This window comes from Streptomyces europaeiscabiei, from assembly GCF_036346855.1.
GTDB classification, from domain to species: Bacteria; Actinomycetota; Actinomycetes; order Streptomycetales; family Streptomycetaceae; genus Streptomyces; species Streptomyces europaeiscabiei.
In genome coordinates, this window is the sequence record NZ_CP107841.1 from 9,651,100 (window position 1) to 9,706,241 (window position 55,142).

Genomic DNA, 55,142 nt, shown 5'->3' on the forward strand with positions numbered 1-55,142 from the left:
GCCGCCGCCGACCGTGTGTCAGCAGGTGCTCCGGTCTTCCACACCGTCCCGCGCACCGCTGCGCGTCAGTTCCGGATTCGCACCGGATTCCCTGCCCCGTACGCGTACATGGGCGAACATGGGTTCGACTGGGCGTCGGCAAGCTGCCACAGCCGCTTGTCCGCCCGCCCGCCGTCCACCGCCCGTAGACCCCTGTCCGCAGGTCCCTGCCCTCCGCCCGTAGACCTCTGTCCGCAGACTCCTGTCCTCCCTCCGCCCGCCCACCCGTCCGTCCCGCGACGTCACGGCACCGTCAGTCGATGACCGCGGTGGCCTCGATCTCGACCAGATGCTCGGGGATGTCGAGCGCCGCGACGCCGAGGAGTGTGGCCGGCGGGGCCGCGGTCACTCCCAGCTTCGCGGCCGCCCGGGAGATCCCCTCCATGAGCGCGGGCATCTTGTCGGGCGTCCAGTCGACGACGTGGATGTTGAGCTTCGCCACGTCGTCGAACGAAGCGCCGGCTCCGGCGAGGGCGGTGCCGATGTTGAGGTAGCACCGCTCGGTCTGGGCGGCCAGGTCGCCCTCGCCGACGGTGACTCCGTCGGCGTCCCAGGAGACCTGGCCGGCGATGAAGACCAGCTTCGAGCCGGTGGCGATCGACACCTGTCGGTACGCGTCGATCGTCGGCAGTCCGCCGGGGTTCACCAGGGTGATGGCCATGTCGTGCGCCTCCTCGTCATGGGCGTCCGTGGACCCCACGTGCTCTCTAGTGGTTACTGGGGAACCATAGGAGAGCGAATGTCGGCCGGGAAGAACGCACTTTTCGGTGACCGGGGAACCCCTTGGTGACCAGACAGGTCAGCGGCCTGCCCGAGGGAACCGAGGCTCCCTGGTGGTTCGTCAGCCGGCCGGCTTCCAGCCCGGGATCGTCGGCAGGACCTTCTCGGCGACGCGGAACAGGGCCGCGTCGTCGGGCCTCTGGGAGTCCTGGCGCCAGATGACGAGCTCGAAGGTGCTGCCGCTGTCCTTCGGGTCGGTCGCGACCAGCAGCCGACGGGCGACGCCGCCGGGGCCGGACTGGGGGTCACTGCCGTCGAGCCCGAAGGAGATGGCGATGGTCTGGCCCGAGTAGAGGACCGCCGGGCGTCCCAGGACGGTTCTGGTCTCGGCGTCGGCGCCCAGATAGCCGACCAAGTCGGTGACCGGGAGGTCCTCGTAGGACGCCGAGAGCTCCACGGTGTAGGTCTCCAGCGTGACGGTCGCCTCGGGGGTGACGGTCTTGGTGCCGCTGCTGGCCCAGGTGGACTCGCTCTCACCGCCCGACGCGCTCACCGCCTGCTCGGTCGGCGTGCCAAGGAGTGTGGGCAGGTCGGAGCGGTTCAGCGCGGTGCAGAGCTGTGCACCGGAGACCTTGCCCCGCGGCGCCGGCGAGGCGTCGTCCGAGGACGAGCAGACGGCCGGTCCCACGGTCGCGGGCGTCTGGCCGAGGAGGTCCCCCAGCAACCACATACCTCCGAGAATCACCCCGACGGTCGCCACCGCCGAGAACACCTGGGCCCCCGTGCTCATTTCCTTCCTGGAGCCGGATCGGGGATCGGCCCCGAAATCCCCTCCGGAAGCCGCTCCGGAAGCCGTTCCGGAAGCCTTTCCTGAAGCCGTTCCTGAAGTTGCTCCCGAATCCGGTCCGGAAACCGCTCCCGAAGTTGCCCCCGAATCCGCTCCCGGAGCTGCTCCGCTATTCGTGCCGGAATCGGCGAAATCGTCGACCATGTCCCCCGTGCCCCCCCCTTGATGTGCACACGCGTCACGCGCGCCGGGGGAGCCTAACCGGTGACCGTCACGAGGGAAAAACGGAATTTCGCCGAGGCCGCGGCTCACGACGAGCCGTGCGGCGCAGCGGGGTGCTGCGAGGCAGGAGGCGCGGTGGGAGAGCACCTGCACCCGGGCACGCGGAAATGCGTCAAGCACCCTGGTCGCGCGGGGGAGTTGAAGGCGAGGAGGGCGGTGGGGCGGGGCGGTGCCGAGGAGGGTACGGGCGGTTGCGACGCCGTGCGCCTCAGTCGTCCTGCCCGGGAGGAGACGGACCCGGTCGCGCCCCGTTCGCGCCGACCGCCGTGCAGTCGGCGGGCGACGCGGGCAGCAAGGTGAAGGTGGCCGCGTTCGAGCTCCACAAGGAACTGGTGGGTGCCACCGTGAAGGGCGACATCGAGTTCGCCGTCGACCGGCAGCCGCATCGGCAGGGCCACTTGTCAGTCGACTCGCTGTGGCCCTACAAAGCAACGGCAACTGCACGGGCGGCGGCGAGCGGCCGGTCCTCACCGGCCCGCCCTTCGTCGACAAGGCGAGATCGTCGAGAACGCAAAAGCCGCCGAAGCCGCCGAAGTCGTCGAGACCGCCGAAGTCGTCGAGGTCGACGGCCTCGCGGCGAAGGGCACCCGCCGACCGGCGCGACCGCGGTCCCCAGCAAAGGGAGGAACGTCATGTCCCAGCAGGCCTCACTCGGTGTCGCCGTCATCGGCACCGGCCGGATGGGCGCCGACCACGTGCGCCGGCTCACCGAGGTGATCAGCGGTGCCCACGTGGCCGCCGTCACCGACCTCGACACCGACCGTGCCGAGGCGATCGCCGCCGGCGTCGAAGGGTGCGTGGCCCATGCCGACACCGCCGAGGCGCTGGCCGCACCGGGCGTCGACGCCGTCCTCGTCGCCTCCCCCGGCCCCGCCCACGAGGCGGCCCTGCTCACCGCCTTCGAGCACGACCTGCCCGTCCTGTGCGAGAAGCCCCTCACCCCGGACTCCGCCTCCGCGCTGCGTCTGCTGGAGGCGGAACAACGGCTGGGGCACCGCAGGGTGCAGGTGGGGTTCATGCGCCGCTACGACCGCGAGTACGTCAAGCTCAAGTCCCTGCTGGACAGCGGCGAGCTGGGCCGGCCGTTGCTGCTGCACAACCGGCACCGCAACGCCGAGGCCCCGCCCGGATTCACCGATGCCATGGCGATCAATGACTCCGTCGCCCATGAGATGGACGTCACCCGCTGGCTGCTCGGCCAGGAGATCACCGCCGTCACCGTGCTGCGGCCCCGGCCGTCCGCGCACGCCCCCGAGGGCCTGAGTGACCCGCAGTTCGTCGTCTTCGAGACCGACGGCGGCGCCGTCGTCGACGTCGAGATCTTCCTCACCGCCCGTTACGGCTACCAGGTTCAGGCCGAGGCCGTCTGCGAGAACGGCACGGCCCGCATCGGAGAGGGACACGACATGCTCGTCAACGCGGGCGGACGCTGGGGCGGCACGGTCACCCCGAGCTACATCGAGCGCTTCGAGGACGCCTACGACCGCCAGGTCCAGGCATGGGTCGACGCCACCCGCCGCGGTGAGGTCACCGGACCCAGCACCTGGGACGGGTACGCCGTCGCCGTGATCTCCGAGGCGGGCGTCCGCGCCCGGACCGAGGGCATCCGCGCCGAGGTCGAACTCGTCGAACGCCCCGCCCTCTACCGCTGACGCACGACGGCTCCCCCGGGAACGAGCCGCCGCACAGGGCTCCGTGTCCCGGCGTGCGAGGGCGAGTGGTGTCCGTGCCACCTGTCGAAGGGGGCCTTCAGCGGGGTTCGACGCCTCTCACGCCTCCCCGGAAAGGTCCAGCAGCACCTTGGAAGCGACCGTGCGGTCCTGAGCCGTGTCGAACGCGGCGACGGACCGCTCCAACGGGAAGGTGTGCGTGACGACCGGGTCGACAGGGAGGCCCTGGGCCAGCAGGGACAGGGCCTCGTCGAACTCGGTGTCGAAGCGGAAGGACCCGCGCAGTTCCAGCTCACGGGTGACCGCGACATTGCCGAGCAGCCCGATCTCCCCGGGTGGCAGCAGCCCGAGCATGACCACGGTTCCGCCACGGCGTACCCGCTCCACACAGCTCCGCAGCCCGGCCGGTGCCCCGGACGCCTCGACGGCGATGTCGAAGACACCGGCCCAGGCGGGATCGGCGGGGCGGTCCGCCCGAGCGGTGGCGGTGGCGCCCACCTCGGCGGCGATCCGCAGCGGCTCCTCGTGGAGGTCGCTGACGACGACCTCGGCGGCGCCCGCGTGCCGCAGCGCCGCCACGACCAGACAGCCGATCGGACCGGCCCCCGTGACCAGCACCCGTTTGCCGCTCACCTCACCCGCCCGGCGCACGGCGTGCAGTGCCACCGCCAGCGGCTCGGCGAGCACGGCCCGGCGCAGGCCGAGACCGGGCGGGAGCGCCCGGACCTGGCCGGCGGGCACACCGACGACCTGGGCGAAACCACCCTGCACGTGCGGGGTGTGGGCCGCGCTGCCCAGATAGCGGGTGTGCGCGCAGATGTTGCGCGTGCCGCGCGCGCACTCGGGGCAGACGCCGCAGGGCGTGGCGGGATGGATCGCGACGGCAGCGCCCACCGCCGGAGCGGCCGGCCCCTCGACCCCGGGCCCGAGCGCGGCGACATGGCCCACCACCTCGTGGCCGAGCACCATGGGCTCGCTCACGGCGAAGTCGCCGACCCGGCCCCGGTGGTAGTAGTGCAGATCGGAACCACAGATCCCGCCGAGGGCGACGGCGACCGCGATCTCACCGGGCGCGGGGCCGTCGTACGGCCGTTCCTCGACCCGGAGGTCGCCGGCTCCGTGGACAACACACGCGTGCATGGGGGCTCCTTGGGGGTTCGGCCGGGTCACAGGACAGACAGCATGCCGCCGTCGACGTACAGCAGCTGCCCGTTGACGAAGTCGGAGGCGGGGGAGGAGAGGAAGAGCAGGGCGCCGACCAGATCCTCCACCTTGCCCCAGCGGCCGGCGGGGGTCCGCCCCCGAACCCAGGCGCTGAACTCCTCGTCCGCGACCAGCGCGGAGGTCAGTTCGGTGTCGAAGTAGCCGGGGCCGATGCCGTTGACCTGGATGCCGTGCGGCCCGAGGTCGGCGCACATGCCCTTGGTGAGCATCTTCAGGCCGCCCTTGGTCGCCGCATAGGGAGCGATGCCCGGACGTACCGCCTCGCTCTGCAGCGAGCAGACGTTGATGATCTTTCCGTGGCCCCGGGGGACCATACGGCGGGCGACCTCACGGCCCACGAGGAAAGCGCTGGTGAGATTGGTGTCGAGCAGGCCGTGCCAGTCCTCGTCGGTGAAGTCGAGGAAAGGGGCCCGGCGTTGGGCTCCGGTGTTGTTGACCAGGATGTCGATCGGTCCGGCCCGGTCCTCGATCCGGGCGACGGCGGCGGCGACCGCGGCGGAGTCGGTGACGTCGAACGCCTCCGCGAGGACCGACGTCCCGAAGGCCTCGGCCAGCTCCTTGCGGGCGGTCTCCAGGGCGACGGTGTCCCGGCCGTTGAGGACGACCGTGCAGCCGGCCTCCAGGAGGCCGGCTGCCAGCGCCCGGCCGATGCCGCGGCTCGACCCGGTGACCAGCGCGACCTTGGCGGTGACGTCGAAAAGGGGGTGGCTCACGAGGACCTCTCAGGTGTGGCTCGGTGTGAAGCGGGCCGGGTGATGAGCATCGTGCTGCGTCGGACACGACTCCCTGACTCTTTTTCCCACTGAGTGGAAAGATTGTCTGCTCAATGGAAATATCGTCGGCGTGGCAGGGTACCGCTGTCAACCACCGGGTGACGCGCCGAGCGGGGCCGCGGGTGACACCGCTCAGTGGGAAGCCTTTCCGGCCAGTGGTAATTTGCCGCTGTGAGCAGCGGCGAGGTACCGGCGGATGTGGTCGGACGGGCGATCCGGCTGCTCGTCCTGGTGGGCGAGCACCCGCACGGAATCACCCTGTCCGAACTGGCCCGCGCCAGTGGCGTCCCCGTCAGCACGGCCCACCGGCTGGTCAACTCCCTCTGCCGAGAGGGCCTGGTGGAGTTCGAGGCCGACGGCAAGCGCTACAAGCCGGGCCTCAAGCTCTTCCAGCTCGGCCAGCGGGCGGGCCAGGTCTACGGATTCGCAGGTACCGCCCTCCCCGTGATGCAGCGCGTGACGCGGCAGACCGAGGAAGCCACCCTGATGTCCGTCCTCGACGGCACCCGGCACCTGTACGTGCACTACGTGGACGGCCCCCTGCCGGTCGGCGTCCGCAGCGAGCCGGGCCGCCACGGGCCGCTGCACTGCACCTCGATGGGCAAGGTCCTCCTGGCCTTCGCCCCCGACGACGTACGCGCCGACCTCCTGGACCGCGTCGAGCTGACCCCGCACGGACCGAACAGCATCACCGACCGCGGCGTCCTGCGCGCCCACGTGGCCCGCGCCGCCGAACTCGGCTACGCCACGGCCGACGAGGAACACCACGCGGGCCTGCGCGCCGTGGCGGTCCCGATCCTGCGACCCGACGGCACCGTCTTCGCCGCCCTCTCCGCCGCCGCGCCCGCCTTCCGCCGCAGCATGGACGACCTCGTCGCCATGGTCCCGCTGCTGCGGTCGGCGGCGGCCGAGCTGGGCGTCCGGTTGCCCGCCCGCTGACGCACCCTCCCCAGGGGCCTCGGTGGAAGGGATCCTCACTCCTGAGAGCGCGTGGGGCGCGCCCACGGCTGGGAGGGCGGACGGGCATGGGACACCGCGACGGACACCTGACGGGTACGGGACACCGCGACGGACGACGGAAGGGCTCGCTCGAAGGAAAGACCGCGCTGGTCACCGGGGCCGGCACCGGCATCGGCCGGGAGACGGCGCTGATGCTCGCGGAGGAGGGCGCGACGGTGGTCCTCGTCGGACGCCGGCAGCACATCCTCGACGAGGTCGCCGCCGTCATCGAGGACGCCGGAGGCACGGCGCTCACCCACTCCACGCATGTCGAGAACGCCGAGGAGGTGCGGGAGTTGGTCGACTGGACCCGGGAGGCCGCCGGGCCCGTCGACATCCTCGTCAACAACGCGGGCGGTGCCAGCAGGGTCGTCGACGTCCGCTGGATCGGCGAGGACGAGTGGAACGCCGTCATGGGCGTCAACCTCACCGCGGTCTATCTGCTCACCCGGGCCGTCCTCCCGGACATGCTGGAGCGCGGCGGCGGCTCGATCATCACCATCTCCTCGCTCGCCGCGATCCGGCCCACCCTCCTCGGCGGAGCCCCCTACGGTGCGGCGAAGGCGGGCGTGCGCAACTTCATGACCTATCTGCACAACACCTTCCGCAACGACCTCGTCCGCGCCACCCGCATCCTCCCCGGCGAGGTCAACACCCCGATCCTGGACAGCCGTGCCGCCCCGCCGAGCGAGGAGCAGCGGGCGGCCATGGTGCAGCCGGAGGACGTGGCACGGGCCGTACTGCTGTGCGCCACGCTTCCGCAGCGGACGGTCGTCGAGGAGCTGATCATCGCCCCCACCCTGCTACGGGACACCTCCGCCGACGTCGAGGCGAGCCGTTGGATCGGCGCCCCGGAGGACGCCCGCCCCACGGGGTGACCGGGGTCAGGGCCGCGGCGGCCGTCCTGAACAGGGCTGCGTGGAGGCGGGGTCCCAGGCGGTGCGGGTCGTCTCGTTCGCCGCTCGCGGCGGTGTCGTCTCGTCGGGGCCCACACTCGGAGGGCGTGTCTCCGTAGCCGAGTGGAAGGGCACGAACGGCCCGCCCGCCCGCCCGGCCGTACCGGATCCGGTCGTCCCACGGTCGGCTGATCCGGTCGTCCGACCCCATGCCTGCCCACGAAAAACGTCCGGGCAGGCCCTGTGAAGGGCAGGCCCGGACGCTGTGATCGGGACGATCAGACCAGGTCGAAACGGTCCAGGTCGGAGACCTTGGCCCACGCCGCGACGAAGTCCTTCACGAACTTCTCCTTGGCGTCGTCGCTCGCGTAGACCTCGGCGAGGGCACGCAGCTCGGAGTTCGAGCCGAAGACGAGGTCGGCACGGGTGCCGGTCCACTTGACCTCGCCGGTGTCGGCGTCACGGCCCTCGAAGAGGGTCTGGTCCGCGGACGTGGACTTCCAGGCCGTACCCAGGTCGAGCAGGTTGACGAAGAAGTCGTTGGTGAGCACACCCGGGGTCTCGGTGAGAACGCCGTGCGTGGACTGGGCGTGGTTGGCGCCCAGGACCCGCAGGCCACCGACGAGGACCGTCAGCTCGGGGGCGCTCAGGGAGAGCAGGTTCGCCTTGTCGAGCAGCAGGTACTCGGCGGGGAGGCGGTTGCCCTTGCCCTGGTAGTTGCGGAACCCGTCGGCCGTCGGCTCCAGCGCGGCGAACGACTCCGCGTCCGTGTGCTCCTCGGTCGCGTCCACGCGGCCCGGGGTGAACGGAACCACGACGTCGTGCCCGGCGTCCTTGGCGGCCTTCTCGACCGCGGCGGCACCGCCGAGGACGATCAGGTCGGCCAGGGAGACCTTCTTGGCGCCGGTGTTGAACTCCGACCGGACGCCTTCCAGGACGCTCAGGACGTGACGCAGGTCGTCCGGGTTGTTGACCTCCCAGCCGCGCTGGGGCTCAAGGCGGATACGGGCACCGTTGGCGCCGCCGCGCTTGTCGCTGGCACGGAAGGTGGAGGCCGACGCCCACGCGGTGGACACCAGCTGCGAGACGGTCAGACCCGAGGCGAGGAGCTTGGCCTTGAGCGCCGCGATGTCGGCGGCGTCGATGACCGCGCCCTCGGCCTCCGGCAGCGGGTCCTGCCAGATCAGCGTCTCCGCCGGGACCTCGGAACCGAGGTACAGCGACTTCGGGCCCATGTCACGGTGGGTCAGCTTGAACCAGGCGCGGGCGAAGGCGTCCGCGAACTGCTCGGGGTTCTCGTAGAAGCGACGCGAGATCTCCGCGTAGATCGGGTCGAAGCGGAGCGACAGGTCGGTGGTGAGCATCGTCGGGAGCTTCGTCTTCGACGCGTCGTGGGCGTCGGGGATGATCGCCTCGGCGTTCTTCGCCACCCACTGGTTCGCGCCGGCCGGGCTCTGGGTGAGCTCGTACTCGTACTCGAAGAGGTTCTTGAAAAAGTTGTTGCTCCACTGGGTGGGCGTCTCCGTCCACGTCACCTCCAGGCCGGAGGTGATGGCGTCGCCGCCCTTGCCGGTGCCGTAGGTGGACTTCCACCCCAGGCCCTGCTCCTCCATGGTGGCGGCCTCGGGGTCGTTGCCGACGCTCTCCGCCGGGCCCGCGCCGTGGGTCTTGCCGAAGGTGTGACCACCGGCGATGAGGGCGACGGTCTCCTCGTCGTTCATCGCCATGCGGCGGAAGGTCTCACGGATGTCGCGGGCCGCGGCCAGCGGGTCCGGGTTGCCGTTGGGGCCCTCCGGGTTGACGTAGATGAGGCCCATCTGGACGGCGCCGAGCGGGTTCTCCAGCTCACGGTCGCCGGTGTAGCGCTGGTCGTCCAGCCAGGTGGTCTCGGGACCCCAGTACACGTCCTCGTCGGCCTCCCAGACGTCGGCGCGGCCGCCGCCGAAGCCGAAGGTCTCGAAGCCCATCTGCTCCAGCGCGACGTTGCCCGTGAGGATCATGAGGTCGGCCCAGGAGATGGACTGGCCGTACTTCTTCTTGACCGGCCACAGCAGACGGCGGGCCTTGTCGAGGTTGCCGTTGTCCGGCCAGCTGTTCAGCGGCGCGAAGCGCTGCTGACCGCGACCGCCACCGCCGCGGCCGTCGCTGATGCGGTACGTACCGGCGCTGTGCCAGGCCATACGGATCATCAGCGGGCCGTAGTTGCCGAAGTCGGCCGGCCACCAGTCCTGCGAGGTGGTCAGTACCTCGGCGATGTCCTGTTTCACGGCTGCGAGGTCGAGGTTCTTGAACGCCTCGGCGTAGTCGAACGTCTCACCCAGGGGGTTCGCCACGACGGGGTCCTTGGCGAGGATCTTCAGGTTGAGCCGCTCCGGCCACCACTGACGGTTTCCGCCTCCCTGGGTCGGGTGCGCGGCGCGCCCGTGGGCGACCGGGCAGCCTCCCGTCTCCTCGGGCTTGGGGTCTGTGACGATTGCGTCGTGGTTCTCAGTCATCGGGGGAGTCCTTCCGAAAACGGGGGTGGATCACGGTGCTGAAAGGCTGGCTTTGGCTTGGGAACACCGGGGGCACAGGCCCCAGTAGATGACCTCGGCCTCGTCGACGGCGAAGCCACGGTCGTCGGAGGCGGTCAGGCACGGGGCGTGCCCGACCGCGCAGTCGACGTCGACCACGGCAGCGCATGAGCGGCACACGAGGTGGTGGTGGTTGTCCCCGACACGGCCCTCGTACAGGGCCGGGCTGCCGGGTGGTTCGAGGCGGCGTACGAGCCCGACACCGGTGAGCGCGTTCAGAGCCTCGTACACGGCCTGGAGCGATATGTGGCCCACGCGGTCGCGTACTCCGGAGGCGATCGCTTCGACGCCGAGGTGGTCTCCGTCCCGGACGGTTTCCAGCAGCGCCACGCGCGCGGCCGTCACCCGCAGGCCGGCACCGCGCAGCTCCTCGGCGGTGTTCGGAGGCTGGGATGCGGTCATGGCGCCAACCTACCCTCATAAACACGAACAGTTCAAGAAAACGAACTATGCAGGTTTGCTGTGCCGCCGCGGCCACCGTCCGTGACCGTCGGCCGGGGGGCAGGGCGCGGGCCCTGGGCACTCCCACCTGGGAACAACGACCATGACCGCTTCAGGTGCCGCGAGACCGACGGCCGAGACCGGTGGGCCGGAGGGGGCGGGCGTCGGGGCGTGCGGGCGCCCGGCAGATCGTGGTGGCCCTCGGCGTGACCGCCGGCGCTGTGCTGCTCGGCGCCTCCTTCCGGGTCACCCGGGACCGCGCCGCGCTGCTGCCCCTGTGTCTGCGGACGGATCGTGTGGGCCGCGTTCGTGGCCACGCTCCACCTCTCCGCGGTACTCCGCGCCGACGGCCGCGAGGGCGCGTACGCGGGACCGGGGTCGGATCTGAGGGTGGCCGCCGAAGCTTTGGCCAGGAGTGAGCGGTGCTCCCCGTGTCGTCGGCGCTGTGCCGCGACGCTCACGGCTTGCGGCCCACCCCGCCGAAGCAGTCCACTTCCCACGGCTCGTCGGAGCCGCCCCGCTCTGCCCGCCACCGGGCCACGGACACGAGCCCGGGTTCCAGCGGTTCCAGCCCGTCGAAGAAGCGGGTGAGCTGCTCGGGGGAGCGGTTGACGCGCGGGTTGTCGCTCGTCTCGTTCCAGTGCTCGACCATCCTGCGCATCGCCTCCGGCCGGTACACCTCCGTGCTGTCGGCGAGCACGAGGTGGCTGCCGGAGGGCAGGGCGTCGAGGAGCCGGGCGACGATGCCGTACACGCTCTCGTCGGGCACATGGGCGGTGATGCCGAGCAGCAGCAGGGCGACCGGGCGGGTGAGGTCGAGAGTGTCGGCCGCGCGTTCGAGGATGGTGTCCGGGGCGCGCAGATCGGCCGCGATGAAGGCGGTGGCGCCCTCGGGGGCGCTGGTGAGCAGGGCGTTGGCGTGGGCGAGGACGGTCGGGTCGTGGTCGACGTAGACGATCCGAGCGTCCCGGGCCGTGCGCTGGGCGACCTCGTGGGTGTTGTCCGCGGTGGGCAGCCCGGTGCCGATGTCGAGGAACTGCCGTAAGCCGGCCTCCTCGGTCAGGTGAGTGACCGTTCTGCGCAGGAACGCCCGCTGGGCGCGGGCGATGTCGACGATCCGGGGGTTCACCCCGCGGATCTCGTCCCCGACCTGCCGATCGATCTCGTAGCAGTCCTTGCCGCCGAGCCAGTAGTTCCAGATCCGGGCCGAGTGCGGAACACCACTGTTGATCACCGGACGGTCAAGTGGCATGGAAACTCCCCGTGTTGGCGCGTGTGGACGCCGCCAACCTAGCAAGATCGCCACGTACGTGATCAGCGCACAGCGACCGGAACGGCCGCCCACCGTCGAGATCCGGCCGACCGCGGCCCGCGGGCTTCCCGGACGCGATGCCACGTCCGGGAAGCCGAGCCGATTCCCGGTGCCAGTGCGGCGGCAGGCAACGTTCGCCCCGTCGCGACGCCCGGCACGCTCTCTCGCCGCACCGGCCGAGGACCCGAGTACATCCAGTACGAGGGCCTTCGGCCGGCACGCCGAGAGCACGCACCGGACGCCGCTCCTTCACGGGCGAACGCTGCCTGCCGCGGCACCAGGTCGCTTCTGCTGGCTCTTTGTCGGAGATCATCCGGCCGATCGGCGCCGCGCGAGGTGACTCGTGAGGCGCCGGCCGCCTCACCGGACTCGTCCGTGACCGCTCACGAACGGCTTCAAGAGCCGTCAGAAACGGCCTGGTCGCCGCTCCCGGTCACCAGCACCACCTCCAGGGTGCGCGGGCCGTGCACCCCCTCCACCCGGTCCAGCTCGATGTCACTGGTGGCGGACGGCCCGGAGATCCAGGTCAACGGGCGGGCCGGATCGAGGCGTTCGAGCGCCTGCGGCACCGACGACACGACCTGCTCCGGTACGCGGACGACACAGATGTGGTGGTCGGGTACGAGGGTGATCCGGCGGCGGCCCTGGTCGGGGGAGCCGTCGAGGACGATCGTGCCGGTCTCGGCGATGGCGAGGGCACAGGCGGTGACCACACTGTCGACCCGGTCCAGCTCGTGCGCGGTGCTCTCCCCGTGGTCCGGTACGCGTGCCGCTTCGCTCGCCGCCAGCCATTCCTCGCGCAGTCCCGGCGGAGCCAGCACCGTCCTCGATCCGTGCTCACGCAACAGCCCGGCGACGACCCCGGCGAGCCCGTCCGCGTCCGTGCGGTGCACGATCGCCCGGTAGTCCGCCAGGTTCTCCGCCAGCAGCTCAACCGTCCGAGCGACGCCCAGTGCTCCGTGCTCACGGAGATAACCCCGCTCGACCGCCTGCTCGTACGGCGTTTCGTCCCGGGGGACGTCGGCGAGGGCGCGCCGCACCCGGCCCAGGATCAGATCCCTGCTGCTCACTTGCCCGTGTCCTTTCCGCCGTTCGTACGCTGCCACCAGTCCCGGAACGGCTCGGCGGGCAGCGCGGGAAGATCGCGACTGGCGCTCCACGCCTTGCCGGGGCCCGGCAGCGTACGGGGATGGAAGCGGCGGGTGCGGGACGCGAGCCGCTGCCCGGTGCGCAGCGCGCCGGGGTGGCTGAACGCCCAGCGGGCCGCGCGCATCGCCGCGCGCTCGGCTGCGTGCCCCTTCGCGGGCTTGAGGACGACCTTGTTGCCCTGTTCCGTCACCGGGCCGCCCTGCGCGACCCGCTCCCGCAGATGCACCAGCACCTCGGGGATGTCGATGGCGACCGGGCACACCTCGTAGCAGGCGCCGCACAGCGAGGAGGCGTACGGCAGGGAGGCGTCGATCTCGCTTCCCGTGCCCCGGAGTTGAGGGCTCAGGATGGCGCCGATCGGGCCCGGGTAGACCGAGCCGTAGGCGTGGCCGCCCGCCCGCTCGTACACCGGGCAGACGTTGAGGCAGGCCGAGCAACGGATGCAGCGCAGGGCCTGGCGGCCCACCTCGTCGGCGAGGGTGTCGGTGCGGCCGTTGTCGATGAGGACGAGGTGGAACGCCTGCGGGCCGTCCTCGTCGGTGGTGCCGGTCCAGGTGGAGGTGTACGGGTTCATCCGCTCGGCCGTGGAGGAGCGGGGGAGGGTCTGCAGGAACACCTCCAGGTCCTGCCAGGTCGGGACGATCTTCTCGATGCCGACGACGGAGATCAGGGTCTCGGGCAGGGTGAGGCACATCCGGCCGTTGCCCTCGGACTCCACGACCACCAGCGTGCCGGTCTCGGCGACCATGAAGTTGGCGCCGGAGACACCGACCTTGGCGCGCAGGAACTTCTCCCGCAGATGCAGCCGCGCGGCGTCCGCCAGCTCGGCGGGCGAGTCGGTGAGGCCTTCGGGGGCCGGGCGGCCCCACTCGCTCATCTCGCGCGCGAAGATGTCACGGATCTCGCCCCGGTTGCGGTGGATCGCCGGGACGAGGATGTGCGAGGGCCGGTCCTTGCCCAACTGCACGATGAGTTCGGCGAGGTCGGTCTCGTAGGCGTTGATCCCCTCGGCCTCCAGCGCCTCGTTCAGCCCGATCTCCTGCGTGGCCATCGACTTGACCTTGACGACCTCGCTCTCCCCGGTCGCCTTGACGAGATACGTGACGATCCGGTTGGCCTCGTCCGCGTCGGCGGCCCAGTGGACCGTGCCGCCCGCGGCCGTGACCGCCTCCTCCAACTGCACGAGGTACCGGTCGAGATGACGGAGCGTGTGGTCCTTGATCTGTTTGCCGGCCTCGCGCAGCGCGGCCCAGTCGGACATCTCCGCGACCGCGCTCGCGCGTTTGGCACGGATGGTGTGCGTGGCGTGGCGCAGATTGCCGCGCAGGGTCGTGTTGTGCACGGCTTCGTGCGCGGCCTTCGGGAAGGCCGGCATACCGAGATACGTCCCGCTCATCCGAGGGGCTCCTCTTCCGTGCTCGCCAGGATCTCCGCGATGTGGACCGGGCGTACGGCCGTGCGCAGCCGGGTCATCGTGCCGCCGATGTGCATCAGGCACGAGTTGTCGGCCGCGCACAGCACCTCGGCGCCCGTCGACTCGGCGTTGCGCACCTTGTCCGTACCCATGGCCGCCGAGACATCGGAGTTCTTCACGGCGAACGTGCCACCGAAGCCGCAGCACTCGTCGGCGCCCGGCAGCTCCACCAGCTCCAGCCCCTTCACGGCCTGGAGCAGTTTCTGCGGCCGCTCGCCGAGGCCGAGGCTCCGCAGCCCGTGGCAGGTCGGGTGGTACGTCACCTTGTGCGGGTAGTACGCGCCGACGTCGGTCACGCCCAGCACGTCCACCAGGAACTCGGTCAGCTCGTACGTCTTCGGCACGACCGGCGCCAGCGTCCGCGCCAGGGTGTCCCCGCGCCCCTCCGCCCGCGCCCGCTCACCCATCCGCGGATACAGCTCCCGCACCATCGCACCGCACGAGCCGGACGGCGTCACGATCGCCTCGTACTCCCGGAATACATCGGAGAACTTCCGGGCCAGCGGCTCGGCCTCGTGCCGGTACCCGGTGTTGTAGTGGGCCTGCCCGCAGCAGGTCTGACCCATCGGGAAGTCGACGTCCACACCCAGCCTGGTCAGCAGTTTCACCACGGCCCGGCCGGTGTCCGGATAGAGCGTGTCGTTGACACAGGTCAGGAACAGGGCGACACGCATCGCGGCTCCTTGGGGGTCGATCATCGGATGAGTGCAGAGTACGGGTTGAGTACGCGAAGGGCGAGAGCCCCCCACCGATCGGCGGCCACGGGCGAACCCGCGCGCCGACCGGCGAGGGGAAGGACCCCGCCCGAGGCCGCCCGGCTCACCGTGCGGTGAGCCGGTCCTCCGCCGCGCGCCAGGCCGCGGGGTCGCCCTGCGGCTCGTACCGCACCAGCGGCTGGGTGCGGGCGAGGAGCCGCCGTATCGAGGCCCGGTCGCCCACCAGGCCGTGGGTGCGGGCCTGGACGAGGACGTTGCCCAGGGCCGCCGCCTCCGCCGGTCCCGCCACCACCGGCAGCCCGCAGGCGTCGGCGGTGAGCTGGCAGAGCAGGGCGTTGCGGGTGCCGCCGCCGACGATGTGGACGACGTCCACGGGGTGGTCGGCCAGCGCCTGGGCCTCGGTCACGGCCCGCCGGTGGGCGAGGGCCAGCGAGTCGAGGATGCAGCGGGTGACCTCGGCGGGCGTCTGCGGAACGGGCTGCCCCGACTCCCGGCACGCCTGCGCGATCCGCTCCGGCATCCGGCCGGGCGCGAGGAACGCCGAGTCCCCGGCGTCCACGACCGACCGCAGCGCGGGCACCCCCGCCGCGGCCCGCAGCAGCTCCCCGAGATCCGGGTTCCCCCACTCCCGTACGCACTCCTGCAGCAGCCACAGCCCCATGATGTTCCGGAGGTAACGGACCGTGCCGTCGAGCCCCAGCTCATTGGTGAAGTTGGCCGCCCGGCTCGCCTCGGTCAGCACCGGAGCCTCCAGCTCCAGGCCGGCCAGCGACCAGGTGCCGGTGCAGATGTACGCGAACCGCTCACCGGTGGCCGGGACGGCGGCCACCGCCGAGGCCGTGTCGTGCGACCCGACCGTCGTCACCGGAACCGGTCCGGCCAGCCCCGTCTCCTCCAGCACCCGCCGCTGGAGGAGCCCCGCCGGATCCCCGGGCCGCCGCAGCGGCGCGAACAGCTCCAGGTCGACCCCGAGCCGCGCCGCCACGTCGTACGACCAGTCGCGCGTCCTGGGATCGATCAGCTGCGTCGTCGAGGCGTTGGTCAGCTCGGTCCCCAGCTCACCGGTCAGCCAGTACGTCAGCAGATCGGGGATGAGCAACAGCCTCTTCGCGTACGCCAGCTGGGCGGACGACCGGGCGGCGACCAGCTGGTACAGCGTGTTGAAGGGCGCGTACTGCAACCCGGTCGCCGCGTACAGCTCGGCGGCGGGCACGGTGGCCCACACCTTCTCCGCGACACCCTCGGTACGGGTGTCCCGGTAGTGCACCGGGTTGCCCAGCAGGGCCCCGTCGGCGTCGAGCAGCCCGTAGTCGACGGCCCAGCTGTCGATCCCGACGGAGTCGACCTGGCCGGCCGCCTTCAGCCCGTCCAGGACCCCCGCGTACAGCGACAGCACGTCCCAGCGCAGCCCCTCGGGTGTGCGCACCGGGCGGTTGGGGAAGCGGTGGGCCTCGACCAGCTCCAGCGAGTCCCGCCCCGCGCGGCCGACCATGACACGCCCACTGGACGCACCGAGGTCGACCGCCGCGTACGACTTCACGGACCCGCTCGTCGCACGCGTGCTCATCGGAGGAAGGCGGCGGCCACGCCGGCGTCGACCGGGACGTGCAGACCGGTGGTGTGCGTCAGCTCCCCGCCCGTCAGCGCGAACACCGCGTTCGCCACGTGGTCCGGCAGCACCTCGCGCTTGAGGATGGTCCGCTGCGCGTAGAACTCGCCCAGCTTCTCCTCCTCGATCCCGTAGGTCGCCGCACGCTGCGCGCCCCAGCCCGCCGCGAAGATCCCGGAGCCACGCACCACACCGTCGGGGTTGACCCCGTTGACGCGGATACCGTGCTCACCCAGCTCGGCGGCCAGCAGCCGCACCTGGTGCGCCTGGTCGGCCTTGGTGGCGGAGTAGGCGATGTTGTTGGGTCCGGCGAAGACGGCGTTCTTCGAGGCGATGTAGACGATGTCGCCGCCCAGCCCCTGCGCGATCATCACGCGGGCCGCCTCGCGCGACACGAGGAAGGAACCGCGCGCCATGATGTCGTGCTGGAGATCCCAGTCCCTGGCCGACGTCTCCAGCAGCGGCTTGGAGATCGAGATGCCCGCGTTGTTGACGACGAGGTCGACACCGCCGAAGGCCAGCGCGGCGGCCTTGAAGGCCGCACCGATCTGCTCCTCGTCCGTCACGTCGACGGTGACGGCCACGGCCTTGTCGGCCCCGCCCAGCTCCTCGGCGACGGCGGCGGCGTTCTCGCCGTTGAGATCGGCGACGACGACACACGCCCCCTCGGCGACCAGCCGGTGGGCGATCGCCTTGCCGATCCCGCTGCCCGCACCCGTGACGAGCGCGACTCGCGTCGCGAGCGGCTTCGCCTTGGGCATCCGCTGGAGCTTTGCCTCCTCCAGCGCCCAGTACTCGATGCGGAACTTCTCCGACTCCTCGATCGGCGCGTACGTCGACACGGCCTCGGCGCCCCGCATCACGTTGATCGCGTTGACGTAGAACTCGCCGGCCACCCGCGCGGTCTGCTTGTCCTTGCCGAAGCTGAACATGCCGACCCCCGGGATCAGCACGATCGCCGGGTCGGCGCCGCGCATCGCGGGGGAGTCGGGCTCGGCGTGCCGCTGGTAGTAGGCGGCGTACTCGTCCCGGTACTCGGCGTGCAGCTCCTTCAGCCGCGCGATCGCCGCGTCGAGATCGGCGGTCGGCGGAAGGTCCAGCACGAGCGGCCGGACCTTCGTACGCAGGAAGTGGTCGGGGCACGAGGTGCCCAGGGCGGCGAGCCGCGGGTGCTCCGCGCTCGCCAGGAAGTCGAGGACGACCTCCGCGTCGGTGAAGTGCCCGACCTGCGGCCTGTCCTGCGAGGCGATCGCCCGGATGTGCGGCGCCAGGGCGGCGGCCCGCTCCCCGCGCTCCGGGGCGGCGAGCGCCGCGTACCCCTCGACGGCGGGCCCGAACGGCTCGGCCTTCCCGCGCTCGACGAGGAACTGCTCGGCCGTACGGATGATGTGCAGCGAGTTCTTCTCGCACTCCTCGGCGGTGTCACCCCAGGCGGTGATCCCGTGTCCGCCCAGCACGCACCCGATGGCCTGCGGGTTCTCCCGCTTGACCGCCGCGATGTCCAGCCCGAGCTGGAAGCCGGGTCGCCGCCACGGCACCCACACCACGCTGTCCCCGAAACACTCGGCGGTCAGCTTCTCCCCGTCGGCCGCGCAGGCGAGCGCGATCCCGGAGTCGGGGTGCAGGTGATCGACGTGGGCGGCGTCCACCAGCCCGTGCATGGCGGTGTCGATGGACGGCGCCGCCCCACCCTTGCCGTGCAGGCAGTAGTCGAACGCGGCCACCATCTCGTCCTCGCGCTCGACGCCCGGGTACACGTCGACGAGCGCCCGCATGCGGTCGAGCCGCAGCACGGCCAGCCCCGCCTCGGTGAGCGTCCCGAGGTCACCGCCGGACCCCTTCACCCACATCAGCTCCACATCACCTCCGGTGACGGGATCGGTGTCGGTCCCCTTGGCGGACGTGTTGCCACCGGCGTAGTTGGTGTTGCGGGGATCGGCACCGAGCCGACGGGACCGGGCGAGCAGAGCTGCGGCTTCGGAATGGGTTGCCATGTGCGATCAATCCTTACGGTGACGTGTGCAGAGAGGGGGGAGTGCAGTGCCCCTTCAGGGGCGCGGGGAACTGCGCGACCAGCCACGAACCGGCCCGCAGTCCGCATCCGACGGAACGTGGCAGACGAAATACGGCAATCGGCTTCAGCCCGGCGCAGCGGTCACGCCCCCCAACCCGCCTGCTCTCCACCCACCCGCTCCTCAACGATCTTCGAGGCCCATCCGGACCGGCGGTACGCCCCCATGGGGTCGGCGTCCAGCCCCATCTCCTCGCGCACCTCACGCAGCAACGGCCGCACATCCGTGTTGTACGCGTCCATCAGCACCGCGTTGGCCTCCAGCACATCCCCGGCCTGCTGAGCGGAGCGCAACGCGTCCCGGTCCACCAGCAGCGCCTTGGCCGTGGCCTCCTGCACGTTCATCACCGACCGGATGATCGCCGGGATCTTCGCCTCGATGTTGTGGCACTGGTCGAGCATGAACGCGACCTCGGGAGTGAACCCGCCGCCACGCACGACCTCGTACATGATCCGGAAGAGCTGGAACGGGTCGGCGGAACCCACCATCAGGTCGTCGTCGGCGTAGAACCGCGAGTTGAAGTCGAACGCGCCGAGCTTCCCCTCGCGCAGCAGCGTCGCCACGATGAACTCGATGTTGGTCCCCGGCGCGTGGTGCCCGGTGTCGACCACGACCTGCGCCTTCGGACCGAGCTTCAGGCAGTGGGCGTAGGCGGTGCCCCAGTCCGGCACGTCGGTCGCGTAGAACGCCGGCTCGAAGAACTTGTACTCCAGCAGCATCCGCTGCTCGTCCCCGAGCCGCTCGTAGACCTCGGCGAGCGCCTCGGCCAGCCGGTCCTGCCGCTCACGGATGTCGTCCTGGCCGGGATAGTTCGTACCGTCCGCGAACCACAGCTTCAGGTCCCGGGACCCGGTCGCGTCCATGATGTCGACGCACTCCAGCAGATGATCGACCGCCTTGCGGCGGATCGCCGCCTGAGGGTGGCAGACGCTGCCCAGCTTGTAGTCGTCGTCCTGGAAGGTGTTGGAGTTGATGGCGCCCAGCTTCACGCCACGCTGCTCGGCGTGCTTCGCGAGGGCCGCGTAGTCCTCGACCTTGTCCCAGGGGATGTGCAGCGCCACGGTCGGGGCCACCCCGGTGAACTCGTGGACCTTCCCGGCGTCGTCCAGCTTCTCCCAGGGATTGCGCGGAACACCCTGTTGGGCGAACACCTTGAAGCGCGTTCCCGAGTTCCCGTACGCCCACGACGGCGTCTCGACGGCCTGTGTTTTGAGGGCGGCCTTCACCGCGGCGAGCTCGGTCACGTCAGGGCTCCTACCGACTTCGATGTCTGAAACGATTCAGCACCGGAAACTATGAGTGGCTCGCCTCACTGTCAACCCCTGCACTCAATATCGTTCGCCGTGACCCTGTTGTGACCACTTCTATCGAAAGAATTTCGACCGAAACCCATTGACGTGACATGCGTGTGATGCCTAACGTCCCGGCAACCCAGTTGAAACCTTTCACGGCGCAGTGAGGCAGCTTCTCAGCCAGCCACCGGCCGTCGTCGAGGAGCCCCCATGACCCACCGGTCCGACACGGGTCCGGCCCCCGTTCTCGCGTTGAAGGGCATTTCCAAGTCCTTCGGCGCCGTACGCGCCCTGCGGGACGTGTCCCTCGAACTGTTCCCGGGCGAGGTGCACGCACTCGCCGGGGAGAACGGCGCGGGCAAGTCGACCCTGATCAAGAGCCTCGCCGGGGTGCACCGACCGGATTCCGGTCAGGTGCTCCTCGACGGCGAGCCCACGGTCTTCCACGGCCCGGCCGACGCCCGGGACGCGGGCATCGCCGTGATCTACCAGGAGCCCACTCTCTTCCCCGACCTTTCGATCGCCGAAAACATCTTCATGGGCCGCCAGCCGCGCCGCGCCCTCGGCCGCATCGACCACAAGGCCACCCATGCGGCGACTCTCGCCCTGATGCAGCGGCTCGGTGTCGAACTCGACCCCGACCGCCCGGCGCGCGGCCTGTCCATCGCCGACCAGCAGATCGTCGAGATCGCCAAGGCGCTCTCCTTCGACGCCCGCGTCCTGATCATGGACGAGCCGACGGCGGCCCTCACCGGCAGCGAGGTGGCCCGGCTCTTCGGTGTCGTCCGCACCCTGCGCGAGCAGGGCTCCGCCGTCCTCTTCATCTCCCACCGTCTGGAGGAGATCTTCCAGATCTGCCAGCGGGTCACCACCCTGCGCGACGGCGCCTGGATCGCCAGCGAACCGGTCGAGGGCATGACCGAGGACGACCTGGTCCGCCGCATGGTCGGCCGCGACCTGGCGGAGCTGTACCCGAAGCAGGAGGTCGAGCCGGGCGAGGTCGCGCTGAGCGTGCGCCGGCTGACCCGCGAGGGCGTCTTCACCGATGTCTCCTTCGACGTCCGCCGCGGCGAGATCGTCGGCCTGGCCGGCCTCGTCGGCGCCGGCCGCACGGAGGTGGCGCGGGCCGTCTTCGGCATCGACCGCTGGGACGCGGGCGAGGTCGACCTCGACGGCAAGGCGCTCACCAACGGCGCCCCCTCCACCGCGATGGCCGCCGGGCTCGCCCTGGTCCCCGAGGACCGCCGCGCCCAGGGCCTGGTGATGGACATGTCCATCGAGCGGAACATCGGGCTCACCGGACTCCGCAAGACCGTGAAGGCCGGCCTCGTCGACCGCGGCGCCGAACGCAGCCGCTCCCTCGACTGGGCCGTCAAGCTCCAGGTGAAGTACGCCCGGATCGCCGACACCGTCAACACGCTGTCCGGCGGCAACCAGCAGAAGGTCGTCCTCGCCAAGTGGCTCGCCACCGGGCCGAAGGTGCTGATCGTCGACGAGCCCACCCGCGGCATCGACGTCGGTACGAAGGCCGAGGTGCACCGCCTCCTCAGCCAGCTCGCCGCCGACGGCGTGGCCGTACTGATGATCTCCTCCGACCTGCCCGAGATCCTCGGCATGGCCGACCGCGTGCTCGTGATGCACGAGGGTCGGCTCACCGCCGAGATCCCTCGCTCCGAAGCCACCGAGGAATCCGTGATGGCCGCAGCCACCGGGAGGGCCGCCGCATGACGGTGACCACCCCTCAGAACACCCCCGTCGCCGAGGTGCCCAAGTCCAGCGGCACCCGGCTCGTGGACCGCGTCTTCAAGATGCGTGAACTCGCCATCCTGGCCGTCTTCCTGGTGATGATCGTCGTCACCCAGCTCGGCAACAGCGAGTTCCTCACCGAGCAGGGCATCAAGGACCTCCTGCTCAACGCGACCATCCTGGTACTGGTCGCCGTCGGCCAGTCGCTGGTCGTCATCACCCGGAACGTCGACCTGTCGGTCGGCTCCACCCTCGGCATCAGCGCCTTCGCCGCCGGCACCTATCTCCAGGGCGGCGGGAACGCGGTCGTGGCCGTGTTCCTGGCGGTCCTGATGGGCATCGGCTTCGGCCTGCTGAACGGTCTGCTGGTCAGCCTCGGCCAGGTGCCCGCCCTCGTCGTCACCCTCGGCACGCTCTACATCATCCGGGGCATCGACTCGATCTGGGTCGGCTCCCGCCAGATCACCGCGTCCGCCCTGCCCGACGGATTCATCGACTTCGGCTCCGGCGGCATCTCCGCGGTGCCGTATCTGGCACTGATCGCGGTGGCGGTGCTGGTGGCCACGGCGTACTACATGAAGCACTTCGGCAGCGGCCGCGAGCTGTACGCCCTCGGCTCCAACCCGGAGGCCGCCCGCCTCGCCGGCATCCCGGTCCGCAAGCGGATCCTGGTGGCGTACACCTTCTGCGGCGCCCTCGCGGGCCTCGCCGGAGCGCTGTACCTGGCCCGCTTCGGCAACGTCGACTCCAGCACCGGCAACGGCTACGAACTCACCGTCGTCAGCGCGGTCGTGGTCGGCGGCGTCGTCTTCACCGGCGGCTCCGGCAGTGTCTACGGCGCGGCGCTCGGCGCCCTGCTGCTGACCTCCATCAACAGCGTGCTGCCCGCCCTCGGTGTCAGCTCGGTGTGGGTGCTGGCCATCAACGGCATCCTGCTCATCCTCGCCATCGCCGTGGACCGTGTGGTCGCGCTGAGGGTGGCGGCCGCCCTGAAGAAGAGGAACGCCCGCCATGGCTGACTCCACCCTGTCGCGTGCGAGCAGCTGGTCCGCCCTGAAAAGGTGGGACTCAGCCGTCGGCGCCACGTTCATCGTCGTGCTCCTGTTGTCCTTCTCCACCGTGGACGGCTTCGGCAACGCCCTCAACCTGTCCTTCCTCATCGGCAACACCCTGCCGATCGCGCTGGTCGCCCTCCCGATGACCCTCCTCGTGGTCGCCGGCGAGATCGATCTGTCGGTCGCCTCCACCGCCGGTCTGTCCGGCGCGGTGATGGGCGCCCTGTGGAACCAGGGCATGACCATCGAGGCGATCATCCCGATCTGCCTGCTCCTCGGCGTCGTCTGCGGACTGATCAACGGCCTGCTGGTCACCCGGCTCGGCCTGTCCTCCCTCGCCGTCACCATCGGTACGCTCGCCGCCTACCGGGGCATCGCACAGATCGTGCTCGGCTCCGACGCGGTGACCGACTTCCCCACCCAGTACCTGGACTTCGCTGCCGGCCGGATCGGCGACAGCTTCGTCCCGCAGGCCTTCATCCCCTTCCTGGTACTGCTCGTCATCGCCGTGATCGCCCTGCACGCCACCCCGTTCGGGCGCTCCCTGTTCGCGATCGGCGCCAGTGAGGAGGCCGCGCGCTTCACCGGTATCCGCGTCAAGCGGCAGAAGCTGATCCTCTTCACGGTGACCGGCCTCATGGCCTCCCTCACCGGGATCTTCTGGGCGCTGCACTACGCAAGCGCCCGCTACGACAACGCGACCGGACTCGAACTCTCCGTCATCGCCGCCGTGTTGCTCGGCGGCATCGACTTCGACGGAGGCAAGGGGACGCTCGGCGGCGCGATCGCCGGTGTGTTCCTGCTCGGCACCCTGCAGAACGTGATGAGCCTGCAGGACGTCTCTGCGCAGTCGCAGATCGTCGTCACCGGTGTCCTGCTCGTGCTGTCCGTGCTCGGCCCCCGGGTCGCACGGCAGGTCGCTCTCGCCAGAGCCGGGCGAAAATCCGGGCTCGGCCCCGCCGGAAAGGCTGTTTGAAAGCTGCCGGTCCCCTGTGGCCGGCCGCGCCCCACGCGGCGGAAGCCGCACACAAGTACAGCCGTGCGCCCCTGAGAACAGCGACGGGGCGCGTCACACCACACCTCCTCGAAAAGGAACCCTCGTCATGCGCAGAGCAACCCTTCGTCGCTCCTGTGCGGCTCTCGCCGCCGTCACCTCCTTCGCCCTCGCCGTCACCGCCTGTGGCGGTACCACGAAGAGCGACGTCAAGGACGACTCCGCCTCCGCCGCGGCCACCGGCAAGGCCGACCCGAACGCCGAGCTGAAGAAGGGCCTGACCGTCGGCTTCCTGCCGAAGCAGGTCAACAACCCGTACTTCACCTCCGCCGACAAGGGCGGCGAGGCGGCCCTGAAGGAGCTGGGCTCCAGCTACAAGGAGGTCGGCCCGTCCAGCGCCACGGACACCTCCGGCCAGGTGAACTACGTCAACACGCTCACCCAGCAGCAGGTCGACGCCATGGCCGTCTCCGCGCAGGACCCGGGCGCCCTGTGCACCGCGCTCAAGCAGGCCATGAGCAACGACATCAAGGTCGTCACCTACGACTCCGACACCAAGCCGGAGTGCCGCAACGCCTTCGTCTCACAGGCCAGCGCCGAGGACCTGGGCCGCACCGAGGTCCAGCTGCTCGCCGAGCAGATCGGCTACAAGGGCGAGATCGCGGTCCTGTCCGCAGCGCAGACCGCGACCAACCAGAACACCTGGATCGAGTTCATGAAGGACGAACTCACCGACCCCAAGTACAAGGACATCAAGCTCGTCAAGGTCGCCTACGGTGACGACGACGCCCAGAAGTCCTTCCAGCAGACCCAGGGCCTCCTCCAGGAGTACCCGAACCTGAAGGGGATCATCTCCCCGACCACGGTCGGCATCAAGGCCGCCGCCCAGTACCTGTCGGGCTCCAAGTACAAGGGCAAGGTCAAGCTGACCGGCCTCGGCACCCCCAACGACATGCGCAAGTACGTCAAGGACGGCACCGTCGAGGGCTTCGAGCTGTGGGACCCGGCGAAGCTCGGCGAGCTGGCCGCCCGTACCGCGGTGGCGCTGGTCTCCGGCCAGATCACCGGCAAGGAGGGCGAGACCTTCACCGCCGGTGACATGGGCGAGTACACCATCGGCAAGGACGGCGTGATCAGCCTCGGCAAGCCGACCGTCTTCACCAAGGACAACATCGACAAGTTCAACTTCTGATCCGTCGAACCGGCGTCACAGCCACCCCCCTCACCCCAGGAGCGGTACCTCATGCAGCGCGTCTGCTTCCTCCTCAAGGTCCGTCAGGACCGGATCGACGAGTACCGCGAGCGGCACGCCGCCGTGTGGCCGGAGATGCTTAAGGCGCTCTCGGCCACCGGCTGGCACAACTACTCCCTCTTCCTGCGCGACGACGGCCTCCTCGTCGGCTATCTGGAGACCGAGGACTTCCAGGCAGCCCTCGCCGGCATGGAGGCCGCCGAGGTCAACGCCCGCTGGCAGAAGGAGATGGCGCCGTTCTTCGAGTCCCTCGACGGCGCCCGGCCCGATGAGGCCATGAAGCCTCTCACCGAGGTCTTCCACCTCGCCTGACCCCCCCAGGTCGCAGCACCCTCCCCCTCCCCATTTCGCTCGACAATGGAGTCCCCGAGATGAAGAGACGTACGCTGCTCGGCGCCGCACTCGCCGGCGCCGTCGTGAGCCCCGTCCTCGGCGCCGCCACCGCCCGCGCCGCCGACCCCGGCCCGTCCGTCAGCCAGACCGGCAACACGCTGCTCGACAGCCAGGCCATCTTCTTCGTGTCCTACGACGGCCTGGTCAACAACAACTCGTTCCAGAAGAACGGTCTGCTGACCTACAAGGGCTACCAGTACGCCGTCTGGTACACCGCCGACCGCAACGCCGTCGTCGGCCGCCGCGTCCTCGGCTCCAGCACCTGGTCCACCGTCAAGGTCGGCCACACACTGCGCTACAACGACTCCCACAACGTCATCTCCATGGGCGTCTCCAAGGTCGACGGCCGCCTCCACCTCAACATGGACTCGCACAGCGACGGCTTCACCTACGTCAAGTCGGTCGCCGGGCTCATGGACAACCCGGCCGGGCTCAGCTGGACCACGAGCCGCTTCGGCGCCCCACAGTCCACCCTCGACGGGCTGGCGCTCACCTCGCAGTTCACCTACCCGCAGTTCGTCTCGATGCCCGACGGCAAGCTCCAGCTGAGCTACCGCGTCGGCATCTCCGGCAACGGCCGCAACGCCATCGCCGAGTACAACGGCACCTCCTGGACCAACCTCGGCGAGTGGACCAGCTCCACCGGCACGTACACCAGCGAGCACGGCTCCAGCTCCGTCCGCAACATGTACCTGCACGGCATCGACTACGACAAGAACGGGCGCCTGCACTCCTTCTTCACCTGGCGCGAGCAGAACGGCGCCGTGATGTGCAACGGCGGCGGCATCACCAACCACGACACCGGCTACGTCTTCTCGGACGACCGGGGCCGCACCTGGCGCAACAACGCGGGCACGGTCGTCGGCACCACCGGCGGTTCCGACAAGGTCGCCGTCACCGACGCCGGACTGGTGATCGACGCGCTGAACCCGGACCACTCCCTGATGAACCAGGAGAGCCAGTTCACCGACTCGGCCGGCCGCCCGCACGCGATCATCAGCTACGTCCCCGGCCGCTTCGGTCAGTGCACGACGAACTACGTCACCAACCGCACCGCGAACGGCCGCGCCTTCCACGTCCGCAAGAACTCCTCCGGCACCTGGCAGAAGACCGAGATCCCGGTCGCGCTCGGCTCCAGCCAGCGCACCAAGCTGGCCCTCGACAAGTACAACAACGCGTACGCGATCCTGCCCTTCGGCCGGATATGGGGCGCCTCCGCGGCCTCCGGCTACACCGACTGGAAGTCGCTGTTCGACCCCAGCGCCCTCAACGCCTTCGGCGAGGTCGTGATCGACGAGACCCGCATCGCCCAGGACAATGTCCTGTCCGTGATGTACCAGGTGAAGTCCAGCGGTACGACACCGTCGGCGCTCCGCGTCGTCGACTTCGCCCTGCCCGCCTGATCCAACGCACCAGGGCAACGTTTCTGCCGCCCGACCGGGCCGTTCTTGTGGTGGTCCCGAAGGTAATGTGAACGTAAGCCCGCCGCTCCGTATTTTCCTGGAGGTCCTCGTCCGATGTCGCAGCCGGTGGGTATCAAGGACGTCGCCGCAGCCGCCGGAGTCTCCGTCGGCACCGTTTCCAACGTCATCAACCGGCCGGACTCGGTGGCCTCCGGGACCCGAGCCCGTGTGCTGGCCGCGATCGACCGCCTCGGTTACGTCCGCAGCGAGTCGGCGCGCCAGCTGCGGGCCGGGCGGAGCCGGATCATGGGGCTGCTCGTGCTCGACATGGGCAACCCCTTCTTCGTCGACGTCGCGCGCGGTGCGGAGCGGGCCGCGCGCGACGCCGGACTCGGCGTGATGGTCTGCAACAGCGCACAGAGCGCCGGAGAGGAGTCCGAGTACCTCTCGCTCTTCGCCGAACAACGGGTGCGCGGTGTCCTGCTCACCCCCGCCGACGCGACGGGACGCAACATCGAGGCGTTCCGCCGCCACGGCATCCCCTTCGTCCTCGTCGACCGGGTCGCCGAGGGCACCACCGAGTGCTCGGTCTCCGTCGACGACGTCGCGGGCGGCGCCCTCGCCGTCCGGCATCTGGTCGACGCGGGCCACCGTTCCATCGCGTACGTCAGCGGACCGGCGGGCCTCAACCAGGTCCGCGACCGCCGTACGGGTGCCCTGAACGCCCTGCGCGAGGCGGGACTCGGCGCCGACGCCCTGCGCGAGCTGCCCACCGAGCGCCTCGACGTGGCCGCCGGCCGGGACGCCGGTGCCCGCCTCCTCGGCCTCGCCGACCGCCCCACCGCCGTCTTCTGCGCCAACGACCTGCTCGCCCTCGGCGTGCTCCAGGCCATGTACGCGGCCGGTGTGAGCGTCCCCGACGACCTCGCCATCGTCGGCTACGACGACATCGAGTTCGCTGCCGCGGCCGCCGTCCCCCTCACCTCCGTACGGCAGCCCGCCGTCACCATGGGCGCCCTCGCCGCCGAACTCCTCCTGGAGGAGACCGAGGCCGAGACCGCGCTCATCCGGCACGAGCACCGGAGGGTCGTCCTCCAGCCCGAGCTGGTGGTGCGTCGCTCCAGCCTCTCGGCACGCTGAGCGCCGCTTCGGCGACCGCGCACCGACGGCGGCCGACGTACTGATCCCCGGTTCAGCGAGAATTTCTTGATCCACGGGGTCGGCCGGGCGGAGAATCTGTGCTGGACTGGACCAAGGCCTGGAATCCGTCCGCTCAGGGAGCCCTGTTGTCCGTCAGCTACCGGCAGCCCGGTGTCGTCCTCACCGACCGCCGTTTCACCGTCCCCCTCGACCACGACCACCCGGCGGGGGAGCGGATCGACCTCTACGCGCGCGAGGTCGTCGCGAGCGACAGGGCGGACGCCGAACTGCCCTGGCTGGTCTATCTGCAGGGCGGCCCCGGCTTCGGGGCGAACCGCTTCGTCGGCCGTGAGGCCTGGCTGTGCCGGGCCCTGGAGGACTACCGGGTCCTGCTGCTGGACCAGCGCGGCACGGGTGCCTCGACCCCCGCCAACCGCCAGACCCTGCCGATGCGCGGCGGCCCCGCCGAACAGGCCGACTATCTCGCCCACTTCCGCGCCGACTCCATCGTCCGCGACTGTGAGGCCATCCGGCCCGAGGTCACCGGCGGCGCCCCCTGGGCCGTCCTCGGCCAGAGCTTCGGCGGCTTCTGCGCGGTCACCTACCTGTCCCAGGCCCCCGAGGGTCTGAGCACCGTCCTCATCACCGGCGGACTGCCCTCCCTCGACGCGAGCGCCGAGGACGTCTACCGGGCGGCCTACCCGCGTGTGGAGCGCAAGGTCGCCGCGCACTACGCCCGTTACCCGCAGGACGTCGAGCGGGCCCGCCGGATCGCCGACCACCTGCTCCAGCACGACGTCGTCCTGCCGAACGGCTACCGGTTCACCGTCGAGGCGTTCCAGTCCCTCGGCATCCTCCTCGGCCGCGGCGACGGCAGCCACCGGCTGCACTTCCTGCTGGAGGACGCCTTCGTCCACACCCCGCAGGGCCCCGCCCTTGCCGACTCCTTCCAGGAGGAGGTCCAGGGCCTGCTGTCGTACGCGGGCCATCCGCTGTACGCGCTCCTCCACGAGGCGTGCTACGGCCAGGACGCGGGCCCCACGAGCTGGGCGGCGGAGCGGGTGCGCCACAGCCTGCCGCAGTTCGACGCCGCCAAGACGCTGACCGGCGACGGCCCGGTGCTCTTCACGGGCGAGTCCGTGCACCCCTGGATGTTCGACAACGATCCCGCCCTGCGCCCGCTGCGCGACACCGCGGAGGTGCTGGCCGAGGACCGGGGCCGGCCGCCCCTCTACGATCCTGACCGACTCGCCGTGAACGAGGTCCCGGTCGCGGCCGCGGTCTACCACGACGACATGTACGTCGACACGGACCACTCCCTGCGGACCGCCCGCGCCGTACGGGGTCTGCGCACCTGGGTCACGGACGAGTTCGAGCACGATGGCGTACGGGCCGGTGGACCACGGGTGCTGGACCGGCTGCTGGCACTGACCCGGGACGAGGCGTGAGCGACGGCGGGTGAGCCGGGTGGTGCCGGCCTGATCCTGCCCGGTTGTCAGTGACGCGGGTTACTGTGCGCCCATGACGGACCCTCAGAAGGACCAGCTCAAGCCCATGCCCGACGACTGGCGGCGTGCCCTCGCCGTCGTGGCGCACCCGGACGACCTCGAGTACGGCTGCTCGGCGGCGATCGCCGCGTGGACCGACGGGGGCCGCGAGGTCGTGTATGTCCTGGCGACGCGTGGCGAGGCCGGTATCGACACCCTGGAGCCCGCCCGGTGCGGCCCGTTGCGTGAGAGGGAGCAGCGGGCCAGCGCGGCCGTCGTGGGTGTGTCGGAGGTCGAGTTCCTGGACCACGAGGACGGCGTCATCGAGTACGGGCCCGCCCTGCGCCGGGACATCGCGGCCGCCATCCGCCGGCACCGCCCCGAACTGGTCATCACCCTCAACCACCGCGACACCTGGGGCGGGGTCGCCTGGAACACCCCCGACCACGTGGCGGTGGGCCGCGCCACCCTGGACGCCGCCGGCGACGCGGGGAACCGCTGGATCTTCCCCGAGCTCGTCGAACAGGGCCTGGAACCCTGGGACGGCGTCCGCTGGGTCGCCGTCGCCAGTTCCTCCCACCCCACCCACGCGGTGGACGCCACCCCAGGCCTCGACCGTGCGGTCGCCTCCCTCCTGGAACACCGCAGCTACATCGAAGTGCTGACGAAGGAGGACCCCGAGACGTACGTGCGCGACTTCCTCACCGGCCATGCCCGGACCACGGGGGAGCGGTTCGGCGGCAGGCCGGCCGTTGCCTTCGAGGTGTTTCCCCGGTGACGGGAACGGGAGTCGAGAGCGGGGTGCGCCTGGAGCCCTGGTCCGCGGACGACCTCTGGCTTCTCCGGCGCCTCAACACCCCAGGGATGACCGAGCACGTGGGCGGCCCGGAGACCGAGGAACAACTCACCGCCCGGCACCGCCGCTACCTCGACGTGGAGGCCGGGCGGATGCACCGGGTCGTGCTGGCCGGCACCGGCGAGACCGTCGGCTCGATCGGCTACTGGGAGCGCGACCGGCAGAGCGAGACGGTGTGGGAGACCGGATGGGGGGTGCTGCCCGAGTTCCAGCGCCGGGGGCTGGCCGTACTGGCCGCCCGTGAGGTCATCGCGGTGGCGCGGGACGCGAACACCCACCGCCATCTCCACGCGCTGCCCCGCGTGGAGAACGCCGCGTCGAACGCGGTGTGTCGCAGGGCGGGATTCACGCTGCTCGGCGAGGTCTCCGCGGAGTACCCGAAGGGCCACTGGAGCAAGTCGAACGACTGGCGGTGGGATCTGAAGCAGGACTGAGCGCGGGGGCCCGGGTGGCGAGGGCGTGGCCGGCTCCGGCCCTGCTCGGGGCGGACGCAGACGATCACGGCGGTGTGGTGGTGGGCGCTGTCGGCGGCGGGGCGGGTGGGCCGGTGGTGCACCCCTCTGCAGCCGAAAGATCATCGGTGAGTTGTCGTTAGGGTGAGCCATATGGAACAAGGATCCGGTGAAGCTCTCGACCTGCATGACCTGCGCGGTCTGCGCGCGGACTGCGGCAGCTGCTTCGGCCTGTGCTGTGTCGCCCTGCCCTTCGCCGCCTCGGCCGACTTCGCCGTCGACAAGGCCGCGGGCAAGGCGTGCGGCAACCTCAGGGACGACTTCCGGTGCGGTATCCACACCCGGCTCAGGGACGAGGGCTTCAACGGCTGTACGGTCTACGACTGCTTCGGCGCCGGGCAGAAGGTCTCCCAGGTCACCTTCGGGGGCGAGAACTGGCGTACGGGCGGCCGCGAGCACGCCCGGCGGATGTTCGACGTCTTCCCGGTCGTACGCCAACTCCACGAACTGCTGTGGTACTTGACCGAGGCGCTGACCCTCCCCGCCGCCCGCCCGGTGCACACCGATCTCCGCCGCGCACTGGACGAGACCGAGCGGCTGACCGGAGGGACGGCCGAGGAACTGGGGGAGCTTGACGTCGCCGCGCACCGGCAGCGCGTCAACGAACTGCTGCTGAGGGTCAGTGACCTCGTGCGAGCGGGCGCCGGGCGCAAGCGGAACCGGCGCGGCGCCGACCTCATGGGTGCCCGCCTCAAGGGCGCCGACCTCAGACAGGCCAACCTCCGCGGCGCCTACCTCATCGCCGCCGACCTGACCGGGGCCGACCTGCGCGGCGCGGACCTGATCGGCGCCGACCTCCGCGACACCGATCTCACCGACGCGGACCTGACCGGCGCCTTCTTCCTGACCCAGCCCCAGCTCAACGCGGCACGCGGCAGCGCCGGGACACGGCTGCCGACGTCAGTCACCCGCCCCGGTCACTGGACAGCGTGAGGGCGACGACGGGGACGAGGGCGACGACGGGGACGAGGGCGACGACGGGGACGAGGGCGACGGGAACGACGGGAACGACGACGGTACCTGCGGAGTACCCGGCCCCGCGCCCACCCGCCGCTCCACAGTGAGTCGCAGCCCGTCCGGCATCAGGGTCAGCCGCTCCGCCACCCGCAGCCGGTACGCCGGCTGCGGCCTCAGCTCGTACCGGCGCAGCAGCAGCCCCAGCACCAGCGTGGCCTCGTGGAGCGCGAACTGGCGGCCGATGCAGGCCCGCGCACCCGTGCCGAACGGCTTGAACGTGTGCGGGGCCCGGCCGCGTACCGCCGCCGCGTCGAACCGATCCGGGTCGAACCGCTCGGCGTCCGCGCCCCAGACCTCCGGGTCCCGGTGCAGCATCGCCGTCAGCACCAGCGCCCAGGCGCCCCGCCGCATCGGATGGACCCCGCCCAGCACGGTGTCCTCGCGGGCCTCCCGTGAGAAGGCCGGTGCCGTCGGCCACAGCCGCAGCGCCTCGTCCAGCACCCGGCGCACATACCGCAGCCTGGCCACCTGCTCGTAGCCGGGCCGCACGGCGCTGCCCCACACCTGGTCCACCTCGGCGCGGGCGCGGGCGGCCAGGTCCGGATACCGGGCGAGGTAGTGCAGGGCGAAGGAGAGGGCGCCCGAGGTGGTCTCGTGCCCGGCGACCAGGAAGGTGATGACCTGCCGCCGGACGTTCTCGGCGGACAGCCGCTCCCCGCTCTGCGGATGCACGGTCTCCAGCATCCGGTCGAGCAGGTCACCGTCACCGCCACTCCGGCCGCCGCCACCGGAAGACCGCCGTGCCCGCACCACCGCGTCGACCGTCTCGTTCAGGTACGCCATGTCCGCCCGGTTCTGGCGGGCGGCACCCCGCAGCAGCAGCGGGACCAGCGGGTCGGGGACGACGTTGCGGCGCTGTGCGTAGGTGAGGGTGCCGACCATGGCGGCGACGAAGGGGTGCGGCCGGGCGCGCTCGAAGGAGCCGAAGTCGTGGCCGAAGCCGGTGCGCGCGATGGTCTCCAGCGTCAGCTTGGTCATGTCGCCGGGCACGTCCACGGAGTCGCCCGCCGCGCCCGCCCGGTCCCAGTGCTCCGTCAGCCGTTCGGCGACGTCGAGCATCATCGGGTGGTAGCCGGCCATGGCCTCCCGGCTGAAGCCGGGGGCGAGGACGTCGTGCGCGAGTTGCCAGTTCGGCTCGTGGTTGTACGCCGTGAAGAGCCCGTCCCCGGCCACCGGCCGCAGATTGGCGACCCCCAGACCCACATGCTTGGCGAACCGCGACTCGTCCGCCATCTCGGCGGCGAGCCCCGCGCCCCCGACGAACACGATCTCCTTGCCGAACGCCTTCCGCCGGAAGATCGGCCCGAGCCGCCGCCCGAGGCGCAGGGACTCCTGGATCGGCGTACGCACGTTCGTGCCGAGCGCGTCGCCGACGAGGGGGAGCCGGTACGGCGGGTGCGGTATTCGGCTCAGCTCGGGCCAGCCCAGCTCCGCGCTGCGGAAACCCTTGACTGCCGTGGCCCCTGTCGTCGCCGTCATGACCACATCTCCCTCGCGCGCACGCCGTGCCGAGGCCGCCGCCCGCTGTTGTACTCGGGTTCAATAGCGGGGTCAGTCTCGTCCCGTTGTTGAACCCACGTCAAGTAAGGTGACGGCATGGCAGCCAGGCAGGGAGAGCGCCCGCGTCGCCGACTCAGCACCGAGGAGCGCAGGGAGCAGCTCCTCGCGGTCGGGGCCCGGCTCTTCTCGGAGAGCCCGTACGACGACGTGTGGATCGAGCAGGTGGCGGAGATCGCCGGCGTCTCCCGTGGGCTGCTCTACCACTACTTCCCGAACAAGCGCGTCTTCTTCGCGGCCGTCGTGGAGCGCGAGAGCGAGCGGATGCTGCGGATCATGACGCCCGCCCCGGGCCGGTCGGCGCGCGAGCGGCTCGCCAACGGGCTCGACGCGTTCCTCCGTCACGTCGAGGAGCACGCCCACGGCTTCCGGGCCTTCCATCGCGCCGACGCCACCGGCGACCAGGCCGTGCGCAAGGTCTACCAGCGGGCGCTGGCCCTGCAGGAGGCGCAGATCCTGGCGGCGCTGGCGTCGGACGCCGAGTTCGGGGCGGTGCTCGACGGGCGACCGGAGATGCGGCTCGCCGTGCGCGGGTGGCTGTCGTTCACGACGGCCGTGTGCCTGGAGTGGCTGAGGGGTTCGGAGCTGTCCCGCGAGCAGGTGCGGGACCTGTGTGCGCGGGCGCTTTTCGGGGTCCTCGCCACGTGAGTCGGTTCGCCCCGGCGAGCGGAAAGTCCACGGATCGGCCGATGGTGGTTGGCGTACGCCCCGATCTTCGATAGGTTAGGCAAGGCTTACCTAAGGGAGGTTTGGGATGGGTGACCGTCACACCTGGACGGCCGCGCCCGCCGCGGCGGAGCGTGCCCGCTCGGTGCTCGCGGCGGCGTGGTCCTGCGCGGTGACCGCCGAGGGCGGCCGCGAGGAGTTCGTCGGCGCGCACACCGTCACCGAGGACGGCCGGGTGATCCTGTGCGTCCCCGAGGACAGCACGCTCGTCGCCGCCGCGATCTGCGCGCCGCGCGGCGAGCCGTCAGCCGTGCTGGAGTTCGCCGACGTGGCACCCGTCCCCGTGCGCAACCGTATCCGGGCCCGGCTGTGGATCGCCGGCTGGTTCGCGCCCAAGGACGGCGACCTGGAGTTCCGGCCCACCCGCATCGTGCTGCGCGAGCCGTCCGGCGCGGTGGTGGTCGACCTCGACGAGTTCGCCGCCGCCGAACCGGATCCGCTGGCCACGGCCGAGTCCCGGCTGCTGACCCACCTCGCCGACGCGCACCCCGACGCGGTCGAGCGCCTCACCCGGCTCGTCCCGCACGACAGCCTGCACGGCGCCGTACGCGTCCAGCCGCTCGCCGTCGACCGCCACGGCCTGACCCTGCGCATCGAGCGGGCCCGCGGCAACGGCGACGTACGCCTGACGTTCCACAGGCCCGCCGACGACATGGCGCAGCTCACCGAGCGGATGCACATCCTGCTCTCCCGGGCGAGCGCCGCGTCCTGCCCGCGCACCCTACAGCGGCAGCGCACAGACGGCGACGGGTGACGCGAACGGCGCGCCCGCGCTCCGCAGTCCACCGGTCTCGGCGTCGACCCGGAAGACACTGACCGCGCTCGACCGCTGCAGCGCGGCGAACAGCAGGCCTCCGTCCGGCGAGAGGGCGATCTGGCGGGGGAAGTCCCCGCCGACCGGCACGGTGTCGAGGAGCCTCAGCCGTGCGCCGTCCGCCTCGACCGCGTAGCGCGTCAGGCTGTCGTGTCCCCGGTTGGCGAGATAGGCGTACGAGCCGTCCGGCGTCACGACCAGTTGCGCCGGGTAGTTCGTGCCCGAACCCGTGCCCGTCGACTGCGGATCACCGGGGGTGAGCCGGCCGCTGCCGGGATCGTAGGCGCAGACCACGACCGTGTTGTCGGCCTCGTTGGCGAGATAGGCGTACCGGCCCCCGGGATGGAAGGTGAGGTGCCGCGGCCCCGCACCCGACCGGGTGCGCGCCCGCGAGACCTCCGTGAGCGTGCCCCGGGACTCGTCCAGGCGGTAGGTGTACACCGTGTCCGTGCCCAGGTCGACGGCTAGGACGTGACCACCGTCCGGGCTCGTGATCACCTGGTGCGCGTGCGGCCCGTTCTGCCCCGGACCGGGCGCCGGGCTGCTGTGCACCACGAGATCGGTGCGCTCGCCCAGCGCACCCGAGTCCTCGACGGGGTGCACGGCGACACTGCCCGAGCCGTAGTTCGCGCTCAGCAGCCATCGCCCACCCGGGTGCACCGACAGCTGGCAGGGTGCCTCGCCGCCACTGCTCCGGGTGCCGAGGATCCTGCGGTCGGACAGCCGTACGGCGGTCACCCCGCCCTGCGTGCGCTCGTTCACGGCGTACAGCGTCCGGCCGTCCGGGTGTACGGCGAGGTACGACGGGTCGGCGACACCGGTGATGGTCCCCTTGCCGGTGATACGGCCGCTCCGGGAGTCGTACGTCGCCACGCCGATGCCGGTGCCGCCGCCCTCGACCGAGGTGTACGTGCCGATGTAGAGCGGCTGAGGGCCGGTGCGGGTGGGCGTGGGGGAGGGCGAGGCGGCCGCGGACGCGGTTCCCGCCCCGGCCTCCGCCTCCGCGGAGGGAGCCGTCGGGGCGTTCGGCGCGGGGGAGGACGACGTGGGACCGGCCGTCCCGTCGGAGCCCGCGCAACCGGCCAGGGTGGCCGGTACGGCCGCTCCCGCCAGTAGCCCCAGGACGCGGCGCCTGCTCCAGCCGCCTCGGTCCCCTGCCGCCTCACTCGTCATTCGTGCACCTCGGGTGTCGCTCGTCTCGGCCGTCACCACCTTGACGGGTACGAGCGCCTCCGCGCAAAGGCGACGGCGGGCGACGCGCGCCATGCGACGCCCGCCGTCGCCATCGCGTCGGCCGTGGGGACCGGCTACCAGTCGCCGTCCTGGACCGGCTTGCCCGGTGCGTCACCGAGCGGCTGGATCTGGCCGGGGGCGGGTGCCTGCCACGGGTCGAGGTCGTCACCGAGCCAGTCGCCGACGGGCTTCACCGTGCCGAGGTCGTCGGCCGGGTCGAGGTCGTGGCCGTCCTGGTCGTAGTAGTCGAACCAGGGGAGCCCGGCCCGCGTGTAGGCAGCGCGGTCCACGGGTGACGGCGGCGGGGCCTCCCCGGTGATCCGGCGCCACTCGGGCGGCGTGACAAGGTGCACGAAGATCCGCCCGGCCGGCGTCTCGGCCCAGCTGCCGCGCGGCCAGGTGTCCCGGTAGACCTCCTGGCGCATCGATCCGCCGACACCGAGGCCCATCGCGGCCGGTGCCCGGGGCGGAGCGGCGGGAGCGCCGCGCATCGGGGCCGCGCCCGGAGCGGCCGCCCCGTACGGGGCAGCGGGAGGCATCGGCCCGCCACCCGGTGGAGGCGGCATGAACCCGCTGGACGGGGGCGGCGCAGGTGCGGCACCCGGCGGTGGCATCGGGACCGTGCCCGTGCCGCCGAAGACGTCGTAGGCACCGAGTTGTCGCAAGCCTCGCTCCCGCTCGCCGCGCAGCCGCTCCTCCTCCCGCCACCCGGCGAGCTGCTCGTCGTTCAGCGGGAACGACTGCAGCTGGACCCCGCCGAACACCTCCTCGCCGGTGACCTGGCCCTCGACCGTGGCGCCGAGCCCGAGCGGGACGGCCACGAACTGCCTGACCGTCCCCTTGCCGGAGTTGATGCCGTCAAGCCACGGCTGCCGCGGCAGCACCACGTAGTTCTGCGGATCGCGGGCGAGCGCACCACTCCACGGCTTGCCCGACACCGCGCACACCTTGCCGACGCCGACCTGGAGCGCGGCCGGTTCCGTGGAGCCGCCGAAGTGCAGCCACATCGCCTCGCGCAGATACACGGGGAGCATCACACCGCCGCGCGCCCGCATCTCCGCCGACGCGGTCTGCGGGTGGTCCTCGACCCGCCGGATCGGGAAGTCACCCAGGCCGGGCGGCAGTTGGTGGGTGCCCGTCTCCGGCAGGCGCAGGGTGCGCTTGAAGCGCACCTGCACACCGCCCGGCAGGCGCAGAGCGGTCCCGTCGATCCGCACGGTGCCTTCGGCCATTCCGTACGCTCCCTTCGATATCGCGTGCTGCCCCGTCACTTGGCAGGACGTCACTAAGTACGTCCGGCGAGGCCGGACCGGTTCCGCCGAAGGAAGCGCGGGATGCGCACGCGGTCGCGCAGGCGTGTGAGCCGGGGCGAGCGCTCGCGCTGTTCGCGGGTGCAGCGGTCGAGCTCCTCAAGGAGCCGCTGGGAGCGGTGCTCGGTGTCCAGCTCGTCCAGTATGCGGTTGACCTCCGTCAGTACGGCACCGTGCAGCTGCCACTGACGGGCGTCCCGCTGGATCTCTTCGAGGAGCAGCTGGGCCAGCTTGTCGCGGGTCGCGGTGGCCGTCGACAGCTCGGCGGTGAGCCGGGCCTCCGCGGACTCGGCGCTGCGGCTGATGTCGGTCGTGACCAGCACGGCGAAGCTGACCACGGCGTCGCCGATCTCGGCGAGCAACCGTTCGACGGCCGCCCCCACCTGGGCGGAGAACAGCGGATTGGGCTCCCGCTCCCGGGCGAGGTCGGTCAGGGTGCGGGCCAGCACCCGCAGGACCACCGTGCAGATCTCCAGCGTGTCCAGCCCGGTGCGCAGCACGACCCGGTGCAGCAGGCCCTCCCGTACGCGCGGATTGAGCTTCAGGCTGTCCTCGGCCTGCTTGAGGGCCGCGTCCACCTCGACGATGTCGAAGTCGAGTTCCCGGGCCTCGTGGAGCCGGGCCGCCGCGGCCTCCGCCGGGGTGCGGCCCGCAGCCTCCTCGCCGACCCGGATCATCAGCCGCCGCATCCGCCGGGCCAGGTCCTCGATGGACTCGCCGGCCGCCTCCACCCACACCGGGGGAGCGAGCAGCAGGTTGAAGGCGAGCCCGACCACCGCGCCGATCAGCGTCTCCAGGACCCGCGCCCACGCCGTGTCGCCGACCCTGGTCACCCCGAGCACCAGCATCGCGCTGATCGCCACCTCGGGCACGAACTCGCTCACCCGCACCAGATGTCCCACCGCGAGCGAGGCCAGGATGATCAGGGCGAGGCTCCACCAGGTCAGGCCGACCAGGACGCTGAAGCCGATGGCGATGACGACGCCTGCGACCACCGAGTTCACCCGCCGGATACCCGTGGTGAGTGTGGAGTAGAGGGTCACCTGCACGACTAGGAGCGCGGTCAGCGGAGCCGTCAGGGGCGCCGTTTCCGGGCTGAGCTGCAGTGCCACCACATAGGCCACCGTGGCGGCTGCCGCCGACCGCACCGACTGCACGATCACCGGGTCCTGCCGCCACTTCGCGACCCGAGTGCCGATCGCGCCCCACACACCACGTACGTCTCGCATCCTTGCGCTGTTCCCCTTCCGCCGCTCCACCGAACTCCTGACCGAGGACAGTAGTCACCTGGGTGATCGCACCGGGAGCCGGGAGCCGGGAGCCGGGAGCCGGAGAGGCCAGGGTCCCTGCGCGGGGTTCGCTTCCGGGGAGTGGCGGGTCCGCCGGGCGGCGCGGACGCCGGACCGGGAGCGGGAGCGGGAGCGGGCGGAGTCAGTCGTACAACTTCTGCAGGAACGCGGACAGATTGCCCACCGTCCGGGCTATCTGCTCCTCCGTCGTGAGGCTCTCCTCGAACCGGCTCCCCGTGTCGAGCGCCTTCCTGCCCCGCACATACAGCGAACACGCCAGGTCGGCACACATGTACAGCCCTACGGAGTTCGCCTCGCGCCCGGCCGCGCCCGCCTTCCGAGCCGTCATCAACGAGACTCCGCCGCCTCGGTGGGTCGTCAGACACAACGAGCACATGCTCCGATGCAGAAAGCCGCGCTGCGCGGACGGAAAACGCAAGGTGACGCCGACCGGCCGACCTGCCCGCTCGGTCACGAGGTAGCTCCGGTCGGGCGCGCCCGGGTCCCGCCAGCCGAGGAAGTCCAGATGCTCCCAAGGGCGTTGTTCCAGGTCACGAGGGAGGGAGATCCGCTTCGCCTCGCCCTTGGAGCAGTTGACGAAGGAGCTGCGGATGTCCTGCTCGGTGAGTGGCTTCATGGGGGTTCCTCCAGGGGCGGCGATCGGACATAACCTAGGAGTACTAGGTTTTCGCCTAAGGTACTCGCCTCCCTGGGAGGGAGCCAATGGATATTCGCGTCGGGGCTACTCCGCCCACACGCTCGGTCGGGACCCCACACGCTCGTCGGTGGCCACGCACCGGGTGTGAGCACCCCCGTCGCGTAGGCGCGGGCCACCAGTCCTCGCCCGGATCCAGCCGAGCGGAAACCCCGGCGCGGACTCCGGACAGTGGCTGGACGATCTCATCGCCTCCGGCCGCTATGCGGAGGACGTCTGCACGGCGGGATGACGAGGGTTCAGCCGTGCGGGCCCACCTGGCAGAGTGGGCCCGCACGGCTGTGTCCGACGCGACGAGGGAGACCGGAGTGGACGACGGGGAGCGGGCGCGGCTCTTCCTGGCGGCGGCGGGTCTGGCGCCAGAGAGGCTCGCCGAGCGGCAGCCGCTCGGCGGCGGCACGTACAACACCGTCGAGGAACTGCGCCTCACCGACGGCACCCGGCTGATTCTCAAGATCCCTCCGCCGTCCACCACCCCCGGCCTGGCCTACGAGAGCGAACTCCTCGGCGCCGAGGCCGAGTTCTGCCGGGCAGCCGGGACCGTCGGCGTCCCCGCGCCACGGGTGGCCGGAGCCGCCCTCGACGAGACCGCCCCGACCGGCCGCCACATCCTGCTCACCCACTGCCCGGGTGGCGGATGGGACGGTCTTGAGCCCGTTCAGGAGGCCGTGCTGCGGCGGGAGCTGGGCGGTCTGGTGGCCCGGCTCCACGAGGTGACCGGCCCCGGCTTCGGCTACCCGTCCGGCACGTTCGGCCCCCTCACCGCCGACTGGCGCACCGCCTTCACCGCCATCTACGACGGCGTGCTCGCCGACGCCCGCCGCTTCCGGGCCTGGCTGCCCCTGCCCGCGGACGAGGTGGCGCGTACGGCGAAGGCCGCCTACGACGCCCTCGACGAGGTGACCGTGCCGCGTCTGGTCCACTTCGACCTGTGGCAGGGCAACATCCTCGTCGAGCGCGGGGAGTCGCCGCGCGTCGGTGGCCTGATCGACGGTGAGCGCATGTTCTGGGGCGACCCGGTCGCGGACTTCGTCTCGCTGTCACTACTGGGAGACATCCGGCAGGACACCGACTTCCTGAGGGGTTATCAGGAGGCGGGCGGAAGCATCGAGTTCACTCCGTCGGTCCGCCGACGCTATGCCCTCTACCGCAGCTACCTCTACCTGATCATGCTGGTCGAGGTGGTGCCACGCGCCCTGGACGACGAGCAGGTCGCGTGGCGGCGGGAAGCGGTTGCGCCACAGCTGACGGCGGCGCTGGCGGAGCTGCGCGACCGTTCCTGACGGGCCGCACCCTGTTCGCGGAGCACCCGTCCGGGCCGGGCATGGTCCGAGCCGCACGGAACACAACCGGTCCGGGCCGCGCGGTGGACCCGGTTTGAGTCGATCAGACCGAGGTACCCGCGTCCGGTGCACGACAGGAAGGAGCACGCCGTGACCGATCATCGGCTGGAGGGTCCCGGCGAGCACGGGGACCCCGTACCGAGGGACATGCCCGATCAGCAGGCGAACGAGGCCGAGGACCCTTGGGACGTGGCCCCGACGCGCGCCACCGGCGACGAGCAGGACGCGGACGCGGCCGACGAAGCCACCGACGTGCCCGACACGGACGAGGCCGGTACCGGCCGACAGGGCGCGACGCGGTCGGGTGCCGTCAACCCGGAGCAGCCCGTGCCCGACGAGCCGTCCGGCTGACCGCCGGCCCTTCCTCGCTGGGCGTCCGCGAAGACTCGGCGCCTCCCCGGTGGGACCCGGGGAGGCGCTGTCATGCCGGCTCCGAGGGGCGAGATGGGCGTACTCAGCCGACCTTCCGCCCCCGAAGCGGTTCCGTTTCGGCGCCGGCCCCTTGCCGCAGCCCCTCCAGGAACTCCTCCAGCACCTCCACCGCCGTACGCTCCGGTTGCCAGCCCAGCTCGTCGCGGGCTTTCGAGGAGTCCATCAGCGGCAGCCGCAGGACCGCGTCGAAGAGGTGCGGTGAGGCGGGCAGCAGCCGCAGGTTCCACGCGGCGGCGACCGCCGAGCGGGCCGCGACCCGGGGCAGCTTCACCGCACGGGAACCCAGCACCTCGCTGAGCAGCGCGGCGTCCACGGGTGACTCCGCCGCGAGGTTGAAGGCGCCGTGGACGTCGGAGTGCAGCGCCAGCCGGTATGCCTGAGCGGCGTCGTCGGTGTGCAGCGTCTGCACCCTCAGCCCGGGGATGTCGGGCAGGAACGGCAGCAGCTCCGGCCGGGCCAGCGGCCCCGGCAGGAATCGCCCGCCGAAGATACGGCGCTGCTCGCTCGCCGACTCCCGCTTGAACAGGAACGCGGGCCGCATCCGCACCACCCGCACCCCGGGGTGCTCGTGCTCGAAGGAGTCCAGGGCGCGCTCCAGATACGCCTTCTCCCGGCAGTACGCGGCGTCCGGCCAGCCGTGTGTGGGCCACGACTCGTCGACCGCGTGGTCCTTCGGCCCCGGTGAGTACGCGCCGACCGACGAGGCGTGCACCAGCGTCGGGACCTTGGCCGCCGCCACCGCCTCGAAGACCCGGATGCTGCCCAGCACATTGGTCCGCCAGGTTGCGGCCGGGTCGTGCGTCGGCTGGAACGCCCAGGCGAGATGGACGACCGCTTCCGCCCCCTCGAACTCCTTGACCAGATCGGCCTGCTCGGACCCCACGTCCACGGCCGACCAGTCCGTCTTCGCGGGCGCCCACCCGGGGACCCGACGGGCCAGCCCCCGTATCTCGCCGACCCGCGCGTCCTCCGCGAGCAGACGCACCAGACTCGTCCCCACATTGCCGGTGGCGCCAGTGACCACGATCCTGCCGCCGGATTCTCCGTTCACCGCTGACTCCTCTCGCGCGCTTCGTTCCTCCAGGGCCGCCCACGAGTACCCGGACCCCGCGGATGCACGCGGTCGCATCCGGACACTCCGCGGGGAGGGCCCGGCCACCGTCCGGGCCCTCCCCGCGGGAACCGGCCGGCCCCACGAGATGATCAGCTCATGACCGAGATCATCCTGATGTCCGACCCGAAGGTGGCGGCCGTACCCGTCCACGACTCCGACGAGCCGCTCGTCGACGTACGCCGGGCCGGCCCCCTGCTGGTCGACGAGCGCAAGGCCGACGCCACGGGCGCCTACGCCCAGCTGCGCGCGGGCGTGCTCGACCGGCTGGTCGAGGCTCAGTCACTGCTGCCGGACGGGCTGCGCCTGCTCTTCGTCGAGGGCTACCGCCCGCCGTCCCTGCAGCGCGAGTACTTCGAGGAGTACGCGGCCGAGCAGCGCGCCCTGCACCCCGACTGGCCCGCCGACCGTATCCGCACGGCGGCCAGCCGCTATGTCTCCCCGCCCGAGATAGCCCCGCACTCCGCGGGCGCGGCCGTGGACCTGACCCTCGTCGACGCCGACGGCCGTGAACTGGACTTCGGTACGCGGGTCAACGCCGACCCGGAGGAGAGCGCCGGCGCCTGCTACACGGGGGCGGACGGCATCTCCGCCGAGGCCCGCGCCCACCGGGAGACGCTCGGAGCCGCCCTCACCGCGGCCGGCCTGGTCAACTACCCCACCGAGTGGTGGCACTGGTCGTACGGCGACCGTTACTGGGCCCTGATGACGGGCGCGCCGGGGGCGCTGTACGGGCCGCGGGAATTCGACGCCTGAGCGCGTCCGAAAAGGGAGAAGCCCCGACCGGGACGGGGGAATCACGGTCGGGGCGGTCTGTGTGTGGGCGCGGACGGCGGTCGCCTCTCGGCGAAAGGCTCCACAGGGCTTCAGCCGAACGATCGTCCCTGTGGGCAAAAGGTGAGGCCCGGGGACACTGTCCCGTCCGCACCCACGGTTGGCTCAACGGGAAAGTACCAGGGGGTGTTCCTTCCCTATCCGGACATTGCCGGTGATCTGCATCACGTTGTGCAAGGTCGCCCACAGCGGCTGTCACCAGGTCATTCCTCCCGACCGAGCGGACTCTCCTCCAGTGCGGCCAGCAGATGGGCCGGATTCCGGAACACCGCCTCCGCGCCGGCCGCCTCCAGCTCGGGCCGTGGGATACCGCCGCAGAGCACCGCCACGCAGCGCACCCCCGCCCGGACGCCCGCCCGCATGTCCCAGACCGTGTCCCCGACGAACACCGACCGCTCGGCCTCAGCCCCGGCCAGCTCCAGGGCCTGCACCACCGGGTCAGGCGCCGGCTTCCCCTCGGCCACGTCGTCGGCGCTCGCCGTCGCCACGATGGCGTCGTCGGCCCCGATCGCCCGCCGCAACGCGGCCAGCTCCGCCCCGCTCGCCGAGGTCGCCAGCACCACGCTCCAGCCCTGCCCGTCGAGCCGCCGCAACAGCCGCCCGGCGTCCGGCAATGCGGGCAGCCGTTCGAAGTACGTCCCGTACAACGCCTTGTGCGCCGCGCTCAGCGCGTCCTTCTCCTCCGGGTCGCGCTCCTCACCCAGCAGATACGTGATCAGATCCCCGGACGGCAGCCCCACCGCCCGATGCACGTCATGCATGGCCACCTGATGCCCACCCTGCCGAAACGCCTCCCACCAGGCGACGACATGCAGGTGATTACTGTCGACAAGGGTTCCGTCGACATCGAAAACAGCGGCCCTACCCATGGCTCACCTTTCCGGAGACTTCGACACACGCGCCCTTCAGGGGCGCGGGGCTGTATCCAAATGCGGCTCCCCCGCGTGGGCGCGACAAGCCACGACGCACCCGCACGCGCCGAACCGAACCCACCGAACCCCCCCCGAGCACTCAGGCACTCGGCACCCCCTCCGGAACCTCCCGATCCCGAGCCCACCCGAGAACCTCCTCCACCCCCCACGTGGTCACCACCCGTTCCGCCGGCACCCCGCACTCCTCCGCCCGAGCACACCCGTACGCCTGCCAGGTCAACTGCCCCGGCGCATGCGCGTCCGTGTCGACCGAGAACAACACCCCCGCCTCCACGGCCCCCCGCACCAACCGCCGGGGCGGATCCAGCCGCTCCGGCCGGGAGTTGATCTCCACGGCCGTACCCGTCTCCGCGCACGCCGCGAACACCGCCTCCGCGTCGAACTCCGACTCGGGCCGCTCCCGCCCGGTCACCAGCCGCCCCGTGCAGTGCCCCAGCACGTCGGAGTGCGGGTCACGGACGGCGGCGACCATCCGCCGGGTCATCGCACGCGCGTCCATCCGCAGCTTGGAGTGCACGGACACCACCACCACGTCGAGCCGTTCCAGCAGCTCGGGCTCCTGGTCCAGCGAACCGTCGTCGAGGATGTCGCACTCGATGCCGGTGAGCAGCCGGAACGGGGCCCACGTCTCGTTCAGCGCGGCCACCACGTCGAGCTGCTCCCGCAGCCGCTCCGGGGACAGGCCGCGGGCGACGGTCAGCCGGGGGGAGTGGTCGGTGAGCACGGTCCATTCGTGGCCGAGGCGCGCGGCGGTCCGGCCCATCTCCTCGATGGGGCTGCCGCCGTCCGACCAGTCGGAGTGCACATGGCAGTCGCCCCGGATCAGCCTCAACAGCTCCGCACCCGCGCCCTCGCCCGTCGGCGGGGCCTCGGTCCCCTGTTCCAGCTGCCGCAGATAGCCGGGCACCTCCCCGGCCAGCGCCTCGCGCACCACCTGCGCGGTCTTCGGCCCGACGCCCTTCAGCGACTCCAGCGACCCGGTGGTCGCCCGTTCGGCCACCTCGTCCGCCGGGAGTGCGCCGAGCACGGCGGAGGCCGTACGGAACGCACGTACGCGATAGGTGGGGGCCCGGTCCCGCTCCAGCAGGAATGCGATCCGGTCCAGGGCCTCGACGGGATCCATGGCACCTCCAGCCTCCGGCTTCCAGCGTCGCGCAGCCCCCGGGTACCCGCACGGCGGCCGTACGATCACGGGCGGCCGGACTCACCCGCCCGGACGCCGTCCGGTCACCGACCGCCGGAACCGCTCTACGCTCTAGACATGACCGAAAGCGCGAGCCCCTACATTTCCCATCCCCGGGTCCTGGTGCTCGGGGTGCAGCCCGGTACGCCGCCGTTCCGGATCGTGGAGATCGACGGCCAGGTGGTCGGCGAGGCGAAGACGTTGACGGACGTGCTGCGGGCCGCGGCGGCCTACGGGGTCGTCGTCCACGACCTCGACGACCCCGACCAGGTCCGCTGGGTGGGCGGCGACAAATTCACTTGGACGCGGCACTAGCCTTCTTGCCCCGGCCGAAGCGCAGCCGCTGTGCCCAGCCGCCGCGCGGTGCCTTCGGTCGGCCCGGCGCCTTCCGCTGCGCCGGAGCCTTGCGCTGGGTCGGTGCCTTGCGCTCGGCCGGTGCGGCCTTCGGCTCGCGCGGGACTCGGGCGTGCACCGCCCGGCCGAGCCGCCGGCCCAGCAGCAGATAGCCCAGCAGCGCGCCCGTCGTGTTGAGGATGACGTCGTCGATGTCGAACGCGCGTCCGGTGACGAGCGCGCCCTGCACCAGCTCGACCAGCAGCATCATCAACGCGGTCAGCGCGGGCACGCGCAGCAGGCCGCGTGCCCCGGGCGCCAGCACCGGCAGCAGGATCCCGAACGGCACGCCCAGCAGGATGTTCCCGCCGACCTGCTTGATCGCGTCCCGCGGGTCGGGGTGGTGCCAGTAGAGCTTCAGGGAGCTGCCGGGGTGGAGGTTGCTGTGGGTGAGCGCCTCCGACGCCGGGGACGGCTGGAGGGTGAGCCCGGCCAGCACCACGCCGAAGGCCACCATGGCCATGAAGGCCAGTGCCATCGCCAGCAGCCGCAGGGGCAGTGGGAGTGGTCGTCGAACGTCCGCGGCCGCCGGGGGGCGGCGGCCGGAGGCTGTGGAACGGGAACTTGACGTGGTGCCGGCCATGCGACCCTCCCGATTTCAACTTCCCTCTGTCACAAGGTGGCTACCCCCGAAGCGGCCCACGATTCCCGTCCGGACGACCCTTGCGGGAAGTCGTCCGCCGGGTTTCGCGGGTTTCCCCTCGCCCTCCCCGGGCACTCCGGGGTGCGAGTGACAGGGGCCCGCTCCCGTTCGAGGGGTGCCGGAGAGGCGCCCGGGAGCGCGGGACGTGGGAGGGCGCGGACGTGCGGAGGCGGCGGATGAGCCGACGTGCGTCGCGCTCTCCCCGAACCCGGGGAGAGCGCGGGTGCTCGTCAGGACCCGTCAGGACCCGTACGTCACCTTTACCTCCTTGAAGCCGAGGGATGTCAGCAGTCCTTCGAGCATGTCGGTGGTGTTGGCCTCGGCACGGTCCGTGAGCTTGCTGTCCTTCGCGGCGTCGCCGATGTGCTTGACGGCGAGGCGCTGCACGGCCTGTTCGCCGTTGGGGTTGTCGGAGAACACGTCGCCGAGGCGGTCGAGCAGCCCGCGCTGCTTGGACACGGCGTAGGAGTGCTCGGTGTCGAGGGCCGGCTTGCCGAGCTGTGCGTGCGGGAGGTTGATGGTGGCCGACGTGCGGTCCTCGTCGACCTTCACGTCGTTGTCGCCGACCTTGCCGAGGTCGACATAGGCGTCGACGGTGCCCGCACCGACGTACAGCGTGCGGGTGCCGCGGATCGCGTCCGGCAGGTACTTGGCGTCCTTCTCCAGGTCGACGACGACCTGGAAGTTGCCCGAGGCGGCGTCGTAACGGCTCATGTCCTGGATGGACTTCAGGAGTGTGGGCCCCGAGCGGTCGTGCTCCTCGGTGCCGAACACGTCCTCCAGCCCCCCGAAGACCAGCATCCTCAGCGCGGCCAGCAGCACCACGATGAGGACGACCGCAGCGGTGAGCAGTTTGGCCCAGCCGGGCAGACGCGTGCGCTTGATGGACGTCGTCATGTCGACGGTCCTCCTTCCTCTTTCAACGAATGCCCGCAAAGGCCCGGGGGGAACGCCGAGTTGGTGATTGTCCGCACTTCGCCGTAGACCGGGGGTGCGGCCCGTCCGGGCCGCCGTACCGCATCGGCGTACGCCGGGCGGCCAGTAGCATGAGCCGCGCAGCCCGTAATGATCATGTTCATGCGAGGAGCCGACCGTGCGTGACATCGCCGTCTTCACCGGCAGCGCCCACCCCGAGCTCGCGGACGAGGTGTGCGCGCACCTGGGGGTGCCCCTGAGTCCGTCCCGGGTGAGCCGTTTCGCCAACGACTGTCTGGAGGTGCAGCTCCAGGCCAACTGCCGGGAGAAGGACGTGTTCCTGATCCAGCCGCTGGTCGCGCCGGTTCAGGAGCATCTCGTCGAGCTGCTGCTGATGTGCGACGCGGCGCGCGGCGCCTCGGCGGGCCGGATCACCGTGGTCATGCCGCACTACTCCTACGCCCGCTCCGACAAGAAGGACGCGCCGCGCATCTCCATCGGCGGCCGGCTGGTCGCCGATCTGATGGTGGCGGCGGGTGCCGGCCGTGTCCTCGCCATGACCCTGCACTCACCGCAGGTGCACGGCTTCTTCTCGGTGCCGGTCGATCATCTGCACGCCCTGCGCGAACTGGCCGCGCACTTCCGGCAGTACGACCTGACCCGTACGACGGTGGTGTCGCCGGACCTGGGCAACGCCAAGGAGGCGGCGGCGTTCGCACGGATGATCGGCGCTCAGGTCGCCGCGGGTGCCAAGCAGCGGTTCGCGGACGACCGGGTGAGCATCAACTCGGTGATCGGCGAGGTCACCGGGCGGGATGTGATCGTCCTCGACGACGAGATCGCCAAGGGCAGCACCGTCCTGGAACTTCTGGAGCGGCTGCGGGAGCTGGGGCCGCGTTCGATCCGGGTGGCGTGCACCCACGGACTGTTCGCGGCGGGCGCCCTGAAGCGGCTGAGTGCGCAGCCCGACATCCTGGAGATCGTCTGCACGAACACGGTGCCCGTCCCCGTGGACGAACGCACCGAGAAGCTCAAGATCCTCTCCATCGCCCCCGCGCTCGCCGAGGCCGTGCGGCGCATCCACAACGGCGAGTCCGTCAGCGCCCTGTTCGACGCGCCGTCGAGGGAATAGCGGGAAGAGAGGGAACGGATGCAACCGAGACAGGAGAACGGCGAGGGCCGAGGGGCGGGGTCATAAAGTGCCGGACGCGGTGCCGGACGCGGCTTCGGGCTGCTCCAGGGCCGCGTCCAGCGACGGGGCGGGCGGCAGCAGCCGGGCCAGGCCGGTGACCTTCAGGACGCGCAGGGTGAGCGGGTGGGTGCAGACCAGGCGCAGCTCGCCGTCGCGGTCGAGCACCCGCTGCCGGGCCCGGTAGAGCAGCCGCAGGCCCGAGCAGTCGAAGAACTCGACCTGCCTCAGGTCGATCACGATCCGGGCGCCGGGGCGGCTCGTCGCCGCGTCGAGGTGCGGAATGATCTCCACGGCCGCCGCGATGTCGATCTCGCCGTGCAGTTCGAGCACGGTACGGCCGCGCTCCGTGCGGACGCGCAGGTACCCGGTCGCGGGCGGTGTGGGGTCGCTCGACACGACGGCATCGTCTCCAACCGGACTGTGTCAGGACAGACATGAGGGCAAAACCCGTCCCTGCCCTGCAAGTTACCCTCGTCAGGGTGAATTTCAGCATGTTCGATTGACATATGTCTTCGATTTCTCCGGCAATCCGTCCGGAGTTTTGCGCAGAGCCCTCTACGACAGGGCGTGCCACGCCTTCGACAGCGACTGCCGGAACTGGTCGGCCTGGTGCGCCGTGAGGTCGCTGATCATGCGTTCTTCCAGGTCACGCATGGGTTCGGCGTAGCGGTCGAGTAGCTCACGCCCGTCGTCCGTCAGCAGGATCAGCAGCTCCCGCCGGTTGCGCGGATTGCGCTCCCGGCGCACGAGTCCCCGGTTCTCGAGACTGCGTACGAGATCCGCGATGGACTGGGCGGTGACGAACGAGTCGCGGGCGAGCTGGGCGGCCGAGAGTCCGTCGTGCCGCTCCAGGACGGTGAGCGACGTGTACTGCAGGGCTGTGATCCCGGCCGGCTTCACCAGTTCGTCCAGGCGCGAGCGGACAACGAGCTCGACCTGCTTGACCATGTAGAGGAGGGAAGGGGGTGCCTTGGTGCCGACCATGGGGTCAGCGTAAGGCATTGACAGGAAACCTGTGTGTAATGAAACTGCGAACCAGCAGGAATCCTGTTGGTTGAAGACTTGGCGATCAGGCTGAATCAAGGCTTAGGAGTGGGCAATGACGACCACCTTCGAGAGCGAGCCCGGGCGGCTGTTCATCGGTGGACAGTGGCTCGAGGCGACTGACGGGGCACGCGCCGACGTGATCGACCCGTCCACGGGCCAGGTGGTCACGACGGTCGCGGAAGCGGGTGCCGCCGACGTCGACGCCGCCGTGCGCGCCGCACGCGAGGCGTTCGACAGCGGCACGTGGTCCGGGCTGAGCGGCCGCGAGCGCGGCCGGATCCTGAACCGCGTCGCTCAGCTGATCCGGGAGAACGCCGACGACATCGCGGCCATCGAGAGCCGTGACGTCGGCAAGCCCATCACCCTGGCCCACGCGGTCGACGTGACGAACGCGGCCAACGACTACGAGTACTACGCCTCCCTCGCCTGGTCCCTGGACGGCTCCGCCCGCGACGTCCCGAACAACCGCCTCGCCTACACCAAGCGCGGCCCGATCGGTGTGGTCGGCGCGATCACCCCGTTCAACTTCCCGCTGATCCTGGCCGGCTCCAAGATCGCCCCCGCGCTCGCGGCCGGCAACACGGTCGTGCACAAGCCGGCCGAGGAGACCCCGCTCAGCGCCCTCTACATGGCGGGGCTCCTGAAGGAGGCCGGTGTCCCGGACGGCGTCTACAACGTGGTCACCGGCACGGGCCCGGTCGCGGGCGAGGCGCTGCTGCGCAACCCCGGCGTCGACAAGATCGCCTTCACCGGTTCCACCGCGACCGGCCGGCACGCGGCGAGCGTCGCCGGCGAGGGACTGAAGCAGGTCACGATGGAGCTGGGCGGCAACGCGGCGCACCTCGTCTTCGAGGACGCCGACATAGAGAAGGCCATCGGCGCCATCATCAAGGGCTTCGTCTTCAACACCGGCCAGTTCTGCATGGGCGGCCCCCGCCTGCTGGTCGCCCGTTCGGTCCACGACACCGTGGTCGGCATCCTCGCCGACGCCGTGCCCGGCGTGCCGATCGGCGACCCCCGGCAGCCCGAGACCGTCATCGGCCCGATGGCGGGCGAGCGCCACCTGAAGAAGGTCGAGGAGTACGTCGAGCTGGCCCGCAAGGAGGGCGGCCGCATCGTCTGCGGCGGCGAGCGCCTCGACCTGGACGGCGGCTACTACTACAAGCCCACCGTCATCGCCGACCTCACCAACGACTCCCGGGTCGTCCAGGAGGAGGTCTTCGGGCCGGTCCTCACCGTGCAGCCCTTCGACTCCGAGGACGAGGCCGTCGAACTGGCCAACTCCACGCCGTACGGGCTGGCCTCCGGCATCCAGACCACCGACCTCACCCGCGCCCACCGCGTCGCCGACCGCCTCCAGGCGGGCATCGTCTGGGTCAACGACTGGCCGATGCTCGACCCCGCCGTGCCCTTCGGCGGGGTGAAGGCCTCCGGCTTCGGGCGCGAGTACGGCCCAGAAGCGCTGGAGTCCTACACCAAGGTCAAGTCCGTCGTCGTCTCGCTCGACTGAGCGCCTCCCCGGGATCACTCGTGAGCCGCCCGCTGCGGCGGCTCACGGACAGACAAGGAGTCATGAGAATGTCCACCACCACACGCGCCGCCGTGGTCGAGTCCGGGGGCGCTCCCTTCACCCTCTCCGAGGTCGTCCTCGACCAGCCGGGGCAGGGCGAGGCCCTGGTCCGCATGGTCGCCGCCGGCCTGTGCCACACCGACCTCGGTGTCGCCAGCGGCGGGCTGCCCTTCCCCCTCCCCGGGGTCCTCGGCCACGAGGGCGCCGGTGTCGTCGAGGCCGTCGGCCCGGGTGTCACCTCCGTCGTGCCCGGCGATCACGTCGTCCTGTCCTTCACCTCCTGCGGCGCCTGTCACAACTGCCGTGACGGACACCCGGCGTACTGCGCCACCTGGCTCCCGCTGAACCTGCTCGGCGGCCGCCGAGCCGACGGCACCAGCACCATCAGCCGCGACGGCGAGGACCTGGGCGGCCACTTCTTCGGCCAGTCCTCCTTCGCCGAGCGCGCCCTGGTCGACGAGCGCAGCCTCGTCAAGGTCGACCCGGACGTACCGCTGGACTCCATCGCCCCGCTCGGCTGCGGCGTCCAGACCGGCGTCGGCGCCGTGTGGAACGTGCTGGAGCCCCGCGCGGGCAGCACCCTCGTCGTCCTCGGCGCCGGAGCCGTCGGCCTCTCCGCCGTGATGGCGGCGGCCCTTACCCCCGCGACCACGGTCATCGCCGTGGACAAGGTCGGCGAGCGCCTGGAGCTGGCCAAGGAGCTGGGTGCCACGCACACGGTGAACGCGAGCGAGGCCGCCGACATCACCGAGGCGATCATGGAGATCACCGGCGGCCGGGGAGCCGACGGCGTCGTCGAGACCACCGGCAGCGTCTTCGTGCTCCGCAAGGGCGTCGACTCCCTCGCCGCGCGCGGCACGCTTGTCATCGTGGGCGCCCCACCGTTCGGCACCGAGGTCTCCCTCGACGTCAACGGCATGCTCGGCGGCAAGCGTGTCGTCGGCCTCACCCTCGGCGACAACGAGATCCAGACTGCCATCCCGGTCCTCGTCCAGCTGGTCAAGGAGGGCAAGCTCCCGCTCGACCGGCTGATCAGCCGCTACAAGTTCGAGGACATCGGCCAGGCGGTCGCCGACATGAGCGGCGGCAAGGCCGTCAAGCCCGTGCTGACGTTCTGACGGGTTCCGACGTCCCGAGGAGCCATCTCCCGCCGGGGCACGTACTCCCCGCGTGACCCCGGCCCTGGGGGTGACCCGTACACCGGGTCACCCCCAGGGCGGTCGCACGTCCAGGGCCCCTTCGGTGGGGCTCACCGGCTGCGGTGCAGCGCCACCAGCAGCTGCCACGCCTGGTCGGCGATCTCCTGAGGCGTGCCGTCGAGGAGGCCGTGCAGCCAGTCGGCGAGCACCCCGGCGAAGGTGGCCGCCACGGCGGAGGCCACCAGTGGGGCGTCCGCCGCCCCCGCGAGTTCGCGTTCGCGGAGACTGTAGGCGCGCAGGTCGCGGTGGAGGACCCGGCCGAGCGGCCCGCCGCCACCGGGTGCCAGCAGGGTGCGATACAGGGCCGCGTGCGGGGCGAGACCGGCGAAGAACTCCGGCAGCGCCTGCGGCGCCCGCACCGGGTCGGGGCGCCCGCGCCAGGCGTGCAGCGCCTCGACGGCCTCCCGTACGACATCGGCGCAGGCGTCGACGGCCAGCGCCTCCAGGTCGGGGTAGTGGACGTAGAACGTGGCCCGGCCGACCCCCGCCCGGCGGACCAGCGCTGCCACGCCGATCTCGTGCAGCGGGTGCCGGGCGCACTCGTCGAGGAGGGCTTCCCGCAGCCTGGCCCGGGTGCGGGCGGCCCGGGGGTCCTCCGTGGCCCGGGGGTCCTCCGGGGTCATCCCGCGACGAGGACGGCGGCCAGGGCGAGCGCGCCGGGGAGGGCCTGGGCGAAGAGGATGCGGCGGTTGGCGGTGGCGGCGCCGTACACACCGGCGACGATCACACAGGCGAGGAAGAAGATCTGGGCGCGGTAGCCGGTCGGGTCGGCGGCGATCAGGCCCCACACCAGACCCGCGGCGAGGAAGCCGTTGTAGAGCCCCTGATTGGCGGCCATCGCCGCCGTCCGCTTCGCCATCTCCGCGTCCAGTCCGTGGAACGACATCCCCGGCTTCTTCTGCCACAGGAACATCTCCATCACCAGGATGTACGCGTGCAGTACCGCCACCAGCGCGACCAGCACGTTCGCCAGGATCTCCATGTCAACAGACTCCGTGGTTCACTCGATGTTCCGAACTTCATGGACAGGTGTCCACTATAGCTGGACCACTGTCCAGGAAGTCCACCCGGGGTGCCCATGGCCGGCGCCGACGGGTTGTCGGACCCTGCCGCTAGGTTCCCGTCCATGAGTGAGCAAGAGGTGATCGTGCGGCGCGCCCGCGCCGAGGACGTGCCGGGGATCGTCGTCTCCAGCTCCTGGCTGTTCGCCGAGGACGGCGGGGAACGGGACCCCAGCCTGAACATGGACTGGCCGCGCAGGCACGGTGCCGAGGCCTTCACAGCCGCTCTCCAGGACCCCGGCCGGCTGCTGCTGGCCGCGCTGCACGGCGAGGAGGTGGTGGGCCATCTGTCGGGATCGATGTCCGGGCCCACCGCCCTGCGCCCCGTCGGATCGGCCACCCTCATGGCGCTGTACGTCCGGCCCGAGCACCGGCGCGCCCGCGTCGGGGCCCGGCTGGTCGACACCTTCCTGGTGTGGGCGCGGGAACAGGGCGCGGTGCACGCGGAGGTGACCGCCTCGGCGGCCAACGCGGACGGCATCCGCTTCTACGAGCGGGAGTCGTTCCGGCCGCAGGCACTCACGCTGCGGCTGAACCTGTAGCCGGCGGGTACCCGGGGAGCGTATGGGCGCGGCGGAACCGTCCCCCGCGCCCGGGATCGCGTACGGAGGAGACATGGCACTGGTACAGGCGGGCCTGGTGGTGCTGGACTGCGCCGAGCCGGAGAAGCTCGCGGTGTTCTACAAGGAGCTGCTCGACGGGGAGGAGACGGACGCCACGGCCAACCGTGTCGAGATCGAGGGCGCCTGTGGCACCCGGCTGGCGTTCCGCCGGGACGTCAACGCCACCCCGCCGAGCTGGCCCCGCCCCGAGAACTCCCTCCAGGCCCATCTGGACTTCTACGTCGACGACCTGGACGAGGCCGAGCGCCGGGTCGTCTCCCTCGGCGGGCGTCCGGTGGACACGAAGGACGCGTCCGGGCCGTTCGAGGAGCGCGGCTACGCCGACCCGGCAGGCCACTCCTTCACCCTGCGCCGCGAACACTCCACGGCCCCGAAGCAGGGCTAGCGGCCGGCAGGCAACGTTCGCCCCGTCGGGCGAACGTTGCCTGCCGGGGCACGGGCACCGGCGCGTCCGGGGCCTGCCCGGTGCCCCGGACCGGCGGGGCACCGGGCAGGCCCCGAACGTCAGTCCCGGCCTCCCTTCTCGGTGGCCGGCCACACCCCGGTGGACCGCTCGATGGCCTTGGCGCCCGTGCGGTCCACCGCGCTGCGCACGACCGCGAAGATCGCGCCCTGCACGGCCGCCGCGAACAGCACCTCGCCCCAGCCGCGGTCCCGGTCCAGGGCGTCGGGCGCGTCGTCCTCGTGCCGGATCAGCTTCCAGGTCTTGCGGAACGCCAGCGAGGCCAGCGCACCGCCCGCCCAGCCGAGGGCGAACCCCAGGGGCTGGTAGGCGAGCGGGAGCTTCTTCTTCTTGGACATCTGGTCCTCCTTCTTGCCTGCGGTGATGTGGTCGGTCAGGGACGACCCTGCGGGGCCACGACCTCGGCGGCGGGCACCGGCCCCGGGGCCGTCCCGTCGCCGAACGGGCTGCCGCCCAGGTCCTCGCGGCCGTGGGGCGTGAGCCAGCCCACCAGATCGGGCCCGAGCGGCACCACGGCGGTCGGGTTGATGCCCGTGTGCACCTGGTAGTAGTGCCGCTTGATGTGGTCGAAGTCGACGGTGTCGCCGAATCCGGGGGTCTGGAAGAGATCATGGGCGTAAGCCCAGAGCACCCGGTCCTCGGCCAGCTTCCAGCGGTTGCACTTGAAGTGACCT

General features: G+C 71.2%; 54 protein-coding genes and 1 riboswitch (1 of these 55 running past the window's edge). Of the genes, 25 read left to right on the forward strand and 29 right to left on the reverse strand.

Annotation, left to right across the window (positions count from 1 at the left end; all coding sequences use genetic code 11):
• Positions 1 to 3: 3 nt before the first annotated feature.
• Positions 4 to 133: riboswitch (cobalamin riboswitch) on the reverse strand.
• A 159-nt stretch (positions 134 to 292) separates the two neighbouring features.
• On the reverse strand, positions 293 to 700 hold the full coding sequence (locus OG858_RS41930; RefSeq protein WP_086749976.1) for a RidA family protein: 408 nt from the start codon (positions 698 to 700) through the stop codon (positions 293 to 295).
• Positions 701 to 880: 180 nt separating this feature from the next.
• Positions 881 to 1,549 carry a DUF6215 domain-containing protein gene (locus OG858_RS41935; RefSeq protein WP_086749975.1) on the reverse strand — a complete coding sequence of 223 codons (669 nt, stop codon included), beginning with the start codon at positions 1,547 to 1,549 and terminating at the stop codon, positions 881 to 883.
• A gap of 911 nt (positions 1,550 to 2,460) precedes the next feature.
• On the opposite strand from OG858_RS41935, the gene OG858_RS41940 reads away from it, so the two are divergent.
• Positions 2,461 to 3,480 carry a Gfo/Idh/MocA family protein gene (locus tag OG858_RS41940; protein ID WP_086754099.1) on the forward strand — a complete coding sequence of 340 codons (1,020 nt, stop codon included), beginning with the start codon at positions 2,461 to 2,463 and terminating at the stop codon, positions 3,478 to 3,480.
• 117 nt (positions 3,481 to 3,597) lie between these two features.
• Here OG858_RS41940 and OG858_RS41945 read toward each other — a convergent pair whose 3' ends face one another.
• Positions 3,598 to 4,638: an L-idonate 5-dehydrogenase gene (locus tag OG858_RS41945; protein ID WP_319259900.1), complete on the reverse strand. Its 1,041-nt coding sequence runs from the start codon at positions 4,636 to 4,638 to the stop codon at positions 3,598 to 3,600.
• 26 nt (positions 4,639 to 4,664) lie between these two features.
• Complete coding sequence (locus tag OG858_RS41950) at positions 4,665 to 5,435, reverse strand: SDR family oxidoreductase (protein ID WP_327745524.1); 771 nt, start codon at positions 5,433 to 5,435, stop codon at positions 4,665 to 4,667.
• A gap of 231 nt (positions 5,436 to 5,666) precedes the next feature.
• Here OG858_RS41950 and OG858_RS41955 point away from each other — a divergent pair, with 231 nt between their 5' ends.
• The gene (locus OG858_RS41955) at positions 5,667 to 6,434 is read left to right on the forward strand and encodes an IclR family transcriptional regulator (protein ID WP_319065420.1); all 768 of its coding nucleotides are present in this window, start codon (positions 5,667 to 5,669) and stop codon (positions 6,432 to 6,434) included.
• A gap of 86 nt (positions 6,435 to 6,520) precedes the next feature.
• Positions 6,521 to 7,372 carry an SDR family oxidoreductase gene (locus tag OG858_RS41960; RefSeq protein ID WP_319065419.1) on the forward strand — a complete coding sequence of 284 codons (852 nt, stop codon included), beginning with the start codon at positions 6,521 to 6,523 and terminating at the stop codon, positions 7,370 to 7,372.
• Positions 7,373 to 7,668: 296 nt separating this feature from the next.
• Here the strand turns inward: OG858_RS41960 and katG are convergent, their stop codons facing one another.
• The 9 genes from katG to rhaI form a co-directional block, all read right to left on the reverse strand.
• Positions 7,669 to 9,885 (reverse strand): catalase/peroxidase HPI, encoded by a 2,217-nt coding sequence (katG, locus tag OG858_RS41965; RefSeq protein WP_086754454.1) that lies wholly within the window; start codon positions 9,883 to 9,885, stop codon positions 7,669 to 7,671.
• Positions 9,886 to 9,915: 30 nt separating this feature from the next.
• The gene (locus OG858_RS41970) at positions 9,916 to 10,365 is read right to left on the reverse strand and encodes a Fur family transcriptional regulator (protein ID WP_037698673.1); all 450 of its coding nucleotides are present in this window, start codon (positions 10,363 to 10,365) and stop codon (positions 9,916 to 9,918) included.
• Positions 10,366 to 10,861: 496 nt separating this feature from the next.
• Positions 10,862 to 11,656 (reverse strand): SAM-dependent methyltransferase, encoded by a 795-nt coding sequence (locus tag OG858_RS41975; RefSeq protein ID WP_328543905.1) that lies wholly within the window; start codon positions 11,654 to 11,656, stop codon positions 10,862 to 10,864.
• A 455-nt stretch (positions 11,657 to 12,111) separates the two neighbouring features.
• Positions 12,112 to 12,786: a LutC/YkgG family protein gene (locus OG858_RS41980; protein WP_086748323.1), complete on the reverse strand. Its 675-nt coding sequence runs from the start codon at positions 12,784 to 12,786 to the stop codon at positions 12,112 to 12,114.
• The gene (locus OG858_RS41985) at positions 12,783 to 14,261 is read right to left on the reverse strand and encodes a LutB/LldF family L-lactate oxidation iron-sulfur protein (protein ID WP_319767004.1); all 1,479 of its coding nucleotides are present in this window, start codon (positions 14,259 to 14,261) and stop codon (positions 12,783 to 12,785) included. Before OG858_RS41985 ends, OG858_RS41980 begins: the two co-directional genes overlap by 4 nt.
• On the reverse strand, positions 14,258 to 15,013 hold the full coding sequence (locus OG858_RS41990; protein WP_086748321.1) for a (Fe-S)-binding protein: 756 nt from the start codon (positions 15,011 to 15,013) through the stop codon (positions 14,258 to 14,260). Before OG858_RS41990 ends, OG858_RS41985 begins: the two co-directional genes overlap by 4 nt.
• A gap of 145 nt (positions 15,014 to 15,158) precedes the next feature.
• A complete protein-coding gene (locus OG858_RS41995; protein ID WP_327749469.1) occupies positions 15,159 to 16,595 on the reverse strand; it encodes a rhamnulokinase in 1,437 nt (478 codons plus the stop codon).
• Between the two features lie 23 nt (positions 16,596 to 16,618).
• Positions 16,619 to 18,658, reverse strand: a complete 2,040-nt coding sequence (locus tag OG858_RS42000) for a bifunctional aldolase/short-chain dehydrogenase (protein WP_086748319.1) — start codon at positions 18,656 to 18,658, stop codon at positions 16,619 to 16,621.
• Between the two features lie 161 nt (positions 18,659 to 18,819).
• On the reverse strand, positions 18,820 to 19,980 hold the full coding sequence (gene rhaI, locus OG858_RS42005) for an L-rhamnose isomerase (RefSeq protein ID WP_086748318.1): 1,161 nt from the start codon (positions 19,978 to 19,980) through the stop codon (positions 18,820 to 18,822).
• A 258-nt stretch (positions 19,981 to 20,238) separates the two neighbouring features.
• Between rhaI and OG858_RS42010 the strand changes: the two genes are divergently transcribed.
• The 11 genes from OG858_RS42010 to OG858_RS42060 all read left to right on the forward strand — a co-directional run bounded on the left by OG858_RS42010 (position 20,239) and on the right by OG858_RS42060 (position 31,799).
• Positions 20,239 to 21,756, forward strand: a complete 1,518-nt coding sequence (locus tag OG858_RS42010; protein WP_086748317.1) for a sugar ABC transporter ATP-binding protein — start codon at positions 20,239 to 20,241, stop codon at positions 21,754 to 21,756.
• Positions 21,753 to 22,793: an ABC transporter permease gene (locus tag OG858_RS42015; protein ID WP_086748316.1), complete on the forward strand. Its 1,041-nt coding sequence runs from the start codon at positions 21,753 to 21,755 to the stop codon at positions 22,791 to 22,793. The genes OG858_RS42010 and OG858_RS42015 overlap by 4 nt, the downstream gene beginning before the upstream one ends.
• Entirely contained in the window at positions 22,786 to 23,805 is a 1,020-nt protein-coding gene (locus tag OG858_RS42020; protein ID WP_037698653.1) for an ABC transporter permease, read from the forward strand. Before OG858_RS42015 ends, OG858_RS42020 begins: the two co-directional genes overlap by 8 nt.
• A 127-nt stretch (positions 23,806 to 23,932) precedes the next feature.
• Positions 23,933 to 25,015 (forward strand): rhamnose ABC transporter substrate-binding protein, encoded by a 1,083-nt coding sequence (rhaS, locus tag OG858_RS42025; protein WP_086748315.1) that lies wholly within the window; start codon positions 23,933 to 23,935, stop codon positions 25,013 to 25,015.
• 51 nt (positions 25,016 to 25,066) lie between these two features.
• Positions 25,067 to 25,387: an L-rhamnose mutarotase gene (locus tag OG858_RS42030; RefSeq protein WP_086748314.1), complete on the forward strand. Its 321-nt coding sequence runs from the start codon at positions 25,067 to 25,069 to the stop codon at positions 25,385 to 25,387.
• Positions 25,388 to 25,446: 59 nt separating this feature from the next.
• A complete protein-coding gene (locus OG858_RS42035; protein ID WP_319065417.1) occupies positions 25,447 to 26,871 on the forward strand; it encodes a BNR repeat-containing protein in 1,425 nt (474 codons plus the stop codon).
• Between the two features lie 114 nt (positions 26,872 to 26,985).
• Complete coding sequence (locus OG858_RS42040; protein WP_086751331.1) at positions 26,986 to 28,011, forward strand: LacI family DNA-binding transcriptional regulator; 1,026 nt, start codon at positions 26,986 to 26,988, stop codon at positions 28,009 to 28,011.
• 146 nt (positions 28,012 to 28,157) lie between these two features.
• Complete coding sequence (locus OG858_RS42045; protein WP_328545265.1) at positions 28,158 to 29,459, forward strand: alpha/beta fold hydrolase; 1,302 nt, start codon at positions 28,158 to 28,160, stop codon at positions 29,457 to 29,459.
• A 73-nt stretch (positions 29,460 to 29,532) separates the two neighbouring features.
• The gene (locus OG858_RS42050; protein ID WP_319259920.1) at positions 29,533 to 30,276 is read left to right on the forward strand and encodes a PIG-L deacetylase family protein; all 744 of its coding nucleotides are present in this window, start codon (positions 29,533 to 29,535) and stop codon (positions 30,274 to 30,276) included.
• Positions 30,273 to 30,788 (forward strand): GNAT family N-acetyltransferase, encoded by a 516-nt coding sequence (locus tag OG858_RS42055; protein WP_319321440.1) that lies wholly within the window; start codon positions 30,273 to 30,275, stop codon positions 30,786 to 30,788. Before OG858_RS42050 ends, OG858_RS42055 begins: the two co-directional genes overlap by 4 nt.
• A 171-nt stretch (positions 30,789 to 30,959) precedes the next feature.
• A complete protein-coding gene (locus OG858_RS42060; RefSeq protein WP_319321557.1) occupies positions 30,960 to 31,799 on the forward strand; it encodes a pentapeptide repeat-containing protein in 840 nt (279 codons plus the stop codon).
• Here the strand turns inward: OG858_RS42060 and OG858_RS42065 are convergent.
• Positions 31,767 to 33,362, reverse strand: coding sequence for a cytochrome P450 (locus OG858_RS42065; RefSeq protein WP_328543904.1), 1,596 nt, complete (start codon positions 33,360 to 33,362; stop codon positions 31,767 to 31,769). The genes OG858_RS42060 and OG858_RS42065 overlap by 33 nt on opposite strands.
• A gap of 117 nt (positions 33,363 to 33,479) precedes the next feature.
• Here OG858_RS42065 and OG858_RS42070 point away from each other — a divergent pair, with 117 nt between their 5' ends.
• Both OG858_RS42070 and OG858_RS42075 read left to right on the forward strand, forming a co-directional pair.
• Positions 33,480 to 34,088: a TetR/AcrR family transcriptional regulator gene (locus OG858_RS42070; RefSeq protein ID WP_319259929.1), complete on the forward strand. Its 609-nt coding sequence runs from the start codon at positions 33,480 to 33,482 to the stop codon at positions 34,086 to 34,088.
• Positions 34,089 to 34,194: 106 nt separating this feature from the next.
• Positions 34,195 to 34,920 (forward strand): DUF2470 domain-containing protein, encoded by a 726-nt coding sequence (locus tag OG858_RS42075; protein WP_327725692.1) that lies wholly within the window; start codon positions 34,195 to 34,197, stop codon positions 34,918 to 34,920.
• Here the strand turns inward: OG858_RS42075 and OG858_RS42080 are convergent.
• From OG858_RS42080 to OG858_RS42095, 4 genes are all read right to left on the reverse strand, one after another.
• Positions 34,888 to 36,153: a lactonase family protein gene (locus OG858_RS42080; RefSeq protein ID WP_319259935.1), complete on the reverse strand. Its 1,266-nt coding sequence runs from the start codon at positions 36,151 to 36,153 to the stop codon at positions 34,888 to 34,890. The two genes, OG858_RS42075 and OG858_RS42080, sit on opposite strands and share 33 nt — an antisense overlap.
• A 134-nt stretch (positions 36,154 to 36,287) precedes the next feature.
• The gene (locus OG858_RS42085) at positions 36,288 to 37,445 is read right to left on the reverse strand and encodes a hypothetical protein (RefSeq protein ID WP_319320881.1); all 1,158 of its coding nucleotides are present in this window, start codon (positions 37,443 to 37,445) and stop codon (positions 36,288 to 36,290) included.
• 53 nt (positions 37,446 to 37,498) lie between these two features.
• Positions 37,499 to 38,752, reverse strand: coding sequence for an aromatic acid exporter family protein (locus OG858_RS42090; protein WP_086751351.1), 1,254 nt, complete (start codon positions 38,750 to 38,752; stop codon positions 37,499 to 37,501).
• A gap of 202 nt (positions 38,753 to 38,954) precedes the next feature.
• A complete protein-coding gene (locus OG858_RS42095) occupies positions 38,955 to 39,449 on the reverse strand; it encodes an FBP domain-containing protein (RefSeq protein ID WP_086751353.1) in 495 nt (164 codons plus the stop codon).
• A gap of 386 nt (positions 39,450 to 39,835) precedes the next feature.
• Between OG858_RS42095 and OG858_RS42100 the strand changes: the two genes are divergently transcribed.
• Together OG858_RS42100 and OG858_RS42105 are read left to right on the forward strand one after the other, a co-directional pair.
• Positions 39,836 to 40,810, forward strand: a complete 975-nt coding sequence (locus tag OG858_RS42100) for a phosphotransferase family protein (protein ID WP_328545264.1) — start codon at positions 39,836 to 39,838, stop codon at positions 40,808 to 40,810.
• A gap of 150 nt (positions 40,811 to 40,960) precedes the next feature.
• Positions 40,961 to 41,221 (forward strand): hypothetical protein, encoded by a 261-nt coding sequence (locus OG858_RS42105; protein WP_086752087.1) that lies wholly within the window; start codon positions 40,961 to 40,963, stop codon positions 41,219 to 41,221.
• A gap of 103 nt (positions 41,222 to 41,324) precedes the next feature.
• Here OG858_RS42105 and OG858_RS42110 read toward each other — a convergent pair whose 3' ends face one another.
• Entirely contained in the window at positions 41,325 to 42,353 is a 1,029-nt protein-coding gene (locus tag OG858_RS42110; protein WP_086752083.1) for an SDR family oxidoreductase, read from the reverse strand.
• Between the two features lie 159 nt (positions 42,354 to 42,512).
• On the opposite strand from OG858_RS42110, the gene OG858_RS42115 reads away from it, so the two are divergent.
• Positions 42,513 to 43,169 carry a M15 family metallopeptidase gene (locus OG858_RS42115; protein WP_319065414.1) on the forward strand — a complete coding sequence of 219 codons (657 nt, stop codon included), beginning with the start codon at positions 42,513 to 42,515 and terminating at the stop codon, positions 43,167 to 43,169.
• Between the two features lie 281 nt (positions 43,170 to 43,450).
• On the opposite strand, the gene OG858_RS42120 is transcribed toward OG858_RS42115, so the two are convergent.
• Both OG858_RS42120 and OG858_RS42125 read right to left on the reverse strand, forming a co-directional pair.
• Positions 43,451 to 44,116 carry an HAD family hydrolase gene (locus OG858_RS42120; protein ID WP_328543903.1) on the reverse strand — a complete coding sequence of 222 codons (666 nt, stop codon included), beginning with the start codon at positions 44,114 to 44,116 and terminating at the stop codon, positions 43,451 to 43,453.
• A 142-nt stretch (positions 44,117 to 44,258) separates the two neighbouring features.
• Positions 44,259 to 45,302, reverse strand: coding sequence for a PHP domain-containing protein (locus tag OG858_RS42125; RefSeq protein ID WP_319065412.1), 1,044 nt, complete (start codon positions 45,300 to 45,302; stop codon positions 44,259 to 44,261).
• A gap of 138 nt (positions 45,303 to 45,440) precedes the next feature.
• On the opposite strand from OG858_RS42125, the gene OG858_RS42130 reads away from it, so the two are divergent.
• Positions 45,441 to 45,677 (forward strand): hypothetical protein, encoded by a 237-nt coding sequence (locus tag OG858_RS42130; protein ID WP_046706456.1) that lies wholly within the window; start codon positions 45,441 to 45,443, stop codon positions 45,675 to 45,677.
• Here OG858_RS42130 and OG858_RS42135 read toward each other — a convergent pair.
• Both OG858_RS42135 and OG858_RS42140 read right to left on the reverse strand, forming a co-directional pair.
• A complete protein-coding gene (locus OG858_RS42135; RefSeq protein ID WP_086747072.1) occupies positions 45,658 to 46,338 on the reverse strand; it encodes a VanZ family protein in 681 nt (226 codons plus the stop codon). The genes OG858_RS42130 and OG858_RS42135 overlap by 20 nt on opposite strands.
• A gap of 300 nt (positions 46,339 to 46,638) precedes the next feature.
• Positions 46,639 to 47,295: a DUF4230 domain-containing protein gene (locus tag OG858_RS42140; RefSeq protein WP_086747071.1), complete on the reverse strand. Its 657-nt coding sequence runs from the start codon at positions 47,293 to 47,295 to the stop codon at positions 46,639 to 46,641.
• Between the two features lie 196 nt (positions 47,296 to 47,491).
• Here OG858_RS42140 and OG858_RS42145 point away from each other — a divergent pair, with 196 nt between their 5' ends.
• Positions 47,492 to 48,445, forward strand: a complete 954-nt coding sequence (locus tag OG858_RS42145; RefSeq protein WP_086747070.1) for a ribose-phosphate diphosphokinase — start codon at positions 47,492 to 47,494, stop codon at positions 48,443 to 48,445.
• Between the two features lie 60 nt (positions 48,446 to 48,505).
• Here OG858_RS42145 and OG858_RS42150 read toward each other — a convergent pair whose 3' ends face one another.
• Positions 48,506 to 48,901 carry an anti-sigma factor antagonist gene (locus OG858_RS42150; RefSeq protein ID WP_086747069.1) on the reverse strand — a complete coding sequence of 132 codons (396 nt, stop codon included), beginning with the start codon at positions 48,899 to 48,901 and terminating at the stop codon, positions 48,506 to 48,508.
• A gap of 159 nt (positions 48,902 to 49,060) precedes the next feature.
• Positions 49,061 to 49,489, reverse strand: a complete 429-nt coding sequence (locus tag OG858_RS42155) for a MarR family winged helix-turn-helix transcriptional regulator (protein ID WP_086747068.1) — start codon at positions 49,487 to 49,489, stop codon at positions 49,061 to 49,063.
• 115 nt (positions 49,490 to 49,604) lie between these two features.
• On the opposite strand from OG858_RS42155, the gene OG858_RS42160 reads away from it, so the two are divergent.
• Both OG858_RS42160 and OG858_RS42165 read left to right on the forward strand, forming a co-directional pair.
• The gene (locus OG858_RS42160) at positions 49,605 to 51,062 is read left to right on the forward strand and encodes an aldehyde dehydrogenase family protein (protein WP_086747067.1); all 1,458 of its coding nucleotides are present in this window, start codon (positions 49,605 to 49,607) and stop codon (positions 51,060 to 51,062) included.
• 68 nt (positions 51,063 to 51,130) lie between these two features.
• Complete coding sequence (locus OG858_RS42165) at positions 51,131 to 52,240, forward strand: NAD(P)-dependent alcohol dehydrogenase (protein WP_086747066.1); 1,110 nt, start codon at positions 51,131 to 51,133, stop codon at positions 52,238 to 52,240.
• A gap of 131 nt (positions 52,241 to 52,371) precedes the next feature.
• Here the strand turns inward: OG858_RS42165 and OG858_RS42170 are convergent, their stop codons facing one another.
• Complete coding sequence (locus OG858_RS42170; protein WP_037698595.1) at positions 52,372 to 52,944, reverse strand: TetR/AcrR family transcriptional regulator; 573 nt, start codon at positions 52,942 to 52,944, stop codon at positions 52,372 to 52,374.
• Entirely contained in the window at positions 52,941 to 53,303 is a 363-nt protein-coding gene (locus tag OG858_RS42175) for a DUF1304 domain-containing protein (protein ID WP_037698593.1), read from the reverse strand. Before OG858_RS42175 ends, OG858_RS42170 begins: the two co-directional genes overlap by 4 nt.
• 144 nt (positions 53,304 to 53,447) lie before the next feature.
• Here OG858_RS42175 and OG858_RS42180 point away from each other — a divergent pair, with 144 nt between their 5' ends.
• Together OG858_RS42180 and OG858_RS42185 are read left to right on the forward strand one after the other, a co-directional pair.
• Positions 53,448 to 53,924 carry a GNAT family N-acetyltransferase gene (locus OG858_RS42180; RefSeq protein ID WP_086747065.1) on the forward strand — a complete coding sequence of 159 codons (477 nt, stop codon included), beginning with the start codon at positions 53,448 to 53,450 and terminating at the stop codon, positions 53,922 to 53,924.
• A 73-nt stretch (positions 53,925 to 53,997) separates the two neighbouring features.
• The gene (locus OG858_RS42185; RefSeq protein WP_328543902.1) at positions 53,998 to 54,390 is read left to right on the forward strand and encodes a VOC family protein; all 393 of its coding nucleotides are present in this window, start codon (positions 53,998 to 54,000) and stop codon (positions 54,388 to 54,390) included.
• A gap of 119 nt (positions 54,391 to 54,509) precedes the next feature.
• Here the strand turns inward: OG858_RS42185 and OG858_RS42190 are convergent, their stop codons facing one another.
• Positions 54,510 to 54,806, reverse strand: coding sequence for a DUF4235 domain-containing protein (locus tag OG858_RS42190; RefSeq protein WP_037698587.1), 297 nt, complete (start codon positions 54,804 to 54,806; stop codon positions 54,510 to 54,512).
• Positions 54,807 to 54,841: 35 nt separating this feature from the next.
• Positions 54,842 to 55,142 carry the 3' end of a glutathione S-transferase family protein gene (locus OG858_RS42195; RefSeq protein WP_328543901.1) on the reverse strand. Its footprint extends 716 nt past the window's final position, so 301 of the gene's 1,017 nt are visible here — the last part of the coding sequence; the start codon falls outside the window, past its right edge; its stop codon occupies positions 54,842 to 54,844.

What these genes read in the sequence shown, in the direction of transcription:
- OG858_RS41930 (WP_086749976.1), bottom strand. Translation starts at nt 700, where the DNA reads ATGGCCATCACCCTGGTGAACCCCGGCGGACTGCCGACGATCGACGCG.
- OG858_RS41935 (WP_086749975.1), bottom strand. Translation starts at nt 1,549, where the DNA reads ATGAGCACGGGGGCCCAGGTGTTCTCGGCGGTGGCGACCGTCGGGGTG.
- OG858_RS41940 (WP_086754099.1), top strand. Translation starts at nt 2,461, where the DNA reads ATGTCCCAGCAGGCCTCACTCGGTGTCGCCGTCATCGGCACCGGCCGG.
- OG858_RS41945 (WP_319259900.1), bottom strand. Translation starts at nt 4,638, where the DNA reads ATGCACGCGTGTGTTGTCCACGGAGCCGGCGACCTCCGGGTCGAGGAA.
- OG858_RS41960 (WP_319065419.1), top strand. Translation starts at nt 6,521, where the DNA reads ATGGGACACCGCGACGGACACCTGACGGGTACGGGACACCGCGACGGA.
- katG (WP_086754454.1), bottom strand. Translation starts at nt 9,885, where the DNA reads ATGACTGAGAACCACGACGCAATCGTCACAGACCCCAAGCCCGAGGAG.
- OG858_RS41970 (WP_037698673.1), bottom strand. Translation starts at nt 10,365, where the DNA reads ATGACCGCATCCCAGCCTCCGAACACCGCCGAGGAGCTGCGCGGTGCC.
- OG858_RS41975 (WP_328543905.1), bottom strand. Translation starts at nt 11,656, where the DNA reads ATGCCACTTGACCGTCCGGTGATCAACAGTGGTGTTCCGCACTCGGCC.
- OG858_RS41985 (WP_319767004.1), bottom strand. Translation starts at nt 14,261, where the DNA reads ATGAGCGGGACGTATCTCGGTATGCCGGCCTTCCCGAAGGCCGCGCAC.
- OG858_RS41990 (WP_086748321.1), bottom strand. Translation starts at nt 15,013, where the DNA reads ATGCGTGTCGCCCTGTTCCTGACCTGTGTCAACGACACGCTCTATCCG.
- OG858_RS42000 (WP_086748319.1), bottom strand. Translation starts at nt 18,658, where the DNA reads ATGGCAACCCATTCCGAAGCCGCAGCTCTGCTCGCCCGGTCCCGTCGG.
- OG858_RS42010 (WP_086748317.1), top strand. Translation starts at nt 20,239, where the DNA reads ATGACCCACCGGTCCGACACGGGTCCGGCCCCCGTTCTCGCGTTGAAG.
- OG858_RS42015 (WP_086748316.1), top strand. Translation starts at nt 21,753, where the DNA reads ATGACGGTGACCACCCCTCAGAACACCCCCGTCGCCGAGGTGCCCAAG.
- OG858_RS42020 (WP_037698653.1), top strand. Translation starts at nt 22,786, where the DNA reads ATGGCTGACTCCACCCTGTCGCGTGCGAGCAGCTGGTCCGCCCTGAAA.
- rhaS (WP_086748315.1), top strand. Translation starts at nt 23,933, where the DNA reads ATGCGCAGAGCAACCCTTCGTCGCTCCTGTGCGGCTCTCGCCGCCGTC.
- OG858_RS42030 (WP_086748314.1), top strand. Translation starts at nt 25,067, where the DNA reads ATGCAGCGCGTCTGCTTCCTCCTCAAGGTCCGTCAGGACCGGATCGAC.
- OG858_RS42035 (WP_319065417.1), top strand. Translation starts at nt 25,447, where the DNA reads ATGAAGAGACGTACGCTGCTCGGCGCCGCACTCGCCGGCGCCGTCGTG.
- OG858_RS42040 (WP_086751331.1), top strand. Translation starts at nt 26,986, where the DNA reads ATGTCGCAGCCGGTGGGTATCAAGGACGTCGCCGCAGCCGCCGGAGTC.
- OG858_RS42050 (WP_319259920.1), top strand. Translation starts at nt 29,533, where the DNA reads ATGACGGACCCTCAGAAGGACCAGCTCAAGCCCATGCCCGACGACTGG.
- OG858_RS42060 (WP_319321557.1), top strand. Translation starts at nt 30,960, where the DNA reads ATGGAACAAGGATCCGGTGAAGCTCTCGACCTGCATGACCTGCGCGGT.
- OG858_RS42065 (WP_328543904.1), bottom strand. Translation starts at nt 33,362, where the DNA reads ATGACGGCGACGACAGGGGCCACGGCAGTCAAGGGTTTCCGCAGCGCG.
- OG858_RS42070 (WP_319259929.1), top strand. Translation starts at nt 33,480, where the DNA reads ATGGCAGCCAGGCAGGGAGAGCGCCCGCGTCGCCGACTCAGCACCGAG.
- OG858_RS42075 (WP_327725692.1), top strand. Translation starts at nt 34,195, where the DNA reads ATGGGTGACCGTCACACCTGGACGGCCGCGCCCGCCGCGGCGGAGCGT.
- OG858_RS42080 (WP_319259935.1), bottom strand. Translation starts at nt 36,153, where the DNA reads ATGACGAGTGAGGCGGCAGGGGACCGAGGCGGCTGGAGCAGGCGCCGC.
- OG858_RS42085 (WP_319320881.1), bottom strand. Translation starts at nt 37,445, where the DNA reads ATGGCCGAAGGCACCGTGCGGATCGACGGGACCGCTCTGCGCCTGCCG.
- OG858_RS42090 (WP_086751351.1), bottom strand. Translation starts at nt 38,752, where the DNA reads ATGCGAGACGTACGTGGTGTGTGGGGCGCGATCGGCACTCGGGTCGCG.
- OG858_RS42095 (WP_086751353.1), bottom strand. Translation starts at nt 39,449, where the DNA reads ATGAAGCCACTCACCGAGCAGGACATCCGCAGCTCCTTCGTCAACTGC.
- OG858_RS42115 (WP_319065414.1), top strand. Translation starts at nt 42,513, where the DNA reads ATGACCGAGATCATCCTGATGTCCGACCCGAAGGTGGCGGCCGTACCC.
- OG858_RS42120 (WP_328543903.1), bottom strand. Translation starts at nt 44,116, where the DNA reads ATGGGTAGGGCCGCTGTTTTCGATGTCGACGGAACCCTTGTCGACAGT.
- OG858_RS42125 (WP_319065412.1), bottom strand. Translation starts at nt 45,302, where the DNA reads ATGGATCCCGTCGAGGCCCTGGACCGGATCGCATTCCTGCTGGAGCGG.
- OG858_RS42130 (WP_046706456.1), top strand. Translation starts at nt 45,441, where the DNA reads ATGACCGAAAGCGCGAGCCCCTACATTTCCCATCCCCGGGTCCTGGTG.
- OG858_RS42135 (WP_086747072.1), bottom strand. Translation starts at nt 46,338, where the DNA reads ATGGCCGGCACCACGTCAAGTTCCCGTTCCACAGCCTCCGGCCGCCGC.
- OG858_RS42140 (WP_086747071.1), bottom strand. Translation starts at nt 47,295, where the DNA reads ATGACGACGTCCATCAAGCGCACGCGTCTGCCCGGCTGGGCCAAACTG.
- OG858_RS42155 (WP_086747068.1), bottom strand. Translation starts at nt 49,489, where the DNA reads ATGGTCGGCACCAAGGCACCCCCTTCCCTCCTCTACATGGTCAAGCAG.
- OG858_RS42160 (WP_086747067.1), top strand. Translation starts at nt 49,605, where the DNA reads ATGACGACCACCTTCGAGAGCGAGCCCGGGCGGCTGTTCATCGGTGGA.
- OG858_RS42165 (WP_086747066.1), top strand. Translation starts at nt 51,131, where the DNA reads ATGTCCACCACCACACGCGCCGCCGTGGTCGAGTCCGGGGGCGCTCCC.
- OG858_RS42170 (WP_037698595.1), bottom strand. Translation starts at nt 52,944, where the DNA reads ATGACCCCGGAGGACCCCCGGGCCACGGAGGACCCCCGGGCCGCCCGC.
- OG858_RS42175 (WP_037698593.1), bottom strand. Translation starts at nt 53,303, where the DNA reads ATGGAGATCCTGGCGAACGTGCTGGTCGCGCTGGTGGCGGTACTGCAC.
- OG858_RS42180 (WP_086747065.1), top strand. Translation starts at nt 53,448, where the DNA reads ATGAGTGAGCAAGAGGTGATCGTGCGGCGCGCCCGCGCCGAGGACGTG.
- OG858_RS42185 (WP_328543902.1), top strand. Translation starts at nt 53,998, where the DNA reads ATGGCACTGGTACAGGCGGGCCTGGTGGTGCTGGACTGCGCCGAGCCG.
- OG858_RS42190 (WP_037698587.1), bottom strand. Translation starts at nt 54,806, where the DNA reads ATGTCCAAGAAGAAGAAGCTCCCGCTCGCCTACCAGCCCCTGGGGTTC.